Annotated in this window: 58 protein-coding genes and 1 tRNA gene (2 of these 59 cut by a window edge); 27 read left to right on the top strand and 32 right to left on the bottom strand. The window is 37.7% G+C overall.

What is annotated here, in order from left to right; translation table 11 throughout:
* Nucleotides 1-227, top strand: partial view of a 2-oxoglutarate dehydrogenase complex dihydrolipoyllysine-residue succinyltransferase gene (odhB, locus tag LB467_RS00540; protein WP_224472081.1) — the final stretch only. It extends 1045 nt beyond the left edge of the window; only the last 227 of its 1272 coding nucleotides appear in the window; its start codon lies off the left edge, out of view; the stop codon is at nt 225-227.
* Nucleotides 228-487: 260 nt separating this feature from the next.
* Here the strand turns inward: odhB and LB467_RS00535 are convergent, their stop codons facing one another.
* Complete coding sequence (locus LB467_RS00535) at nt 488-925, bottom strand: retropepsin-like aspartic protease (RefSeq protein ID WP_224472080.1); 438 nt, start codon at nt 923-925, stop codon at nt 488-490.
* Between the two features lie 52 nt (nt 926-977).
* Between LB467_RS00535 and LB467_RS00530 the strand changes: the two genes are divergently transcribed.
* The 9 genes from LB467_RS00530 (at nt 978) to LB467_RS00490 (ending at nt 7401) form a co-directional block, all read left to right on the top strand.
* Entirely contained in the window at nt 978-1745 is a 768-nt protein-coding gene (locus tag LB467_RS00530; RefSeq protein WP_224472079.1) for a TatD family hydrolase, read from the top strand.
* 50 nt (nt 1746-1795) lie between these two features.
* Nucleotides 1796-2938 carry a 1-acyl-sn-glycerol-3-phosphate acyltransferase gene (locus LB467_RS00525; protein ID WP_224472078.1) on the top strand — a complete coding sequence of 381 codons (1143 nt, stop codon included), beginning with the start codon at nt 1796-1798 and terminating at the stop codon, nt 2936-2938.
* Nucleotides 2922-3950, top strand: coding sequence for an asparaginase (locus LB467_RS00520; protein ID WP_224472077.1), 1029 nt, complete (start codon nt 2922-2924; stop codon nt 3948-3950). Before LB467_RS00525 ends, LB467_RS00520 begins: the two co-directional genes overlap by 17 nt.
* Nucleotides 3951-4022: 72 nt before the next feature.
* Nucleotides 4023-4110, top strand: a tRNA-Ser gene (locus tag LB467_RS00515).
* Nucleotides 4111-4188: 78 nt separating this feature from the next.
* A complete protein-coding gene (locus LB467_RS00510) occupies nt 4189-4983 on the top strand; it encodes a MotA/TolQ/ExbB proton channel family protein (protein ID WP_224472076.1) in 795 nt (264 codons plus the stop codon).
* A 14-nt stretch (nt 4984-4997) separates the two neighbouring features.
* On the top strand, nt 4998-5435 hold the full coding sequence (locus LB467_RS00505) for a hypothetical protein (protein WP_224472075.1): 438 nt from the start codon (nt 4998-5000) through the stop codon (nt 5433-5435).
* A gap of 4 nt (nt 5436-5439) precedes the next feature.
* Complete coding sequence (locus LB467_RS00500) at nt 5440-6051, top strand: ExbD/TolR family protein (protein ID WP_224472074.1); 612 nt, start codon at nt 5440-5442, stop codon at nt 6049-6051.
* Between the two features lie 36 nt (nt 6052-6087).
* Nucleotides 6088-6570: an ExbD/TolR family protein gene (locus LB467_RS00495; protein ID WP_224472073.1), complete on the top strand. Its 483-nt coding sequence runs from the start codon at nt 6088-6090 to the stop codon at nt 6568-6570.
* A 105-nt stretch (nt 6571-6675) separates the two neighbouring features.
* Complete coding sequence (locus LB467_RS00490; protein ID WP_224472072.1) at nt 6676-7401, top strand: porin family protein; 726 nt, start codon at nt 6676-6678, stop codon at nt 7399-7401.
* Here the strand turns inward: LB467_RS00490 and LB467_RS00485 are convergent.
* The 8 genes from LB467_RS00485 to pyrH all read right to left on the bottom strand — a co-directional run bounded on the left by LB467_RS00485 (nt 7396) and on the right by pyrH (nt 18828).
* Nucleotides 7396-8001, bottom strand: coding sequence for a hypothetical protein (locus LB467_RS00485; RefSeq protein WP_224472071.1), 606 nt, complete (start codon nt 7999-8001; stop codon nt 7396-7398). The two genes, LB467_RS00490 and LB467_RS00485, sit on opposite strands and share 6 nt — an antisense overlap.
* On the bottom strand, nt 8001-9467 hold the full coding sequence (gene rpoN / locus LB467_RS00480) for an RNA polymerase factor sigma-54 (RefSeq protein ID WP_224472070.1): 1467 nt from the start codon (nt 9465-9467) through the stop codon (nt 8001-8003). Before rpoN ends, LB467_RS00485 begins: the two co-directional genes overlap by 1 nt.
* 235 nt (nt 9468-9702) lie before the next feature.
* Nucleotides 9703-10572, bottom strand: a complete 870-nt coding sequence (locus LB467_RS00475) for an RluA family pseudouridine synthase (RefSeq protein WP_224472069.1) — start codon at nt 10570-10572, stop codon at nt 9703-9705.
* Nucleotides 10573-10768: 196 nt separating this feature from the next.
* On the bottom strand, nt 10769-12211 hold the full coding sequence (asnS, locus tag LB467_RS00470) for an asparagine--tRNA ligase (RefSeq protein WP_224472068.1): 1443 nt from the start codon (nt 12209-12211) through the stop codon (nt 10769-10771).
* Between the two features lie 164 nt (nt 12212-12375).
* The gene (locus LB467_RS00465) at nt 12376-14799 is read right to left on the bottom strand and encodes an efflux RND transporter permease subunit (RefSeq protein WP_224472067.1); all 2424 of its coding nucleotides are present in this window, start codon (nt 14797-14799) and stop codon (nt 12376-12378) included.
* Nucleotides 14800-14877: 78 nt separating this feature from the next.
* A complete protein-coding gene (locus LB467_RS00460; RefSeq protein WP_224472066.1) occupies nt 14878-17331 on the bottom strand; it encodes a DUF5686 family protein in 2454 nt (817 codons plus the stop codon).
* Between the two features lie 203 nt (nt 17332-17534).
* Nucleotides 17535-18089 carry a ribosome recycling factor gene (gene frr, locus LB467_RS00455; RefSeq protein WP_224472065.1) on the bottom strand — a complete coding sequence of 185 codons (555 nt, stop codon included), beginning with the start codon at nt 18087-18089 and terminating at the stop codon, nt 17535-17537.
* Nucleotides 18090-18120: 31 nt separating this feature from the next.
* The gene (gene pyrH / locus LB467_RS00450) at nt 18121-18828 is read right to left on the bottom strand and encodes a UMP kinase (RefSeq protein ID WP_224472064.1); all 708 of its coding nucleotides are present in this window, start codon (nt 18826-18828) and stop codon (nt 18121-18123) included.
* Nucleotides 18829-19045: 217 nt separating this feature from the next.
* On the opposite strand from pyrH, the gene LB467_RS00445 reads away from it, so the two are divergent.
* Complete coding sequence (locus tag LB467_RS00445) at nt 19046-19732, top strand: zinc metallopeptidase (protein ID WP_224472063.1); 687 nt, start codon at nt 19046-19048, stop codon at nt 19730-19732.
* A gap of 239 nt (nt 19733-19971) precedes the next feature.
* Here LB467_RS00445 and LB467_RS00440 read toward each other — a convergent pair whose 3' ends face one another.
* The 4 genes from LB467_RS00440 to LB467_RS00425 all read right to left on the bottom strand — a co-directional run bounded on the left by LB467_RS00440 (nt 19972) and on the right by LB467_RS00425 (nt 22939).
* Nucleotides 19972-20502 (bottom strand): ferritin, encoded by a 531-nt coding sequence (locus LB467_RS00440; RefSeq protein WP_224472062.1) that lies wholly within the window; start codon nt 20500-20502, stop codon nt 19972-19974.
* Between the two features lie 182 nt (nt 20503-20684).
* Complete coding sequence (locus LB467_RS00435) at nt 20685-20999, bottom strand: hypothetical protein (RefSeq protein ID WP_224472061.1); 315 nt, start codon at nt 20997-20999, stop codon at nt 20685-20687.
* 43 nt (nt 21000-21042) lie between these two features.
* A complete protein-coding gene (locus LB467_RS00430; protein WP_224472060.1) occupies nt 21043-21513 on the bottom strand; it encodes an Lrp/AsnC family transcriptional regulator in 471 nt (156 codons plus the stop codon).
* 52 nt (nt 21514-21565) lie between these two features.
* A complete protein-coding gene (locus LB467_RS00425; RefSeq protein WP_224472059.1) occupies nt 21566-22939 on the bottom strand; it encodes a saccharopine dehydrogenase family protein in 1374 nt (457 codons plus the stop codon).
* 103 nt (nt 22940-23042) lie between these two features.
* On the opposite strand from LB467_RS00425, the gene LB467_RS00420 reads away from it, so the two are divergent.
* Both LB467_RS00420 and pckA read left to right on the top strand, forming a co-directional pair.
* Nucleotides 23043-23432 carry a DUF423 domain-containing protein gene (locus LB467_RS00420; protein ID WP_224472058.1) on the top strand — a complete coding sequence of 130 codons (390 nt, stop codon included), beginning with the start codon at nt 23043-23045 and terminating at the stop codon, nt 23430-23432.
* Between the two features lie 76 nt (nt 23433-23508).
* Nucleotides 23509-25110, top strand: coding sequence for a phosphoenolpyruvate carboxykinase (ATP) (gene pckA / locus LB467_RS00415; protein WP_224472057.1), 1602 nt, complete (start codon nt 23509-23511; stop codon nt 25108-25110).
* Between the two features lie 131 nt (nt 25111-25241).
* Here pckA and LB467_RS00410 read toward each other — a convergent pair whose 3' ends face one another.
* Both LB467_RS00410 and LB467_RS00405 read right to left on the bottom strand, forming a co-directional pair.
* On the bottom strand, nt 25242-25988 hold the full coding sequence (locus LB467_RS00410; RefSeq protein WP_224472056.1) for a uroporphyrinogen-III synthase: 747 nt from the start codon (nt 25986-25988) through the stop codon (nt 25242-25244).
* 28 nt (nt 25989-26016) lie between these two features.
* Nucleotides 26017-26634 carry a DUF4271 domain-containing protein gene (locus LB467_RS00405; protein WP_317196331.1) on the bottom strand — a complete coding sequence of 206 codons (618 nt, stop codon included), beginning with the start codon at nt 26632-26634 and terminating at the stop codon, nt 26017-26019.
* Between the two features lie 145 nt (nt 26635-26779).
* Between LB467_RS00405 and LB467_RS00400 the strand changes: the two genes are divergently transcribed.
* From LB467_RS00400 to LB467_RS00390, 3 genes are read left to right on the top strand one after another with little or no spacing between them, the layout of a single operon-like run.
* Nucleotides 26780-27514, top strand: coding sequence for a polyprenol monophosphomannose synthase (locus LB467_RS00400; protein ID WP_224472054.1), 735 nt, complete (start codon nt 26780-26782; stop codon nt 27512-27514).
* Nucleotides 27511-28854 carry a dihydroorotase gene (locus LB467_RS00395; protein ID WP_224472053.1) on the top strand — a complete coding sequence of 448 codons (1344 nt, stop codon included), beginning with the start codon at nt 27511-27513 and terminating at the stop codon, nt 28852-28854. The genes LB467_RS00400 and LB467_RS00395 overlap by 4 nt, the downstream gene beginning before the upstream one ends.
* 19 nt (nt 28855-28873) lie before the next feature.
* Entirely contained in the window at nt 28874-29389 is a 516-nt protein-coding gene (locus LB467_RS00390; protein WP_224472052.1) for a DUF4296 domain-containing protein, read from the top strand.
* On the opposite strand, the gene LB467_RS00385 is transcribed toward LB467_RS00390, so the two are convergent.
* A complete protein-coding gene (locus LB467_RS00385) occupies nt 29380-30393 on the bottom strand; it encodes an NAD-dependent epimerase/dehydratase family protein (protein ID WP_224472051.1) in 1014 nt (337 codons plus the stop codon). The genes LB467_RS00390 and LB467_RS00385 overlap by 10 nt on opposite strands.
* 83 nt (nt 30394-30476) lie before the next feature.
* Between LB467_RS00385 and tyrS the strand changes: the two genes are divergently transcribed.
* Complete coding sequence (gene tyrS / locus LB467_RS00380; RefSeq protein WP_224472050.1) at nt 30477-31772, top strand: tyrosine--tRNA ligase; 1296 nt, start codon at nt 30477-30479, stop codon at nt 31770-31772.
* A 242-nt stretch (nt 31773-32014) separates the two neighbouring features.
* Here tyrS and LB467_RS00375 read toward each other — a convergent pair whose 3' ends face one another.
* From LB467_RS00375 to LB467_RS00360, 4 genes are all read right to left on the bottom strand, one after another.
* Complete coding sequence (locus LB467_RS00375; RefSeq protein ID WP_224472049.1) at nt 32015-32992, bottom strand: LuxE/PaaK family acyltransferase; 978 nt, start codon at nt 32990-32992, stop codon at nt 32015-32017.
* A 56-nt stretch (nt 32993-33048) separates the two neighbouring features.
* Nucleotides 33049-33393: a T9SS type A sorting domain-containing protein gene (locus LB467_RS00370; RefSeq protein ID WP_224472048.1), complete on the bottom strand. Its 345-nt coding sequence runs from the start codon at nt 33391-33393 to the stop codon at nt 33049-33051.
* A 145-nt stretch (nt 33394-33538) separates the two neighbouring features.
* Nucleotides 33539-36370 carry a TonB-dependent receptor gene (locus LB467_RS00365; protein ID WP_224472047.1) on the bottom strand — a complete coding sequence of 944 codons (2832 nt, stop codon included), beginning with the start codon at nt 36368-36370 and terminating at the stop codon, nt 33539-33541.
* Between the two features lie 94 nt (nt 36371-36464).
* Nucleotides 36465-37784 (bottom strand): hypothetical protein, encoded by a 1320-nt coding sequence (locus LB467_RS00360; RefSeq protein WP_224472046.1) that lies wholly within the window; start codon nt 37782-37784, stop codon nt 36465-36467.
* Nucleotides 37785-38111: 327 nt separating this feature from the next.
* Here LB467_RS00360 and LB467_RS00355 point away from each other — a divergent pair, with 327 nt between their 5' ends.
* Together LB467_RS00355 and LB467_RS00350 are read left to right on the top strand one after the other, a co-directional pair.
* The gene (locus tag LB467_RS00355) at nt 38112-38795 is read left to right on the top strand and encodes a response regulator transcription factor (protein ID WP_224472045.1); all 684 of its coding nucleotides are present in this window, start codon (nt 38112-38114) and stop codon (nt 38793-38795) included.
* Nucleotides 38795-39877, top strand: a complete 1083-nt coding sequence (locus LB467_RS00350) for a sensor histidine kinase (RefSeq protein WP_224472044.1) — start codon at nt 38795-38797, stop codon at nt 39875-39877. Before LB467_RS00355 ends, LB467_RS00350 begins: the two co-directional genes overlap by 1 nt.
* Here the strand turns inward: LB467_RS00350 and LB467_RS00345 are convergent.
* Nucleotides 39809-40867: a glycosyltransferase gene (locus LB467_RS00345; protein WP_224472043.1), complete on the bottom strand. Its 1059-nt coding sequence runs from the start codon at nt 40865-40867 to the stop codon at nt 39809-39811. The genes LB467_RS00350 and LB467_RS00345 overlap by 69 nt on opposite strands.
* Nucleotides 40868-40935: 68 nt before the next feature.
* Between LB467_RS00345 and trmB the strand changes: the two genes are divergently transcribed.
* The 7 genes from trmB to LB467_RS00310 all read left to right on the top strand — a co-directional run bounded on the left by trmB (nt 40936) and on the right by LB467_RS00310 (nt 45696).
* Nucleotides 40936-41610, top strand: a complete 675-nt coding sequence (trmB, locus tag LB467_RS00340) for a tRNA (guanosine(46)-N7)-methyltransferase TrmB (protein WP_224472042.1) — start codon at nt 40936-40938, stop codon at nt 41608-41610.
* A 6-nt stretch (nt 41611-41616) separates the two neighbouring features.
* Nucleotides 41617-42240, top strand: coding sequence for a LysE family translocator (locus LB467_RS00335; protein ID WP_224472041.1), 624 nt, complete (start codon nt 41617-41619; stop codon nt 42238-42240).
* Nucleotides 42241-42242: 2 nt separating this feature from the next.
* Nucleotides 42243-42575, top strand: coding sequence for an MGMT family protein (locus LB467_RS00330; protein ID WP_224472040.1), 333 nt, complete (start codon nt 42243-42245; stop codon nt 42573-42575).
* A gap of 199 nt (nt 42576-42774) precedes the next feature.
* Complete coding sequence (locus LB467_RS00325; protein ID WP_224472039.1) at nt 42775-43908, top strand: Mrp/NBP35 family ATP-binding protein; 1134 nt, start codon at nt 42775-42777, stop codon at nt 43906-43908.
* Entirely contained in the window at nt 43909-44151 is a 243-nt protein-coding gene (locus LB467_RS00320; protein WP_037318988.1) for a NifU family protein, read from the top strand.
* Between the two features lie 32 nt (nt 44152-44183).
* Nucleotides 44184-45245: an NAD(P)/FAD-dependent oxidoreductase gene (locus LB467_RS00315; protein WP_224472038.1), complete on the top strand. Its 1062-nt coding sequence runs from the start codon at nt 44184-44186 to the stop codon at nt 45243-45245.
* 115 nt (nt 45246-45360) lie between these two features.
* Nucleotides 45361-45696, top strand: a complete 336-nt coding sequence (locus LB467_RS00310; RefSeq protein ID WP_224472172.1) for a 2Fe-2S iron-sulfur cluster-binding protein — start codon at nt 45361-45363, stop codon at nt 45694-45696.
* A gap of 119 nt (nt 45697-45815) precedes the next feature.
* On the opposite strand, the gene LB467_RS00305 is transcribed toward LB467_RS00310, so the two are convergent.
* From LB467_RS00305 to rplM, 9 genes are all read right to left on the bottom strand, one after another.
* Nucleotides 45816-46625 (bottom strand): DUF3050 domain-containing protein, encoded by an 810-nt coding sequence (locus LB467_RS00305; RefSeq protein ID WP_224472037.1) that lies wholly within the window; start codon nt 46623-46625, stop codon nt 45816-45818.
* A gap of 762 nt (nt 46626-47387) precedes the next feature.
* Complete coding sequence (locus LB467_RS00300; protein ID WP_224472036.1) at nt 47388-48566, bottom strand: acyl-CoA dehydrogenase family protein; 1179 nt, start codon at nt 48564-48566, stop codon at nt 47388-47390.
* Between the two features lie 56 nt (nt 48567-48622).
* Complete coding sequence (locus LB467_RS00295; RefSeq protein WP_224472035.1) at nt 48623-49345, bottom strand: tRNA1(Val) (adenine(37)-N6)-methyltransferase; 723 nt, start codon at nt 49343-49345, stop codon at nt 48623-48625.
* Between the two features lie 67 nt (nt 49346-49412).
* Nucleotides 49413-50393 (bottom strand): NAD-dependent epimerase/dehydratase family protein, encoded by a 981-nt coding sequence (locus LB467_RS00290; RefSeq protein WP_224472034.1) that lies wholly within the window; start codon nt 50391-50393, stop codon nt 49413-49415.
* On the bottom strand, nt 50386-51195 hold the full coding sequence (locus tag LB467_RS00285) for an SDR family NAD(P)-dependent oxidoreductase (RefSeq protein ID WP_224472033.1): 810 nt from the start codon (nt 51193-51195) through the stop codon (nt 50386-50388). Before LB467_RS00285 ends, LB467_RS00290 begins: the two co-directional genes overlap by 8 nt.
* Before the next feature lie 230 nt (nt 51196-51425).
* On the bottom strand, nt 51426-52253 hold the full coding sequence (tsf, locus tag LB467_RS00280) for a translation elongation factor Ts (protein ID WP_224472032.1): 828 nt from the start codon (nt 52251-52253) through the stop codon (nt 51426-51428).
* Nucleotides 52254-52341: 88 nt separating this feature from the next.
* Nucleotides 52342-53235 carry a 30S ribosomal protein S2 gene (gene rpsB, locus LB467_RS00275; RefSeq protein WP_224472031.1) on the bottom strand — a complete coding sequence of 298 codons (894 nt, stop codon included), beginning with the start codon at nt 53233-53235 and terminating at the stop codon, nt 52342-52344.
* Nucleotides 53236-53403: 168 nt separating this feature from the next.
* Nucleotides 53404-53790, bottom strand: a complete 387-nt coding sequence (gene rpsI / locus LB467_RS00270; RefSeq protein WP_075325081.1) for a 30S ribosomal protein S9 — start codon at nt 53788-53790, stop codon at nt 53404-53406.
* Entirely contained in the window at nt 53790-54245 is a 456-nt protein-coding gene (gene rplM / locus LB467_RS00265) for a 50S ribosomal protein L13 (RefSeq protein WP_133546504.1), read from the bottom strand. The genes rpsI and rplM overlap by 1 nt, the downstream gene beginning before the upstream one ends.
* A gap of 343 nt (nt 54246-54588) precedes the next feature.
* On the opposite strand from rplM, the gene LB467_RS00260 reads away from it, so the two are divergent.
* The gene (locus LB467_RS00260) at nt 54589-55179 is read left to right on the top strand and encodes a hypothetical protein (RefSeq protein WP_224472030.1); all 591 of its coding nucleotides are present in this window, start codon (nt 54589-54591) and stop codon (nt 55177-55179) included.
* Between the two features lie 103 nt (nt 55180-55282).
* On the opposite strand, the gene LB467_RS00255 is transcribed toward LB467_RS00260, so the two are convergent.
* Entirely contained in the window at nt 55283-56329 is a 1047-nt protein-coding gene (locus LB467_RS00255) for an AI-2E family transporter (protein WP_224472029.1), read from the bottom strand.
* A gap of 151 nt (nt 56330-56480) precedes the next feature.
* Nucleotides 56481-57671, bottom strand: the final stretch of a protein-coding gene (gene polA / locus LB467_RS00250) for a DNA polymerase I (RefSeq protein WP_224472028.1). The gene runs 1641 nt beyond the window's last position; 1191 of the gene's 2832 nt are visible here — the last part of the coding sequence; the start codon falls outside the window, past its right edge; it ends in the stop codon at nt 56481-56483.

Raw genomic sequence — 57671 nt, 5'->3', positions numbered from 1 at the left:
ATCCACCGCAAAGTGCGATTTTAGGAATGCATAACATTGTAGAGCGTCCTGTGGCTATAGATGGTCACGTAGAAATTCGTCCTATAATGTATGTGGCACTTTCTTACGATCACAGGATTATTGACGGGAAAGAATCTGTTGGTTTCCTTGTAGCCATTAAAGAAGCTATAGAAAACCCGGAAGAATTATTGATGGATAATGACGTGAAAAGAGCGCTTGAGCTTTAAATAGTTCGTTGATTTACATAATAATAAAAAAGGCAGCCAAACGGCTGCCTTTTTTTGATACCACAAATAACAAATTAAAATAATAATAATAAACTTAATATGTTCAAAAACAAAACAGAAACAATAAAAATACCTAAGAGTAAATAGATAAGATTATTGCGAAGTTTGTTTTTGGACACAAGTGACATGGACTAACATTAATTTTATCAAACTTAGGTAAGATCAGTCCGTCAGTCAAGGGGATATTTCCCCTTTAAATGCTATTTTAGATAAAGTGCCGGAGCTTTATAGTCTATTACGGCTTTTCCTCTCCTCAATAGATCTGCACCTATGATACCGTGAACCTTTTCGGCTTCGTGGTTTACCAGGGCTTCATTTACGTGTCTTAAGTCAAAAAGTACGAGATCTACTTTTTTCTTTTTCCAGCCTTTTATTTCTATTCGGTTCTTCTGGGCGATTTGTGTGAGCATATTAGTGGCGCCTGCGCCCGCAGCTTTTACATCACTATCTTCTGCAAGAAGTTTAAAGTGTTCTATGGCTTCAAGACCCACACAAGTGCTGGAGGCTCCTGTATCTAAAATAAAGTTTCCTTCAATATTATTAATTTTGGCTACCAATTCAAGATGTTGGGTTTTAGTGTATTTTAATTTTATGCGCTTAAAGCCTTTTTCTTTAAGTATTTTTTTTAAAGATGACATTCTTTATGTTTTTCGCAAAGATAGGTCTTCAAAATAAATTATTTTTGCTTTTATGATTTTAACCGATACACATATTCATCTTTATAGTGAAGATTACGAGAAAGACAGGGACGAGCTTATAGAAAAAGCATTTCAGCAAGATATTGAGCGGTTTTTTCTTCCGGCAATAGATTCTGAAACCACCCAGGCTATGTACGATCTGGAATCCCGTTATCCCGAGAATGTATTTTTAATGATGGGATTGCATCCTACACATGTTCAGGAGAATTTTGAAGAGGAATTAAAGCACGTAGAAGAAGAATTTGAAAAAAGAAGGTTTTATGCTGTTGGCGAAATTGGGATAGATCTGCATTGGGATAAAAGCACGCTAAAAATTCAGCAGGAGGCATTTAGAAGGCAAATTAAACTCGCGAAAAAATACAAACTTCCTATTGTAATTCATTGCAGAAAAGCTTTTGATGAGATTTTCGAAGTTTTGGAGGAAGAAAAAAGCGAGGATCTTTTTGGGATTTTTCATTGTTTTACAGGAAATTTAGAACAGGCTAAAAGAGCTCTTTCTTATAATTTGAAACTTGGAATTGGAGGTGTGGTTACCTTTAAAAACGGAAAAATTGATAAATTTCTGAATGAAATTCCTTTAAAAGAGATCGTTCTGGAAACCGATGGTCCATATTTAGCGCCATCGCCATTCCGCGGAAAGCGGAACGAACCAGAATACTTATTAAAAGTAGCAGAAAGGCTTTCTGAAATTTATGAAAAACCGCTAGCTGAAATTGCTGAAATAACCACTCAAAATTCTAAAGATATATTTGGGATATAAAGGAGGTTAGAATTAAAATTTGTTCATTTGCCTAGCTAACACAATTTTGCGTGAAAGAATTTGAAGACATAAGGTTTTATAACGAGAATGAGGTGCAACCTGCCTTGAAGGAGTACATGAGGCACCCAATGGTGAAAACCCTTTTGCAATTTACTTTTCCAGAGAAAAGTTTCCAGGAAATCGCTGCTATTTTGAACGATTGCCATTCTATTAGGGATTTCCAAACCAAAGTGATTTATAAATCAGTATTAAAAGTTATTGAAAAGAGTACTGAAGGGCTTACCTACAATGGCTTTGATAAATTAGATGGTGACCAGGCTTATTTTTATATTTCAAATCATCGCGATATTATTCTTGATACCTCTTTGTTGAACTGTACTTTGTATGAGCAGGAGCTTATCATGACGGCTTCAGCTATTGGGGATAACCTGGTACAGAAACCTTTTCTTATGGCTTTATCCCGTTTAAACAGGAATTTTCTTGTAAAACGTGGTATTAGCCCAAGGGAAATGTTGAAGAGTTCCATGGTGCTTTCAGAATATATTAAAAAACTTTTACTGGAAGATAAAAGATCGGTTTGGATGGCGCAAAGGGAGGGCAGAACCAAGGATGGGAGTGATTATACACAACAAGGAGTGCTAAAAATGCTTGCAATGGCTAAAGGCAAGAAAAGTCTGGCCGAGTATTTTACTGAACTCAAAATTGTTCCGGTAGCGATTTCCTATGAATTTGATCCTACAGATATACTTAAAATGCCCGAAATTCTTGCTAAAAGAATGGAGGAAGAATATGTAAAATCGGCCAACGAAGACTTTAATTCTATTATGCAGGGCGCTCTGGGGAATAAAGGACGTATCCATATTAATGCTGGCGAAGTGCTTGGTAAAGAGGTTTTTGAGGAAATTGAAAAAGAACATGATTCAATAAACGCCCAGTTAAAAGCAGTTGCGACGAAAATAGATCAGCATATCTATAAAAATTACAAATTATGGCCGGCGAATTATATCGCTTGTGATTTGTTGAAGAATTCAGAAACCTATTCCGGTAAATATTCCGATAAAGAGAAAAGGCAATTTGAGCGTCGCCTTAGTCGAAGGGTAGATGTGAAAAATGCCCTGGAGCTAAATAGTTATTTATTAATGTATGCAAACCCTGTAATTAATAAAGAAGCGCTTTATGAAGAAAAGAGCTAGAATCCTGCTTATTTATACCGGGGGTACCATTGGTATGATCAAAGATTATGATTCAGGAGCCCTTAAAGCCTTTAATTTTGATGAATTATTACAGAATATTCCCGAGCTCAAGATCCTGGAGCACGAGATTGATACTTTAAGTTTTGACGAGCCTATAGATTCCTCTAATATGAATGTGGAATGCTGGGTGAAGATTGCAAATACCATAAACGATAATTTTGAAACCTACGATGGTTTTGTTGTGCTGCATGGAAGCGATACAATGTCTTATACCGCATCTGCCTTAAGCTTTATGTTCGAGAATCTTACCAAACCCGTAATATTTACGGGGTCTCAATTGCCTATTGGAGATCTTAGGACCGATGCTAAAGAAAATCTTATAACCAGTATTCAAATTGCCGGTTTGCAGAAAAATGGTAAACCTGTGATTTCTGAAGTCGGACTTTATTTTGAATATAAATTATACCGTGCAAATAGGACTACAAAGATTAATGCAGAACATTTTCAGGCTTTTGCTTCGCTGAATCATTCTCCTTTGGCTGAATCTGGCGTATATCTGTCAGTGAATTATAATGCTTTATGGCGTCCAAACCGAAGGCAAAGGACAAAATTACATACAGGATTCAATAATGAAGTGTTGGTTTTAAAGATATTTCCGGGAATTAATGCAAGTACTGTAGAATATGTGCTTTCTAAACCCGGTTTAAAAGGAGTGGTTCTTGAAACTTACGGCAGCGGGAATGCTCCTAGTGACGATTGGTTTCTGGATATCCTAAAAAGAAAGATCTCTGAAGGATTATTTGTAGTTAACGTTACTCAATGTATTGGCGGGAGTGTAGTAATGGGGCAATATGAAACCAGTGTACAGCTGAAAAAGATAGGGGTGGTTTCGGGAAAAGATATTAGTACAGAGGCTGCACTAGGAAAATTGATGTACCTTTTAGGGAAAGAATTGTCTCCTAAAGTGTTCAAAACTATATTTGAAACCTCTCTTAGGGGGGAAATGTCATAAAATTAACGGTAGATGCTTGACGAAGTATATTTTTTTTCGTTATTTGGCGCACCGTTTAGAAAACGTTAATAAAGAGAGGTGGCCGAGTGGTCGAAGGCGCACGCCTGGAAAGTGTGTATACGCCAAAAGCGTATCGAGGGTTCGAATCCCTTCCTCTCTGCAATAATTATTATATTTTTATTAAAAATTTATTTTTATATCTTTAACCCTTTAACTAATTAAAATAAGACAAACAGTAATGAAAAGATTATTTTCTATTTTGGTAATCGCCGCGGTGATGGTGCTTGGAGCCGGAAACCTAAATGCGGCCAATAATGTAAACACATTGCCTGGTACAATTGTGAATTTTGTACAAGATGAAGAGGCTTCAGCTGCCGCAGAGGAAGAAACTCTTGGTTTTCATCAGGAACTTAAAAAACGATTTATAGAAGGTGGCCCTGCATTTATGGGGATTGTTCTTCTATGTTTAATTCTTGGTTTGGCTGTTGCCATAGAGAGAATTATCTTTTTAAACCTTTCTACTACTAATACCAGAAAACTGGCTAAAGACGTCGAAGATGCTTTAAATAGTGGTGGTGTTGAAGAAGCTAAGGAGGTTTGTAGAAATACAAAAGGACCTGTTGCTTCTATCTACTACCAGGGTCTGGATCGTGCAGACGAAAGTATTGACGCTGCAGAAAAAGCTGTTGTAGCTTACGGTGGTGTACAAATGGGTCAATTGGAGAAAAACGTTTCCTGGTTGTCTTTATTTATCGCAATTGCTCCTATGCTTGGTTTCATGGGTACTGTAATTGGTATGATTACCGCCTTCGATAGAATTGAAGCTGCTGGTGATATGCAACCATCTCTTGTTGCCGGAGGTATTAAAGTGGCATTACTTACAACCGTATTTGGTTTGATCGTGGCTATTATTCTTCAAATATTTTATAATTATATCATCGCTAAGATAGATAGTATTGTAAACGATATGGAAGATGCTTCTATTACCCTTATCGATATGTTGGTAGCTTACAAAAACAAAAAAAGAATCTAAGACCAGATTAAATTATGACTTTACATAAAATATTAAAATATGTATCAATCGTTATAGGCGTTATAGGTCTTATCCTTCTTGGTAGGATACTAGCCGAAGACGGTGATGCTATAGAGGCTTCGGCCGATTTGCAATCCAGTCTCCTCAATCCATTTATGTATGTTGCATATTTAGTGTTGTTGATTGTTATTGCATTGGTTTTTATCTTCGTGATAAAAGGCCTTTTCAAAGGAAATATAAAGAACACCCTTATTGCTGTGGGAGCATTTGTAGCAGTTATTGTAATTGCTTATCTTGTAACTGATGGAAGCGAAATGACTCTAAAAGATGGAGACATACTTTCGGCAAGTTCAGCCCATTGGATAAGTGCAGGTTTAGTAACTTTTTACATTCTTGCAGGAATTGCGATTTTAGCAATGTTTATTTCAGGAGTTAAAAAACTAATAAGATAACAAAATGGCAAGAAGATCAGCACCAGAAGTTAATGCCGGTTCGATGGCCGATATTGCTTTCTTGCTACTAATCTTCTTTTTGGTAACAACTACCATTGAGACAGATAGCGGGATAAGTAGGAAACTACCCCCATGGCAGGATGAGGAGCAAGATCCACCGGTGATTAAAGAACGAAATATCTTCCAGGTATTGGTTAATGCAAACAACCAGTTACTTGTAAATGAAGAAGAGATGGAGATTGAGGAATTAAGGCAGGCAGCTGTAGAATTTCTTGACAATGGTGGAGGAACAGGCGATGAAGCTTGTGATTTCTGCCAGGGACCTGCAGACCCGAGTTCTTCTGTTAATCCAACGAAAGCTATTATCTCTTTGGTAAATAATAGGGGAACCGAGTATGGGACGTACATTGCTGTACAAAACGAACTCGTAGCGGCTTATAACCAACTTAGAGATAGGGAGGCCCAGCGATTATTCGGTACTAGCTATACAGAGATGGAAGCCAGATATAATGATTCCCGTACTAGCGAAGGTGCTAAAGAAACACTGAAGGAAAGAATTGAATTGATAAAAGACATGATTCCTCAGAAACTTTCTGAAGCCGAACCAACGGGTTAATAATCTTAATGTAAAACTTAAATTTAAGACTCAATTATGTCTAAATTCAAAAAGAAATCAAGTGAAGGGCAACCAGCCATTAGTACAGCGTCTTTACCAGATATTGTATTTATGTTGCTGTTCTTCTTTATGGTTGTTACTGTTATGCGCCAGAATACGTTGATGGTACAAAATAAATTACCTTTTGCCGACCAGGTTGAAAAGCTGGACAAGAAAGATCTTGTAATGTATATTTATGCCGGTAAACCCAGCCCTAGATATCAACAAAGATTTGGTTCAGAAGCCAGGATTCAGTTAAATGATAAGTTTGCTAATGTTGGTGAAGTACAACAGTTTATCTTTGCAGAAAGAGAAACCAAGCGTGAAGAGTTGATTCCGTATCTTACAACTGCCCTTAAGGTAGATGAAGAAACAAATATGGGATTAGTTTCAGACATCAAACAAGAATTGAGAAAGGCTGAAGCGCTTAAAATTAACTATACGACCAAACAAGGGGAAGCATTACAAAATATGCAATAAATACCTAAAGGTCATTTTTTCAAAACTGTATAAACATCCTGTTCAAATTTAAATATTTGGCAGGATGTTTTTTTATCTTTAAACCCAAAATACCTGTGGTTTAAAATGAATAAAATATTCAAGGCCTTCTTCTTTTTTATTTTTCTTAGCGCTCCACTTTCGGCCCAGACTGAATTTGAGAACAGGTTAGAAAAAATTCCCGATACTGTTCCTTCGGTAATAGATAGTTTATACCGGGAAGATCAATTTTATGTTGGCTTAACTTTTAATCTTATAAGCAATAAGCCTGAAACTATTTCCCAATCTGGATTTTCAGGCGGTGTTCACGCCGGTTTTACCAGGGATTTTCCGCTCAATAAGCGTAGAAATATTGCTATTGCTGCTGGTTTGGGCTGGTCCTTTAATAGTTATAGTCACAACCTGTTTATAGGAGAAGATCAAAATGGAGAAAGCATCTTTAGGAACCTTACGCGTGATATTGATTATAGCACAAACCGCTTTTCTACACACCTTATAGAAGCGCCGCTGGAATTCCGTTGGCGTACTTCTACAGCCGAAACGTATAAATTCTGGAGGGTTTATACCGGACTTAAATTGGGTTATATTTATCACTTCAAAACTAACTTTGTGCAACCCGATAATCAGGTGGTTCAAACTGATGTTCCTGAATTAGATCGTTTCCGAATGGGAGCAACCTTTACTTTTGGTTATAATACTTTTAATTTCCACCTTTATTACAGCCTTAATTCCCTGTTTCCCGATGCTCAATTAAATGCTGAAACCATAGATATTTCAGTATTTAGAGTGGGGTTAATGTTTTATGTTCTATAGCCAGTAATATAGAACCAAAGCCTGAGGTATCACGCCACACGCAAACCCTAATAAAAGTTCGTTAAAGCTATGTGCCTTGTAATAAATCCTGGAAGAGGCGGTTAAACCAAGAGCAAGTATTAAAAAGCTAATAGTGTAGGTCAAATCAATTTTGAAATTCAGGCTTATACCAATTAGAAAGATTAAAAGACTGCCCATACCCATCATGTGCAAACTTGCTTTCAATCTAAACATCACCAACGTAAAGGCTAAAAGAGTGGCGAAGAGAATTCCTGCAAAATAGTAATAAAGTGCGGCGTAGTTATAGGCGTTAAGAATTTGATTTAACACCATGGTAATTAAAATAGCGTAAAAAAGCAGGGGCCATTTACGCTCCTTAACATCTTTTAAAAATATAGATTGTGCTTTTCCGAGATTTTTAAGCAAAAAATAAAAAACTACAGGAATAAATATAGTAAGTATTGCGATAGCCAGTAATTTAGCTTGTACTACCCCATCAGGAAAAAATCTGGGAGTGAAAACGAAATACAAAAAACTCCCCGCCAGCGGAATCCACAGGGGGTGAAAAATAAAAGAAGCACTTTTTAAAAGGAACCTCATTAAATCTCTTTTCGGAGCCTTGCAACTGATATATCCAGCTGTTCTCTATATTTGGCCACCGTTCTGCGGGCAATAGGATAGCCTTTATCTTTAAGAACCTTTGCAAGCCTTTCATCGGTAAGCGGTTTCCGTTTGTCTTCCTCCTCTATAGACATTTCCAGAATCTTCTTGATTTCACGCGTGGAAACATCTTCGCCCTGATCGTTTTTCATCGATTCAGAGAAGAATTCTTTTATGAGTTTTGTGCCGTAAGGGGTGTCAACATATTTACTATTAGCAACCCTGGAAACTGTAGAAACATCCATTTCGATTTCATCAGCAATATCCTTTAAGATCATAGGTCTCAGGTTGCGCTCATCTCCGGTAAGGAAATATTCCTTCTGGTAGTTCATAATAGAACTCATAGTTACCATTAAGGTTTGCTGCCTTTGCTGTATGGCTTCAATAAACCATTTTGCTGCATCTAACTTCTGTTTTATAAACATCACCGCATCCTTCTGGGCTTTTGTTTTTTCTTTAGATTCCTTGTAGCCTTTCAGCATATCGCTATAATCACGGGAAACGTGCATTTGCGGCGCGTTTCTCCCATTAAGGCTTAATTCTAAGTCCCCATCTACGATTTTTATGGTGAAATCTGGGATCACGTGTTCTACCATCCTGGTATTTCCGGAATAAGAACCACCCGGTTTAGGGTTTAAATGCTCAATTACATCTATGGCTTCCCGAAGTTCGTCTTCAGAAATATCGTGTCTTGAAAGTATTTTCGTGTAATGTTTTTTGCTGAATTGATCAAAAGAGCGATCTAAAATATCCTCAGCTAATTCAACGGCTTTTGTGGGCTCTCTGCGCCTTAATTGTATAAGAAGGCATTCCTGAAGCGATCTTGCGCCTACGCCTGCCGGATCCAGTTCCTGAACCTTTTTAAGTACTTTCTCCACCGCCTTTTCATCGGTATAAATATTCTGGGTAAAGGCCAGGTCGTCTACAACGTCCTGTAATTCCCTTCTTAAATAACCACTTTCATCTACACTACCCACTAAAAAGGCTGCGATCTGCTCTTCGGTTTCATCAAACCTAAGGGTGCTTAACTGCGTGGTTAAATATTGGGTAAACGATGTTCCCGATGCGTAGGGCACGCTTTTCTCATCATCATCGGGGCTGTAATTATTCGCCTGAAGCCTGTAATTTGGTACCTCGTCATCACTCAAATATTCATCAACATCAATTTCAGTTTCTATAGATTCGGTTCCTTCGTCTTCCCGATCTTTATCATTATAATCGTCTTCATATTCCTCATACTCATCCTTGTTTTCCTGCTTGCCATCTTCCAGGGCAGGATTTTCCTCCAACTCCTGTTTTATACGCTGCTCAAAAGCCTGCGTAGGAAGTTGTATAAGCTTCATCAGCTGAATCTGCTGAGGGGAAAGCTTTTGGGATAATTTGAGATTTAATTGCTGTTTAAGCATAAATTTATTTTGCTTTACTCGATAATCGAGATTTAAATACTTCGAGGCTTGCCTCGCAATCTAGATATATTTTCAAAAATTGCCCATTGGGGTTTAACCCGATGTAGTTGCTCACTCACTAAGTGAGATGTAAATTATTTCAACGCTAAGTCAAAACAATTGTTGTTCATTACAAAAATAAGCAAAACAAAGCGACACAGCCTTTGGCATAGTAAATGATTGTGGTAAAATTTTGTTAAGTATTCTTAGCTAAACTCTTAATTTCCCTGAATTTCTTCGGAAGTGGAAGCTCAAACCTCATATTTTCCTTAGTTACAGGGTGTTGAAATTCAAGGCCCGTTGCCGCTAAAAACAAACCTCCTTTTTTGATTATTTCTGAAGTTTTACCGTAAATATTGTCGCCCACAATGGGATTGTCGTTTGTGGCTAAATGAATTCTTATCTGATGCGTTCTTCCTGTTCTGGGAAATGCTTTTACCAGGCTAAAATTTTCACTTTTAATCTGAAAATGCTCTAAAACTTCAATTTTGGTTTCAGCTTCTTTTTCCTCAACAGGATCTTTTAGAATAATTGAACCCGGAAGTAGTCCAAAAACCAACGCGTGATAACTTTTTTGAATATTTTTTTCTTCAAAAAGCCTGTTCAAATCCACCTGAACCGATTTGCTTTTCGCAATAAGCAATAAGCCTGATGTTGGGTTGTCTAATCGGTGAACGGGCAGGGGAGCAGGCAAGGCATCTTTGACTTTAGTTTTTTTAAAATTAAAAGGTAAGGCGTTCTCAATAGTTTTAAAATAATTTCCGCTGGTGGGAATTCCTGCCGGTTTATGAATAACCGCCAGATAATCATCTTCAAAAATTATCTCAAGTTTTAAAGTATATACTTTTTTCACCGGATTTTCGATTTCGAGTAATTCCAGTTTTTGACCTTCTTTAATCCAGTCAGAAGTTTTTGCGGCTTGCCCGTCTAAAAGGATAAGACCTTTTTTTAAAGCTTTTTTAAGTGAACTTTTGGTGGGAAGTGAAGTGAAAATAGAAACCGCATATTCCTGCAGCCTGATTTTCTCGGCAACAGCCGGAACAATATGCGTTTCTTTGATTTTCAATGACTATTCGCTTGTTAGGTAGGGAATTTTTATAACATCGTCATCCTGAATTTATTTCAGGATCTAAGTTGTTGGTATTTTGAATTGTTAGAAGCTGAAACAAGTTCAGCTTGACGAAAACAACAAATTTTTTAAATACTTTAAAAAACCTCACAGGTTTCGAAAACCTGTGAGGTTTGAGAATATCTAAAACTGTTTAGAACTCAGCATTACCGGGGAATCTTGGGAAAGGAATTACATCCCTGATATTTCCCATCCCGGTTACAAATTGTACCAATCTTTCAAATCCAAGTCCGAAGCCACTGTGTACGCAGGTTCCAAACTTTCGGGTGTCCAGGTACCACCACAATTCTTTTTCGTCTATATTTAATTCCTTCATTTTATTTTGAAGCACTTCTAAACGCTCTTCCCTTTGCGAACCGCCAACAATTTCACCAATTCCAGGGAATAAAATGTCCATCGCTCTTACCGTCTTTCCATCTTCGTTAAGGCGCATATAGAAAGCCTTGATATTTGCAGGATAATCAAATAAAATCACGGGGCATTTAAAGTGCTTTTCAACTAAAAAACGTTCGTGCTCACTCTGCAAGTCGGCGCCCCATTCTTCTATAATATAGTTGAATTTCTTCTTTTTGTTTGGTTTACAATTTTTAAGGATCTCAATAGCTTCAGTATAACTTACCCTTTTAAAATTGTTGTCTATCACAAAATTAAGCTTCTCCAAAAGTCCCATTTCGCTACGCTCAGCTTTGGGTTTGGCATCTTCTTCGGTTTTAAATCTTTTGTCAAGGAATTCAAGATCGTCCTGGCAGTGATCAACAATATATTTCAGCACATATTTTATGAAACTTTCAGCTAAATCCATATTGCCATCAAGGTCACAGAAAGCCACTTCGGGCTCTATCATCCAGAATTCGGCTAAGTGACGGGATGTGTTGGAATTTTCAGCTCTAAAGGTTGGACCAAAAGTGTACACCTGTCCTAATCCTAAAGCATAAGTTTCAGCTTCTAATTGCCCTGAAACAGTTAAGTTGGTCTCTTTTCCGAAGAAATCTTCACGAAAATCGATACTTCCGTCTTCATTCTTAGGTGGGTTTTCGAGGTCTAAAGCGCTAACACTAAACATTTCCCCGGCACCTTCGGCATCGCTCCCTGTAATTATTGGGGTGTTTACATAATGGAAGTTATTTTGCTGAAAATAACTGTGCACGGCAAATGACAGTTTGGAGCGTACACGCATAATTGCACCAAAAGTATTGGTGCGCACACGCAAATGAGCCTGTTCCCTTAGTTTTTCAAGGCTGTGACGCTTTGGAGAAAGAATGGTAAGTTTTACCTCTTCCGGATTAGCATCGCCGTGAACACTAAATTCTTTTACTTCAATCTCAACGCGTTGTTGTTTCCCCTGACTTTCAACAAGAGTACCTTTTACGCAAATCGCCGCACCTATGGTGATTCGTTTCAGTTCTTCCTGATCAAAATTTTCAAAATCTATTACACATTGCAGGTTGTTAATGGTAGAACCATCATTTAAGGCAATAAAGCGATTGCTCCTAAAAGAACGAACCCAGCCGTTCACCTCAAATTCCTGTAGAAATTGATTGCTGTCTAATATTTCAGCAATTTTTGCTTGTATCATTTATGTTAGATTTAGAAAAAACAAATATAATTTTTCCGTCCCAGCCTGCAAAGCAAGCCTGTTTTTATTAATCCCTCCAGAGGGTTTAATTCCCCGGAGGCTAGCTTCGAATGAAAAAATAATTTTCCAACTCATACCTCGTGGGCTTACCCCGAGGTACTTGATTATCTTTCTGAATTTTTAGATTCTTCCTTCTCAATTTCGGCCTCGTCTTCTTCGGTCTCAATGATTTTCATTGCCGGCTCTTTTAATACTTCTTTATTGGCGATGTTTTTCTCTAATGAAAGCAATAATGATGGTAGCAATAACAAATTGGCAAGCATTGCAAAAAGCAAAGTTGCTGAAACCAGGCCGCCAAGGGCTACCGTGCCGCCAAAACTACTGATCATAAATACCGAAAATCCAAAAAACAGGACGATAGAAGTATAGAACATACTTACGCCGGTTTCCCGCAAAGCCGCGTAAACTGAACGTTTTATTTTCCAGTTATTTGCTTTAAGCTCCTGCCTGTATTTTGCCAAAAAGTGAATGGTGTCATCTACCGATATCCCGAATGCGATACTAAAAACCAGAATGGTGGAAGGTTTTATGGGTACACCTAAAAAGCCCATCATTCCCGCGGTTACCAGCAAAGGAAGTAGGTTGGGAACCAGGGAAACCAGGATCATTCTAAACGACCTAAACATCCAGGCCATAAATAAAGCGATAAGCAAAATGGCCAGCGAGAGTGAAATAATAAGGTTTCTCACCAGATAGTTAGTTCCTTTTTGAAAGATGAGCGCTTTCCCCGTCATTGAGATTTCGTAACGTTCATCTGGAAATATTTTATTGATCTTTGGCCAGAGATCTTTTTCCAGCTCCTCCATTTTATCGGTGCCCACATCTTTCATGTAAGTGGTGATCCTGGCGTATCTTCCGGTACTGTCTATATAGGAGGTGAGCAGGTTTTCATCTGAAGAAAACCCTTTGGTGTACGGCATTATAAAGTTTTGTTCCTGCGAACTCGGCAATTGATAGTATTGGGGTTCCCCGTTATAAAAAGCCTGTTTAGAATATTTTACCAGCCTGGTTATCGAAATTGGTTGTGAAAATTCAGGAATTTCAGCAAGATGGTTTTCTAATTCTTCCATTCGCTTGAGCGTGGCCGATTTTAAAACCCCATTCTTCCTTTTTGTATCAACAAGGATTTCCAAAGGCATAACGCCATCAAATTCCTCTTCAAAGAATTTTATATCCTGGAAGAATTCCGCCTCCTTTGGCATATCCTCAAGTAAACTCCCCGAGATTTTTATAGTGTAGATTCCAATAATACTCGCTACCAAAAGGACAATTGAAATTATGTAAATGCTGATTCGGCGATGCCTTACCATACGCTCCATCCAACCCACAAAACCACCTATCCAGCGTTTGTTAAGGTGTTTTAGGTGTTTGCGTTTGGGCAAATTCATATAACTGTAGATAATGGGGATTATCAATAGGCTAAGGATAAATATCGCCACAATATTGATGGAAGCCACGATACCGAATTCCTTCAGCAGTGTGCTATCTGTTAGTATAAAAGTTGCAAAACCAGATGCTGTAGTAATATTGGTCATTAAAGTGGCATTACCCACTTTGGTAATTACCCTTTGTAATGATTTTGCCTGGTTCCCGTGCTTTTTAATTTCATGCTGATATTTATTAATTAGGAAAATACAATTGGGAATTCCTATAACAATAATTAAAGGAGGGATCAGCGCAGTAAGTACCGTGATTTCATAATTGAACAATCCTATTACCCCAAAGGCCCACATTACGCCAATACAAACCGTGATCATGGAAATAATTGTCGCTCTAATAGATCTGAAAAAGAAGAAAAAAATCAGGGAAGTAACCCCCAGCGCAGCTAAAATAAAAAGCCCGATCTCATCGATTATATTTTGGGAATTCAGGGTTCTTATATAAGGCATTCCGGAGACTTTTACGTCTATGCCGGTTTTTTCTTCAAAATTAAGGATGAGGGGTTGCAGTTCATCCATAACAAAGATTTTTCGTTCCTTAGAATTTACGATCTCCTTATTCAGATAAATAGCAGATTGTATGGTGTTGGAATGCGAGCTATAAACCAGGTTTTCGTAAAATGGCAGCTCGTTATAAAGTTGGTTTTCATATTGCTGAAGTTCTTCTTTAGTGGGGTTTTCTTCAGAAACGAAAGGAACCATCTCAAAGCGGCTGGGATCTTCAAACTTCTTTAATTGCTGAAGATTACTCACCGAAATCGCATAATCTACCGCAGAATAAGCTTCCAGGGTTTTTGTTAGTTCTTTCCAGGCCTGGAAATTTTCGGGTTGGAAAAGTGTAGAATCTTTTATACCAAGAAGAATAAGATTTCCTTCATCACCAAATTTATCCAGGAATTCGTTATAAGCAATATTTTCTTCATGATCATCTGGTAAGAGATTAGCTTCAGTATAAGAAAACCGCATGTTCTTCCACTGCGTAGAAAAGAACACCGTAGTGGCGATAATGAGTAATAGTATTATAATCCTGTTGCGCAGAATTAATCGCGCAACCGAGTTCCAGAATCCGAAACTAAAAATCTTGGCCATGGGAAGTTTTTAAGGGAGCGCAAAGGTATAAAAAGGAAGCCTATTTATCAGGGTTTAAGCAGCTAAACTGGGGCGGGCTTAAATATCTAAATGGAATGTGAATTTAAAAGCGAAATTTTCTGCAAAACTAGGCAGACTGTAAGGCCCGTAGCGATAGGCTGCACCCAAACCAAATCCTACAAGGATTTTTTGTAATTCTATCCCAAATTCGTGATACCCATGTTCTAAACTTTTAAACGGAATATTATGCCGCTCAGGATTGCTGATATCTCCAATCACATGGCGGGAAATAAAAACAAGTTCAGGCTGAATTAACCTGTGAACATTTATAGGTCTTAATTGATGCTTTATGTGAAGACTTGCCTGCTTATCACTGAAAAATTCGTTGTAATACATCGTTTCAAAACTGCGTCTTCCTGCCACCGAAAACCGATTTAAAATGCCTTCCCGTGCAGGGCTGTTCGGCAGGGAGTGGAATAAATGGGTGAGGGGAACCTCGCCGGCAGCGTAGTTTCCTTCCAGGATAATTTCTGTTCGGGATTGGTTAAGCCTTTTAATTTCGTGCTCTACTAAAAGACCAAATTTGGTGTAATCAAAATCGCTTCCAAATATCCCGGAAATCCCTTTCGTAATTTGTCCTGTAAATTTGGGATAGCCTTTTTCTATTAATTGGTTGGAATCTGGTGTTCTAAGAAATTTAGCGAATGGCCGCCATAAGAATGAAAATATAGCTTCGGAAAGTGTGTATTCAGAAAGTACCTGATCGTTTATTAAAAACCTGTAATCCCTGGTTTGAGAAATATCACTTTTAGAAAGCTGAAGTTCAGTTTTAAAATCAGAACCAAATCTATGGGTTAAGCCACTACTTATTGTATGATGTTCATAAAAGAAATTAATATTTACAAATCGTGGGTCAAAGATAGAAAAGTCGTTTTTTCCCTGTAAGTAGCTGAAACTTCCGGTTTCAACGATATCACGGGTGTAATTAAGTTTAAGATCGGTTTCAGTAGCTTTTTTTAGATGAATTGAGGTTCCCAGGTTGTATTTAAAAACTTCGTCTTTGGTACCGTAAGCCAGATAGCTGTTAACAGTGAATTTATCTGAAATTTGATCGTTAGTCTTCCCACCAAGTCCCAACCGAATTCCTTCATAATTATTGAACTTAAAAAATTTCCCAAGGTCAAAATCCCAGAATCCCACAGGGTAGAAACCAGTAGAAACCGAATTTTGTAGCGCTAATTTTTCTTCAATGTTATTTTCCTTGATAAGGATTTTGGCGCGCTGGCGACTTATTTTATTTTGCGTGCTTAAAACTTCAGTCCTGTTTTGTTTCCAAAAGTTTTCCTCGCGAGAATTTGCTTCAGGTGCGACCACAATTTCAGCTGAAGTTTCTAAAATTTCATCAGAATTCAATTGAATATCAAAATTGGTGCTTGTAGCGTTTAGGAAAAGATTTGGATCGCCTTCTCCCGGGGCAAGAACATTATTCAGAATAGATTCTTTTGTCTGGAGTGTTCCCACAGATATAATTCCGCCAAAAACCGAAATCGCTTTATCGCCATTACCGGGACGAATCGTTGTTTTTTGTGCTTTTGGAAACCATAGATTTTCTTCTGGAAAATATTGATATTCCTGCTCTATTTCCAATTTTATAGCTCCCAAAAGTTGCGCTTTTGCCTGTTGAATGGCAAAGGTTTCGGTATCTAAATAGAGAACACCTTCTAAACCGGCAACGGCACGTTGTCTTTTTGGTTTAAAATAAATTACATAAGCCGGTCGCGATGCTTCGGTGGTGTCTAAAATTTTAAAAGTATAATTCTTAAAAGCCGATTTCTGCAAGGGCGCGGCATAATCGGTTTTAAATATTCGAAAATCTTTGTGATACAGTGAAAACGGATTAACGGAAAGGGATAGAATCTCGTAGATCGGTTTTTCAAACCCCGCGGTATTTAAGGCCTGAACTTCTTCTTTTAAACCTTGTTTTTGCGTAAAATAATACCTGGATAGTTTTTCTGAAAAATAACTGGCTTCCGAATTAATTACCGTGCCTATTTCAAAATTAGTGCTGTCGCTCTGCATCTGCAATGAGGCAGATTCATTGTCTATAATAAACTTGTTGTAATTTTTAAAATTGAAGTTTTTTAGCTTTTCTTCAGGATCGTTCTGGGCTTTACGCGCAATAGCTTTTTCAATGATGGAGTTGGCCTTATTTTTTTCTGAAGAAATGGTGACAGGATCAAGCCCTTCAATTTTTGGAGTTAATTTAATCCTGACGAATTCTACGTCTTTTGAAACTTTAAAATTTTGAGTTTCGAAACCTACATAAGAAACCTTAATCTCGGTTTCATCTTGAGTAAGGGTGAGGGAAAAACTACCGTCTATTTTGCTTAAAGTTTCTTCTTCTCCAAAAATTATTTTAGCATAGGCGAGAGGCTCGCCGGTTTGTTCGTTTACAATCCTTCCCCTTAATTGTTGCTGTGCAAAAACAGTAAAGGAAAAAAGCAGAAAAATAAGCAATAACGGGTAACGCATAGGTTTTTCTGGATTGTGAACAAAAATTGATTAAGCACTAAAATAAAAAGAGACTGTTTGAAGAGTCTTGATTTTGTCAAGCTGAACTTGTTTCAGACTTTATCCCGAATTTACTTCGGGATAAAGTCTGAAACAAGTTCAGAATGACGATTTTTACAACTTTTCAAACAGCCCGTAATTTACTATAAGAAACTGACTTGGTATTATATAGTCATAATTTCTTTTTCTTTGTTTTCAAGAATGCGGTCAATTCTGGTAATATGAGCGTCGGTTAATTCCTGAACTTCATTTTCGGCATCTCTAAGCAAGTCTTCAGAAATATCCAGCTTTTTCAATTCGTTGTTAGCTGTTTTTCTATCGTTTCTTACTCCAATTTTAGCGTCTTCAGCTTCAGCTTTTGCCTGTTTCGTAAGTTGTTTACGACGCTCTTCGGTAAGTGGTGGAACGCTTATAATAACGTTTTCCCCATTATTCATAGGGTTAAAACCGAGGTTGGCTATCATAATTCCTTTTTCAATTTCAGGAATTAATTTTTTCTCGAAAGGCTGAACAGAAATGGTTCTCGCATCTGGTGTGTTCACATTGGCAACCTGTTGAAGCGGAGTTTGAGCTCCATAGTATTCTACCATTACACTACCAAGCATTCCCGGATTGGCTTTACCGGCACGAATATTTTGCAATTGTTTTTTAAGATGTTCAATTGCTTTATCCATTCCTTCTTTAGCCGTGTCTATAATAAATTCAATTTCGTCTTCCATTTTTAAAATATTAGTTGAGCGTAATAAATCTCTATAAATTAACTTTTGTACCTATTTTTTCGCCGGTTACTACTTTTAGAAGATTTCCGGGGGTATTCATATCAAAAACAATAATTGGCAACTCATTTTCCTGACTTAAAGTAAAAGCCGTGGTATCCATTACTTTCAGCCCTTTTCTAATCACGTCGTCAAAAGAAATAAAATCGAATTTTGTGGCCTGCTTATCTTTTTCAGGATCGGCATTGTAAATACCATCTACACGTGTGCCTTTTAAAATCACATCTGCATGGATTTCAATTGCTCTTAAAACCGCGGCAGAATCTGTAGTAAAATAAGGGTTCCCTGTTCCTCCACCAAAAATTACCACCCGGCCTTTCTCTAAATGGCGTATAGCTTTTCTTCTAATAAAAGGTTCGGCTACTTCATTTATTTTAATGGCCGATTGCAGTCTTGTTTGAACCTCGGCATCTTCCAGGGCGCTTTGTAAAGCCAGCCCGTTAATTACGGTGGCAAGCATTCCCATATGATCTCCCTGCACTCTGTCCATTCCTTTGCTGGCTCCGGCAACACCTCTGAAAATGTTTCCGCCGCCAATTACAATGGCTACTTCTATTCCTTTATCGGTTACTTGTTTGATTTCTTCGGCATATTCTGCCAATCGATCGGGATCTATGCCATATTGGCGTTTTCCCATTAATGCTTCTCCAGATAATTTTAAAAGTATTCTTTTGTATTGCATAGCCTTTTTGTAGTGATTGGTGCAAATATAGGTAATATCTTAAATTGAAAAATAACATATTAGCAATCAATCTTCCGCTAATTACCAATTTTTTTGTTGAAGTGTTAGTTTGATTTCAGTTAAAATTATGTGAGTTTATTTTAAAATGTCAGCGATAGTTTACGAAATCAAATGGCGAGGTTTTTGCTATCTTTGAACTAATAAAACAGAAAAGAAAATGTTAGGATATTATGTTATAGCAGGACTCATTTTTATAGTGAGTTTGTATGTAAGCAATAGATTGAAGAGTAAGTTTAAGAAATACTCTAAAGTTCATTTGCAAAACGGAATGAGCGGAAAAGAGCTCGCCGAAAAAATGTTGCGGGATAACAACATTAATGATGTGAAAGTAATCTCCACTCCCGGAATGTTAACCGACCATTATAATCCGCAAAAAAAGACCATTAACCTTTCTGAAGGTGTTTACAGCCAGAGAAATGCCGCTGCTGCCGCTGTGGCGACGCACGAAACAGGCCACGCTATTCAGCATGCCAATGCTTACAGTTGGTTAACAATGAGGAGCCAGTTAGTACCGGTGGTGAGTGTAGCTTCAAGGTTTTCACAGTGGGTGATTTTTGGAGGATTAATTCTTATGGCTACTACTGCCCTTGGAAGCACTATCTTACTTCTTGGAATTATAATGTTCGGGATGGGAACTTTATTCAGTTTTATAACGTTACCGGTGGAATACGATGCGAGTAAACGCGCTTTAGCCTGGTTAGAAAACGAGAATATGGTTTCAGGAAAAGAACACGAAGCGGCCGAAGATTCACTTAAATGGGCTGCAAGAACCTATGTGGTTGCTGCAGTTGGTTCTTTAGCGACCTTACTTTATTTCCTTAGTATTTATATGGGAAGGGATTAATCTTAAAAATATTTCTTCGGAAAATTTATAAAAGAAAGAGGCTGTCTATAAAGTAATATAAATCGTCATTCTGAACTGGTTTCAGAATCTAAGATGTTGATAATCAAAACATGTTAGAAGCTGAAACCAGTTCAGCTTGACGAAACTAGATCTTTATAGACAGCCTCTTTTTATGAAATTAGATTCTGAAATAAACTCAACTGAACGGGCAGAATGGTTCAGAATGACTTCTTGATAATTTATTCGGTGTTTTTATTTCTAATTTTCGGAATACGCTCATCCAGTAATTTAAGTCCGAGGCCTTCAGTGCCCATTAGATCGAATAACTCCAGTGCACGGCGCATTGTTTGTTCTTCTTCCATTTGCTCTGCAATAAACCATTGTAGAAAATACTCTGTAGTATAATCGTTCACTTTTCGGCATTTTCCAACCAGGTTGTGGATGGATTTTGTAATAGCGATCTCCTGGTCTAAAGCGTTTTCGAAGATTTCTTCCAGAGATTTGAAATCGTGGTTTACGCCACCAACTTCAGGAGAATAGGCGGTACCGCCATTATCGTTAATATATCTAAAGATCTTCATCATATGTTCTCTTTCTTCCGCAGCCTGTTCGTAAAAGAAATCGGCGCTATAAGAAAGGGCATTGTGATCGCACCAGGAAGCCATCGCTAAATAAGCCGATGACGAGTGCGCTTCTTGTTCAATTTGTTTATTTAAAAGATCCATAACATCTACATGGATACTTAATTTTTGTCTTACTAAATCTTTCATCTGTTTATAATTTTAATCCCAATTTAAAAATTTGACACTGGCATAATCATCATCCTGTTTATTGTCAATTTTTGGGTCCAGCATTATGCTGGTTTCATTGGTCATTTTTTATAAAATTAACGAAATGGCAAGTAAGAACCTAATTAGGTGTAGAATTTAGAAGTAGTCTAAAGTGCAATAATTTAAACCGAGGTGGTTAGCAGGGAATTAAGTTCAAGCATAGCGAACGTGCCGGTAATAAATTCTTTAAGGTCTATACTTTCTAAAGTATTAAATATGAAGAAATGTTCGCGGTTACACAGCATAAGCATTTCCATCCCGTGCGGGTTCTGCCCGTTAAAATGTGCTTCAAGATCAATTTCTTTAACCTGTTGTCTAAAAGCTAATAACTGGCAAAAACCAAGCTGAATGGTTTTATGCGGAAATTTTATAAAAAAGCACCGCTGCTTATCACATTGATAAGAAATAAAGAATTGAGACTGGTGTAATACTTTCATCCTGGCGCCAAAATTAATTCTTATTTAGAATAAATCCAAAGAATTAAATCTTGATTTGCCTTTTTATTTGCTGATTTAACGAAATAAAGGTTTCTGTTCTCGAAACCCCTCCTATCGCCTGGATGTCTCTATTGAGTACATTCATTAAATGTTCGTTATCTCTACATAAGATTTTGAGAAAAATAGACCAGTTTCCGGTAGTGTAGTGACACTCTATTACCTCAGGAATTTGGCTCAGTTGTTTTACTGCTTGAGGATTGCTAACCGCTTTGTCTAAGTAAACCCCCACAAAAGCCATGGTTTTATAACCAAGCAAGCGGGGGTTTATCATTAATTTAGAGCCTTCGATTAAACCGGCTTTCTCCAGTTTGCGTAAACGTTGGTGAACTGCTGCGCCTGTAATTCCAATATTCCTGGCGATTTCAAGGATAGATTTCTTTGCATCTTCCATTAAAAAATTTAAAATGGTCTTATCTATACCGTCTATAACAACAGTTTCGTTTACAAGTTTCATACGGGAGGTTGGTTTAATTAAAAGCTAAAGTAGCAAATTGAATTCAAAAAAATTAATTTCCAACTTCACCATAAGGATTATAGCCTAAATATTCGGTTTCTGTTTCTTTAAAAATAATATCGTGTTTTTCTAATTCCTTCAGGATTGGCCCGTAAACTTCTTTTTTAATAGGAAGCTGAACTCCGGGGGTGGTGATTTCTCCTTTTAAAATTTTTAAAGTCGCAATAGCTACAGGAAGTCCTACGGTTTTTGCCATCGCAGTTTCTTTTTGGTCTTTTCCAATATGAACCATGGTGGCGTCTATTTGTTTTTTCTCGCCATTTAGTTCATAACCAAATTTATGATACATCACGATCATATCTTTATCAGAGGGCGCGAGGCTCCATTTATCCATTAATATTTTTTGAAGGGCTTGTGCCGGTGTGGCTTCTTTAATCCCAATCTTTTTGTCTTTATTGAATAAATCCAGCTCAAGTAATTTTTCCCACATTAAATCATCCTGATCTATTTTTAGGTTATGCCGAAGTTTTAGTTCTACAGTATCGGTGGGAGAATAGGGAAGAAAAGAATTCACAAAGTCACGATAGCTCATATTTTCTGAATCCTTCATCGTAAAACTATCATCTGTCATTCCCAGTTGTACAAACATATTCCAGGCACGGCTGAAGCCAACGCGTCTAATTGTGCCACGAAAGAGCGTAAGTACATTTTCCAGGCCGTAAATGCTCATATAATCCAGCGAATTTCTATTGGCATAACCTTCAAATTTCCCATAATCTTTAATGTGTAAAAGTTCTGTTCTTCTAAACAACCTGTGATATGGAATATATTTGAACTTTCCTTCCTGTATAAACTCCGCCACGCCGCCCTGGCCGGCAACTACCACATTCCTGGGATTCCATGTAAATTTGTAGTTCCAGAGGTTGGTGTCGCTTTCAGGAGCAACAAGGCCTCCTGTAAAAGATTCAAATAGAAGTATTTTTCCGCCTTTATCTCGAATTCTATCTATAACCTGCATCGCACTCATATGATCTATACCGGGATCAACCCCAATTTCGTTCATAAATATGAGTCCGTTTTGCTTTACTTCTTCATCCAGAGCCTTCATTTCTTTGCTGATGTAAGAAGCCGTAACCATATTCTTTTTGAACTTCACGCAGGCTTTGGCCACTTCTATATGAAATCTCGCCGGAAGCATAGAAATTACGATATCAGCATTTTTAACCGCGTTTTCCCTGCTTTCAGCATTAAAAACATCTAAATGAAAGGCTTCGCAAAGGTTTTTATTTCCGCAAGCATTTTTAGCATTTTCAATATCAATGTCTCCAATTTTTAGAAATAAATCTTCGGTCTCGGCTTTAGACAGAAGATGATCAATTAAAACGGAAGTTGATTTTCCCGCCCCGATTATTAAGATATTCTTCATTCTGTTACTTTTTAATGCCCATAATGGGCTTTTCATAAAATAAATTAGTTTTGTGTAGTAGCAACGAATGTATTAAATCTTTAACTGATAAGAAACAACCTAAATGAATAGGAAATTTTTAATAATTGGAGCAATTTTCGGACTTTTAGCAGTGATAATCGGTGCTTTTGGTGCACATGGCTTAAAACCGTTATTAGATGGAGCGTCCAGGGAATCTTTTGAAACCGGAGTTAAATACCAGATGTACCATGCGTTGTTATTGCTTTTGGTGGGAAGTTTTAAATTGCACCAGTTTCGTTTTCAAAAACCAATATTTTTCCTGCTTCTATTTGGGGTAATTTGCTTTTCGGGCTCTATATATTTACTTGCTACTAATAATTTAACACCTATAGACTTTAAAGGAATTGCATTGCTAACCCCGCTGGGAGGCACGCTATTAATAGCGGGATGGATTCTTTTACTTGTGGAATTTATAAAAATAGAGCGTAAATAATTTAAGAAAGTTTAGCGGTTTATCTCTCTAAGATTTATAATTTTGTATTCATAAACAAACCACACACTATAAATTTATGGATGTACATTCCCAAACTACGAAAACGATTTCGTTAGAAGATTACGGGATCAAAAATGCAAGGGTACACTACCAGTTATCTCCAGAAGAACTTCATTATGATACCATAGAACACAATATGGGAGTTGAAGCAAATTCTGGTGCTTTGGCAGTTAATACCGGCAAGTTTACCGGCCGGTCCCCAAAAGATCGTTTTATAGTAAAAGATGAGGTGACCCGCGAAAAAGTTTGGTGGGGAGATATCAATATTCCTTTTGATGCTGTTAAATTCGACAGGCTTTATAATAAGGTTGCAGAATACCTTTCAGATAAAGAAATCTACACTCGTGATGCTTATGCTTGCGCCGAAGAAAAATATCGTCTAAATATTAGGGTGGTAAACGAATATCCCTGGTCTAATATGTTTTCATATAACATGTTTTTAAGGCCTGAAGAAAAAGAATTGAAAAACTTCAGGGAAGACTGGCTAATTCTGAATGCACCGGGTTTCAAAGCAAATCCTGAAGAAGATGGCACGCGACAGGAAAATTTTGCTATTCTTAATTTCAGCAAAAAGATCGCTTTAATTGGTGGGACCGGTTATACCGGTGAAATCAAAAAAGGAATTTTTTCAGCCTTAAATTTTATACTTCCGGTAGATGAGAGTACACTTCCTATGCACTGCTCTGCCAATGTAGGTAAAGATGGAGATACCGCAATATTTTTCGGACTCTCGGGGACTGGGAAAACTACCCTTTCTGCAGACCCAGACCGAAAACTTATTGGAGACGATGAGCACGGCTGGACCAAGGAAAATACAATTTTTAATTTTGAAGGCGGTTGCTACGCCAAAGTGATAAACCTTACCGAAGATAATGAGCCCGAAATTTACCGGGCGATTAAACCGGGCGCCATTTTAGAGAATGTTATTCTGGATGATGAGGGCAATGTAGATTTTACTGATACCAGCATTACTCAAAATACAAGGGTGAGTTATCCTATTGATCATATAGATAACATTCAGGTGCCTTCGGTAGGGGAGAATCCAAAAAATATATTTTTTTTAACGGCTGATGCTTTTGGGGTTTTGCCTCCAATAAGTAAACTTACACCCGGGCAGGCTGCTTATCATTTTATAAGTGGATATACCGCTAAAGTTGCTGGTACCGAAGCAGGAATAAATGAGCCCGTACCTAGCTTTTCAGCTTGTTTTGGCGCTCCATTTATGCCTTTGCACCCTACAAAATATGCCGAAATGTTAAGTGAAAAAATGAAAGAAGCCGGCGTAAACGTTTGGTTGATTAATACCGGCTGGACCGGCGGACCTTATGGAACCGGAAGCAGAATGAAGCTAAAATATACCCGTGCCATGATAAGCGCTGCGCTTAACGGGGAGTTAAAAGATGCTGAATATAGCACGCATAATATGTTTGGCCTGCAAATGCCTGTAGATTGTCCTAAGGTTCCAGCGGAAGTTTTAAATCCCAGAAATACCTGGGAAGATACCGCAGCTTATGATAAAAAAGCCGGAGAACTGGCAAATTCCTTTAAAAAGAACTTTGAAAAGTTTGAAGCATATGCTAATGATGAAATTATGGCCGGCGGGCCAACTTCATCCTAGCATTATTTTTAATTAGTTAATTGAATCAAAAAAATCCGGTGTAAAATGCACCGGATTTTTTATTCTAAATATTATTAACGGGAAGTAATCCTAACTCACTAAGAGTGAGTATTTCAAATACTTCCTGTATGTTACTTCTTGTTTACTTCTGCAATATATTTTTGCAGTGCCATTGTCATGGATGGGGTATCTGGGGTTGGCGCCTTAATATTTACGGTTAGCCCGTGTTCTTTAGCTGCCTTAATAGTAGTGTTGCCAAACACAGCTATTTTAGTTTCTTTCTGCTCAAAATCGGGGAAATTCTCAAATAAAGATTTTATTCCGCTTGGGCTAAAGAATACCAGGATATCATAAGTTACATTTCGCAAGTGCGAAAGATCGCTCACTACGGTTTTATAAAATGTAGCCTGTTTCCAATCAACACCTAATTTGTTTAGGGTTTTAGGTACATCAGGCTTCAGCATATCTGAAGAAGGCAATAAAAACTTCTCGTTCTTGTATTTTTTAATAAGCGGGGAAAGATCGGCAAAAGTTCTTTGACCAACATAAATTTTCCGCTTGCGGTAAACCACATATTTCTGTAAATAATAAGCTACAGCTTCACTTAAACAAAAGTATTTCAGGGTGTCTGGCACCTTAAAACGCAAATCTTCGGCTATTCTAAAAAAATGATCTACCGCATTACGGCTGGTAAGAATGATTGCTGAATATTTGGTAAGGTCTACTTTTTGCTGGCGTACTTCTTTAGAAGAAACACCTTCTACGTGAATAAAAGGGATGAAATCAATTTTTACTTTTTGTTTTTCCTCAAGCTCAAAATAAGGAGAGTTCTCTACTTTAGGTTCGGGCTGGGAAACTAAAATTGTTTTCACTTTCATATATCAATACTTTTATTTGGTCCTTAGTTTAAATTGTAATTAGCTTGTACAAAATAATATAGGGGGCAATTTCGAGAGCGCAAAGGTACAAAATAAAATAAAACCAATTACCCGTAATTAGGTTTTGATTTTTTCGATATATCAATAAAAGGCTAAAAATATTGGTTAGAACCAAAATTCCCAATAGGCTATAAAGGCTTAAGGCGGTAGGAGTAAAGGTGTAGATGAATATTAAGCTGGGAATTAATAATATAAGTCCTATAAAATTACGGTAACTTATTTTTTGATAGAGGTAAGAATCTATCTGTGAATCTAAATTAAAAACATTTCCAACAATTTTTTCCAGACCAAATTTCAGCAAAACAAAACTACCATAGGCCGTGGCTATTCTTATAAATAAAAAGACCGGGTCCAATACTGTGTCTTCCCAGAAAAAATTGTAAAACAGGTAAAAAAGCAGAGAAAAGGAAATAAGATGAACAAAGAACAGCAAAATGTTAAAAGGATGAAAAGCCTTGTTCTTCTTTCCTCTAAACATCATAAATTTGTTTGAGGATAGCAGTGAAAGAAAATCTTCAAAACGCTGTGGATATACAGTTTTTACAATGGCCAGTAATAGAAATGCACCCATTAGCGTTAGGGTGATCCAGTCTAGTGAAACAACATGTCTATCTATAGCTTCCAGGATTAAAACTTTTATGCAAATGTATAATTATTTTGAGGTTAAAACATGAAGCTTAAGCCGGGAAACGAAGATTTAAAATGCATACATTTGTGCAAAAATTGGTAAGATGGTAAAGGGGATAGTCATTGTACCCACCTTTAATGAAATTGAAAACATTGAGCGACTTGTAAGAAACGTGTTTTCTCAACATAAAAAATTTCATATTTTGGTGGTAGATGATAATTCTCCCGATGGTACCGCAACCCGTGTGAGAACACTGCAAGCTGAATTTCATGATAGCCTTTTCCTTGAAGAAAGAATTGGAAAACTGGGTTTGGGAACAGCTTATATTCACGGATTTAAATGGGCGTTACAAAGGGATTACGGGTATGTTTTTGAGATGGATGCCGATTTTTCTCATAATCCCAACGATCTTATAAGGTTATATAACACCTGCAAAAGGAATAATGCCGATGTAGCCATAGGCTCTCGTTATAAAACCGGAGTAAATGTAATTAACTGGCCTATGAGCAGGGTTTTGTTATCCTGGCTGGCATCTAAATATGTAAGATTTATTACCGGAATGGATATTCACGATACCACGGCCGGTTTTGTATGTTATAAACGGAAAGTGCTGGAAACTATAGGCCTGGACAATATTAAGTTTGTAGGCTATGCTTTCCAGATAGAAATGAAGTTTAAGGCATATTTGCTGAAATTTAAATTAGAGGAAGTTCCCGTAATCTTTACAGATAGAACTCGTGGAACTTCAAAAATGAGTGGCTCCATAATTTCTGAAGCCATTTTTGGGGTAATAATAATGAAGATTAAAAGTCTTTTTAAGCAGATTAAATTGAAATGAAGAAAGTCTTAATCAAGAACGCGAAGATTGTAAATGAGGGTAAAATTAAAGAAGCTGATGTTTTTATTGAAGGCGGAATAATTGTAGAAATTGCCGAAAGCATTAGTGCCAAATCCCCAGATGTTCAAATCTTTGATGCCGAAGGTACGCACTTGTTACCCGGCGTGATAGACGATCAGGTACATTTTAGGGAGCCCGGCCTTACTCACAAAGAAAATATAGAAATGGGATCTCGTGCGGCTGTTGCCGGCGGAATTACTTCTTTTATAGAAATGCCCAATACTATTCCTCAAACTACTACCATAGAAAAACTTGAAGAGAAATTTAAGTTGGCTGAAGCGAAATCTTATGCCAATTACTCTTTTATGTTTGGCGGCACCAACGATAATCTTGAAGAAATTCTCAAGGTAGATCCTAAAACAACGGCAGCCTTAAAGCTGTTTTTAGGTTCTTCTACCGGGAATATGCTGGTTGACGACGAAAAAGTTTTGGAACAGATTTTCTCGAAATCGCCTTTGCTAATCGCGGTGCATTGTGAAGATGAAGAGACTATTCAAAAAAACCTGCAGGAATGCGTAGAACGTTATGGCGATGATATTCCGATAGAACTGCATTCTAAAATTAGAAGCGAAGAGGCTTGTTATAAATCTTCTTCAAGAGCAGTTGCTCTTGCTAAAAAAACAGGGGCTAGATTACACGTTTTTCACGTTTCTACCGCAAAAGAATTAAGCTTATTCAGCAATAAGAAAAAGCTTAAAGATAAAAAGATAACTGCTGAGGTTTGTATTCACCATCTTTGGTTTAACGATTCCGATTATCAGAAAAAAGGAACTTTTATTAAATGGAATCCGGCGGTAAAAACTAAAAAAGATCAGGAAGCTTTGATGAAAGCTTTAAATGACGATCTATTGGATGTAGTAGCCACAGATCACGCGCCGCATACTAAGGAAGAAAAGAAAAATGTGTACACCAAAGCTCCAAGTGGTGGTCCATTGGTGCAACATTCACTTGCAGCAATGTTGCAATTTCATCATCAGGAAAAAATTTCTTTAGAGAAGATCGTGGAAAAAATGTGTCATAATCCGGCTATTTTGTTTCAAATAAAAGATCGCGGATTTATTCGTGAAGGTTATAAAGCCGATTTGGTGCTGGTAGATCTAAACGCCCCCTGGGCGGTACAACCAGATAATATTCAGTATAAATGCGGCTGGTCTCCTTTTGAAGGGGTGACCTTTAAATCACGGGTAACGCATACTTTTGTGAATGGTAATCTGGTGTATAAGAATTTCAAACATCAGCCTTTTGCTAATGTGGCGGAGCGTTTGCAGTTTGACCGATAATATGTTTAAAAAACTCTTTTTGTTATTCTTTGTAAGCGTGGCATTTGCCGCTTGCCAGGATATTGAAAAATCTGAAAGGCCAGATGACCTTATCCCGGAAGATAAAATGGTAGATATCATCACTGAAATTTCACTAATGCAATCGGCACGGAATTTTAGTAAACGAATCTTTGAAAATACCGGGATCAAAGGAAAAGAGTACATTTTTGAGAAATACGATATAGATAGTGTTCAGTTTAAACACAGCAACGATTATTATGCCGATAATTATGAAATCTACCAACGTATTTACGATAGCGTCAAACAGGGCTTTGAAAGAATGAAAGTTAAACTGGATACCCTTCAACAACAAGAAAGACGTGTTAAAGATTCTATTGCCGAGGCCAAGCGGGATTCAATTGGCACAAAAGACTCTTTGGATCCTGAAATGGAAAATAGGGTAGATGAGATTTCAGATTCGCTAATCCAGGAAAAGGATTCTTTAAGAATTGAAAACGACAGTTTGCCGGAGCCAATCTCGAGAGATCAGGAGTGATCTTTTTGATAATATTTAGCAGTTTCTGAAATCCCGTCTTTCATAGGAGTAAATTCAAAACCAAGACTTTCCTTGATTTTTTGGTTACTATATCTGGAGGGCTGAAATAAAGTATTTACGGTATTCCTGGTAATTTGCCTTTTTGCACCAAAAAAACCGCCTATTTTCTGAAAAAACCAGGCTAACCAGAGCATCCATTTTTTGAGTGCTTTTTTAGGTTTTGGTTTCTCCAGTTCTGTTGCGATTCTCTCAAAAACCGATTTAAAACTAAGATTTTCTGAAACAAGGATATAGGCTTCATTTTTAATTTCAGTCTGCATAAGTTTTTGCATCACACTTACTACATCGTGTACCCCTACAAATCCGGATATTTTAGGGAAATGATAGCTAATTCCCTTATCAACTTTAGAAAAAATTTGACCGGTTCCTTCTTCCCAGAATCCCGGACCAATAATAACTCCCGGTTTTACAATTACGGTTGGGACGCCTTCTTGCGTACCCCGCCAGGCTTCAATTTCAGCGCCGTATTTAGAAATTGCATAATCGCTGTGATCCTCTTCGGGATTCCATATTGCACGTTCTGTGATTTCTTTATTCTCTAAACTTTTGCCAAGCGCAGCAACACTACTTACATAGCATAGTTTTTCAACTTTAAAAGCAATACAAAGGTTTACGATGTTTGCGGTGCCCTCAATATTTATTTTTCGTAGTTTTTTATCATCTGCAGGATTAAAAGAGACCAGCGCGGCACAGTGGTAAACATACTTTATATTTTCAAAAGCTTTGTTGAGTTGTGGTACGTTGGTGATATCGGCTTCAAACCATTCAATTTGTTGAAATAACGTAGCTGCTTCTTCAGTAGAAGTATAATAATTAAAAACATGCTCAACCGCAGCGAGGTCGCTGTTTTTTCTATGAAGGGCCCTAACTTTTTTACCGGCTTTTAATAAGTTCAGCAATAAATGAGAACCCACCAGTCCAGTGCCGCCTGTTACTAAAATCATTTGGTAAATATACCAAAAGCACTTAGGAAAAATAAGAGTTTATGGTATCTTTACGGCTATTTTTGAGTAAAAGTATTGGAATTATGAATAAGAATTTTGTAGAAGAACTTACCTGGAGAGGCATGTTGCACGATGTAATGCCTGGCACTGAAGAACATTTAAAAGAAGGTATGCGCGCTGCTTATGTTGGGATAGACCCCACGGCAGATTCCTTGCATATTGGACACCTGGTTAGCGTGATGATGCTTAGGCATTTTCAGCTTTGCGGGCATAAACCTTATGCTTTAATTGGGGGTGCTACAGGAATGATTGGCGATCCGTCGGGGAAATCTGCAGAACGAAACTTACTTGATGAAGAGACTCTGCACCACAACCAGCAGGCTATAAAAAACCAACTTTCTAAGTTTTTAGAATTTGGAAACGAAGAGGAAAATGCTGCCGCAATGGTGAATAATTACGACTGGATGAAAAATTTCAGTTTCCTGGAATTTATTCGAGATGTCGGTAAGCATATTACGGTAAATTATATGATGGCCAAAGACTCGGTGAAGAAGCGTTTGTCTTCTGATGCTGCTGAAGGTATGTCTTTTACCGAATTTACTTACCAATTGGTACAGGGTTATGATTTTCTGCATTTGTTCAGGGAAAATGACTGTACGTTACAAATGGGCGGAAGCGACCAGTGGGGGAATATTACTACCGGTACCGAGATGATTCGCCGTATTGGGAATGGGAAAGGATATGCCTTAACCTGTCCTTTAATAACAAAAGCCGACGGGACTAAATTTGGAAAAACTGAAGGTGGAAATGTTTGGTTAGATCCAAACCGAACTTCTCCCTACAAATTCTACCAATACTGGTTAAATACCAGTGATGTTGATGCTGAAAAATATATAAAGATATTCACTTTACTAAGTAAAGCCGAAATAGAAAAGATTGTTGAAGAACATAAAGAAGCACCACATTTACGTGTGCTTCAGAAAACTTTAGCCGAAGAAATTACAGTAATGGTTCACTCCCGTGACGATTATGAGAATGCAGTAAAAGCTTCTGAAGTGCTCTTTGGGAAAAGTACCGCTGCAGATCTAAAATCCTTAAATGAAGCTACATTTCTAGATGTTTTTGAAGGTGTTCCTCAAGCTGAAGTAGCTAAAGCTGAAATTGAAAACGGACTTGATATGATCGCAGCTTTATCGGCTAAAACCGATTTCCTGAAATCCAATGGGGAAGCCAGAAGGGCACTGAAAGAGAATTCGGTTTCTGTAAATAAGGAAAAAGTAAAAGAAGATTACACCATTACTGCACAGGATCTTATTAATGATAAGTATGTAATTATTAATAAAGGGAAAAAGAACACCTATATAATTAGAGTGGTATAGTTTTAAGTGAGTTTATAAAATTACAAAGCCCCATAAACACGAGGTCTATGGGGCTTGCAACTAACTAACCAATCTAATATGAAAAAATTTCACTTAGCCTGTAAGATCAATTCAATTTATTCAAATTTCATCTTACATTTATTAAGTCGATAGAAGCCTTGAAAATTTACAGACTTTAGCATACTTTAACTATAAATAATTGATATTTAGGTTTTTATTGGCTGGTGTTAAGTAAATAAAAATTACAAGACTAGAAGATTGCAGCCTCGAATATCACTATTATCAAATCTTCCGAGAATTTCTGTTTGATTATTCTGACTTTTTTTGCCTAAGTCCTGGGTAGCAATAAATGAACAAGAGTTAAAATTGGCCAGATCAATTACGTTAATTCCGCCTGTCTTGCTCTTTGGTAGGTAACTGAGTGCATCTTCAGGATCACGGATTAGGATTTTCATCCAGGGCGGTGTATCAAAAACTCCATCCCCTTTTGAATAAGCCTGTGAAAGTAATTCGGTCATCCCGTATTCGCTGTGAATTTTCTCTACCCCAAAACCTTTGGAAAGTATTTGATGCAACTCTTCCCGAATCATTTCTTTGCGCCTGCCTTTCATTCCGCCGGTTTCCATAATAGTAGTATTCTTTAAGTTGAAATTGTAAGTTTCAACTAAATCGAGTAGGGCAAAGGAAACACCAAGCAGTAGAATCTTTTTGCCGCTTTTATCTAATGCTAAAAGCTTCTTTTGGAGGCTTTCAAGATCATCCAGATAAAATCCGCTTTCAGGGTATCTGCTGAGTTTAATCAGGCTGTTAGCCATATAAATTAAAGAAGAACCCTGGCGTTCAAGATAAGAAGGTAAAAGCGCTAGAATGACCATTTCCTCGGGTTTTCCGTAGAACAGCTCAAAAGCTTTCAAAAAGCTTTCTTCATAAACATTTAAATCAGTCACGTAATGTTTACTGGTTGTTGCACCGGTTGTGCCGCTACTGGTAAAAATGATCTCAACCGGATTTTTCGAAGAAATTACCTTCTTCTTTTTAAAGAATTCAATGGGTAGAAATGGAATTTGTTCAATTGTTGAAACGTTTTCTGGATTGCGCTTTAATAACTGGCAAAATTCCCGGTAAACTTTATTTTGTTGAAACTGATAAGAAAATACTTCGAGCGTGATTTCGTTAAAATCTTTCTGATTAGAAATATTAAAAATTCTTTCAGATAACATTCTCGTGGATAAAATTTTGAAATACGAAGTTAAGAAATGCCTGTGGAAATGATAATTTATCTAACCACCAATTTTCGGGTGGCGGTGGCTCTTTCTTCTTTGATTTTTAAAATATAGATTCCTGCGCTAAGGTTAGAAACATCAAGCTCCCTTCCTCTTAATTTAGTGCGTTGAACAGGTTTGCCCAGAACATTAAAAATCTGGATATCCTTTTCTTTATTTTGCGAAGTGCTAATATAAACTTTTCCGTTGGTAACCGGATTTGGATAAATAGATAAACCCTCTATTGGAATTTCGGTTTTATTCCCCGAGCTGGTAGTATCCTGAGCAAACACCGCATTAGGTGCGGAGAATGTGAGGAAAACAACTAATATGAAAGTATAAAGGTAATATTGCTTCATTCTTTTTAATCGAGGTTTATACAAAACTACAATAAAAATTCAAAAACGATGCCAGAAATATTGTGTATTTAATATTAATTTTTTATTAAAAAAGGCTGCCGGTGAGGGCAGCCTTTTTGGGCTAATTCAAATTAAACTTCAATATCTAGAATTTATAACTGTAACTCAATGAGATTGGAGTGCCAGGTTTTCTTAAAGAAAATATCTGGTCTTCTGCTTCAAAAGACTGGAATCTGCTCTCAATATCATCTCCCAGCATATTGGAAACCTTTAAAGAGATCGTAGAATTCTTTTCTTCTCCAAAAGACTTATTCAAATTAAAATTAAGGCTGTGGAAAGGCATCGTGTAAACATCTGGAACGGTTCCTAAGCCAACAAGTTCCAGGGTTTTGCCCTGGGTATTGTAAAAAATACCGGCTTGCCAACCACTTTCCGGGTCGGTATAATCAAAACCTGCATTTAACAAAAATGGAGACTGACCCTGTAATTGTCTTGTACCGTCAAATTCTTCGCCGGGTCTAAGGTTACGTCGTCTGGATTCAAATTCCCCACTTGGACTTCTATCCATTTCTACCCTGGAATCTATTAAAGAAACATTCAGGTTAGCGCTTAGTTTTTTAAGTCCATCAGTAATAAATCCAAAATTCTTTCTCATTTCTATTTCTGCTCCCATTACTGTTGCATCGTTAACGTTTCTTGGCTGAAAGTTATCTGCTGAAAAATCGCTAAAAACAGAAAGCTCAATAGGATCTGTAAACCTCTTATAAAAAGCACTTACAGCAAAAAGCTGGGCATCATCGCCATAAAGTTCGTAACGGGCGTCAATATTATCTACATAAGTAGGTTGCAAATCTATATTACCAATAAAAGTCCTGTTGGTTAAGGGATCGTAAATTTGGGCAATTGAAGCTTCTTTAAAAGAAGGCCTGGCTGTAGAACGACCATAAGAAAGTCTTAGGTTAGCATCTTCATTGAGACTGTAAATAAAGTTTGCTGAAGGAAAAAGATCTGTTCTATCTATAAGGTGTTCATTTTCCAAAATTAAATCCCCAAGGTTATTTTGCCCTGTATAGAACTGATCGAATTTTTCCAGTCTTACACCCAGAATGGCTTTTAGGTTTTCGGTTACATTAAATTCTTCTGAAACATATGCCGAAGCATTGGTGTTATAAGCATCGTAAGTGTTTGCAGGCTCGTAGAATCCGTTTATATAAGATCCTGCCTGGTTCTCTGGAGTCCAGATGTTCCCCGGGGCAAGCACCTGGTTAGGATCTCCTCCAAAATTCTGGCTAATAGAGCCCTGAATAAGAATTTGGTATTGATCTATAGAGAAATCCCTTTGTTTGTAGGTGTAGCCTCCTCCAAATTTAAGATTTGCATCTCTTCCAAGAAGCTGATGCTTTTTTGTAAGGTCTACACTTCCAGCAAGGTTTATTTCCTCCAGGTCTCGCCATATTCTTGTAGGACTTTCAGATGAGCTGGGACGTATACTAAAGGTATTGTTGCTTGGGTTAAATTCAAACGCAGTAATTCGCACATCTTTATCATTAACGCGGGCAAGGCTGGGTGAAAGTTTCCACTCGGTAGTCCAGCTCGCATCTTCGTTGGTGTGTTTTCCGCTTAATAAAGCATTGGTAATAGAACGCTGTGTATATTCCAGGTTATCTCTAAAAACTGTTATAGCATCAGCAATAAGAATTTGCTCTTCAAAATTACCGGCTGTAGATTCCCCATTTTGGATATGAAGCAAATTAAGCTGGTATTTAGATTTTTCAGTTTTAAATGCAAGTCCGGTTAACGCACTTATTAAAGTATTTTCTTTTCCAACATCACCGCTTAATAATCTGGATGGTCGCATTTCGAACTCTGAGGTCTCCCTTGGTTTTAACCAGGAATTATTTTCAAAATCTTCAAAATACTCTGAAGTATTCTTATAAGAAAGCGATGCAAAATATCCCAGTTTATTGTTTTTTTCGCCAACATCATACTGGTTACCTGCGGTAAAACCAACACTAAAATCCATATTATTTTGTTGTCTTGTACCTCCTAAAGTTGGGTTAAAACGTTCGGTAAGTCTTGTGAGAGCTCCATCATTATCGAAAGGTCTCGGAAAAGCCTGGCTTCTATTAACCGGACGATCCCTTGTGCCATCATCAAAACCAAGGAAATCTGTTCCGCCGCCATCATATTGAAGGAAATCTGAATTAAAGTGCATAGATGGGTTATAGGTGCCGCCAATTGAGACACTATATTCTTCACGGCTTGGGAAATCTTTAGTGATGATATTTACCATTCCCCCGGTAAAATCGGCAGGATTATCCGCGGTAAGTGATTTTACCACCATTATATTATCAAGAATGTTAGTTGGGAAAATATCCATCTGCAAGGTATTACGATCTGGATCCAGACCGGGAACCGACATCCCATTTAAGATAGATTTCGTGTAACGGTCACCTAAACCTCTTACATAAACATATTTTCCACCCTGAACAGATACTCCTGGGATTGTTTTTACTGCTGAAGAAACTTCTCCTGCTCCAATTTTATCAAAACTTTGAGAAGAAAGCCCATCAGTAAGGTTTATGGCATTTCTTTGCATATTTAGTACAGTCGCTTCAGTATCCCGGGCAGTCGTTGTAGTAATTACAACTTCATCTAAAGCCCCGGCAGAAGATTTCATCTCTACATTAAGGGTTGCAATTTCTCCTTCTTCTACAACAACATCGGTTACTTCTACAGTTTCGTAGCCCACAAAGGAAAAAACAACCGTATAAGTGCCGGGTTCGGCATTCAGACTGAAATCCCCTTCAAAGTCTGAAGTGGTCCCGGTATTTGTTCCCTTAATGGAAACATTTGCAAAAGGCATTACATCGTTAACTTCAACATCGTAAATGGTCCCGGCAATCTTTCCGGTTTGTGCCTGTGCAAAACTTATGAATAAACAAAAAATTAAAACTAGTGAAAATTGGGTTTTCATATAAATTTAGATTAAAAATCTTAATACTAAATTGCTCGCCCTTTTAAAAGGCGAGCAATTTGAAAAGCTTTACTTGAATTATGCTTTTATATTTTTAAAATGCGCCTCTGAAGCTAGCAAAGGTCCATCCAAAAACCGATAGGTCTGCGCCTACAGTTTCCTGGTCTTGTTCTATAGCTGTAGCAAACTCAGTAGCATCGCTGGAGAAATCTGTACTTCCTGTAGTATCAATAAAAATATCAGAAACACTCTCTACACCTTCTGGCAATACAATTTCCCAGGCAGAAAAGCTTAAGCTTCCATTTGTATAGTTTGCAGCAGATGCGTCATCATCAATTTCTACATCCTGTACATCGTTGAAACCTCTTACATATATATTGTTAAAGGCTCCCATTGCACCGTCTCTTAAATCTGCGATTTCCCCAGATGGTGCGTTTGGATCTCCAATGATAGTTACATCCTGCATTACAAAAGCTCCTTCAAGGGTGCCTTCTGGTCCGTCAATTTCTAATGCGTGATCAGATTCTGCCCCTTGAATAACCAATGCATTTGAAATAGTTCCAGAATAAGCCTGATCAACGTCTAAACCATCATCCCCACCTGCGAATGCCACAAGGTTGCTGGAGTTTACGGTACCACCAAACCATTCAAAACTATCATCTACGTTTCCTACAACTTCTACGTGATCGATAACTGTACCGTTACCAACACCTCCCATTGTAAGTCCGTTAATTTCGTTACCAGAACCGATAAGTGCCCCACCGTGACGAATAGATACATATTTGAAAACTCCTGAATTGTCTTCAGGGTCATTACCACCATATCTACCAAAGTCATCATCTGCAGGAATTCCTTCAATTTGAGATACTTCAGAGTCTCCTTCAAAAGAACTTGGTGCATATCCTAAAATTAACACTCCACCCCAAAGACCACGGTCATTTTCGTCTAGGTTAGATCCTTGTTTTTGACCAAGTTCAATGTTGTCATTAATAGAAGTGAAAACAATTGGCTCTTCAGCAGTACCTTCGGCCATAATTTTTCCACCTTGAGCTACAATAAGTGCAGAAGCTAAAGAACCTGTTCCTTCTGCTCCTTTTATAATAGTTCCTGGTTCAATAGTAAGGGTTGCTCCATTACCAACTACAAACTTTCCGTTTATTTCCCAGATAACATCATTCGTTAAAGTGAAGTCTTCTGTTAGTAATCCGGAAAGATCTTCATCTACCGGAGTTTCTCCGCCTACATTTCCTCCATCACAAGGAGCACAAGGCCCGCCGCAATCTACACCAGTTTCGTTACCGTTTTGTATTCCATCGGTACAATTAGCAAGTTGTTCTGTAGGAGCATCGTCTTCACTACAGCTGGTTAAGCCTAGAGTGGCAATGGCGAAACCTGCGATAATCAGTTTTTTCATAAGTCAAAAAATTTAGTTTTTGTTTCTGTTTTAATCTGAAGCAAATAAACGAGCTTAGTTTAAGTGTGGTCTTAGCTTAAGTTTAAGCTTGCGTTAATACAGGGGGACTGAATGTTATTAAAAAGTTTAGTATTCCTGGTTTTTAGATCGGGCTAACGAAGGGTTTTTTGAATTTTTGATTATCAAAGCCTTTAAATTGTGCAGGTTACAAGCTTTTTAATTCAAATTATTATGTTAAGTTTGGGTTAACCTGCAGAGATTGGTGGTTTATAAGAGTCAAATTTATGGTTACTTTTACCTCGTATTTATCAAATCAACTAAACCAAAATGAAAAAAAAGGACATTAAAATCTTACTGGTAGACGATGAGCCGGATATCCTCGAAATAGTAGGGTATAATCTTTCTGCGGAAGGATACCAGGTAATTACGGCCGACAATGGTGCAGACGCTGTGAAATTGGCAAAAAAGAAAAAACCACAGCTTATTATCCTTGATGTTATGATGCCCGAAATGGATGGGATTGAAGCTTGTGCACAAATAAGAAAGCTACCAGATCTGGAAGAAACCATTATTACTTTTCTTACTGCGCGGGGTGAAGATTATTCTCAAATGGCCGGTTTTGATGCAGGTGCAGACGATTATATCACTAAGCCTATAAAACCAAAGGTTTTGGTGAGTAAAGTAAAAGCTTTGCTTAGAAGGTTTAAGGACGATACAGCTTCTTCTAACATCGTGAAAATTAAAGACCTTATCATTAACCGCGACGAGTATAAGGTGATTAAAAACGGCGAAGAAATTATTTTACCCAGAAAGGAATTTGAATTACTATCATTATTAGCTTCAAAACCCGGAAAAGTATTTAAAAGAGAAGATATTTTGGATAATGTTTGGGGTGCAGAAGTTATAGTAGGCGGTCGTACTATAGATGTTCATATTAGAAAACTTCGTGAGAAAATTGGGGACGATTCTTTTAAAACAGTTAAAGGCGTTGGCTACAAGTTTGTTGTTTAATGGCAAAAAAGTTTAAGCGTTCATATAAATTCGCAATAAAGACTTCCCTTTATATTACACTTGTTTTAAGTGTGGTCCTGGCCGGTTTTGCCTATTTTACCACCGGACTTATTCTCGGACCTTTTTTTGCATTTATTTTTATTACCTACTTGGTCTGTTTTTTTATTATTCAATATAGAGTAGAGTATTTTATCTATAGGAGAATAAAGAAGATATACGATAATGTCTCGCTTTTAGACTCTACCACTTTAAGTCCCCGGGTTACTACAGATATGGCTACGCTAACCCGTGAGGTTGAAAAATTTACCAAAGACAAAAAACTTGAGATAGACACGCTTAAAGTACGTGAAGCCTATAGAAAGGAGTTTATGGGAAATGTTTCTCATGAGCTTAAAACACCGCTTTTTACTGTTCAAGCTTATATTTTGACCTTACTTGACGGAGCGATGAAAGATAAGGCGGTAAGAAAAAAATACCTGCAGCGTGCCAGTAAAGGAGTAGAGCGACTTATTTATATTGTGAAAGATTTAGATATGATCACCAAACTGGAGGCCGGGGATCTTAATTTGGAAAAAGAGGATTTTAATATTGTAGATCTTGTACAGGGTTCGTTTGATCTCTTAGAAATGAAAGCTGCCAAAAAAAATATAACCCTTACTTTTGATATTGATTATGAAGAACCTGTTTGGGTATATGCCGATAGGGATAGGGTGCAACAGGTTTTGACCAATTTAATCGTAAATTCCATTAAATACGGAAAAGAAGACGGTACTACTGAAGTTAGTGTAGAGAATCTTATTAAAAATAAGGTTATTGTACGAGTAACCGATAACGGTGAAGGTATAGAAAAAGAAAACCTGCCCCGTGTTTTTGAACGCTTTTACCGTGTAGATAAAAGTGGTTCCAGGAAAGAGGGAGGCTCCGGATTAGGACTTTCTATCGTAAAACACATTATTGAAGCCCACGACGAAAAAATATATGTAGAGAGTGTTTTTGGTGTTGGAAGTGAATTTTCATTCACCCTGGAAAAGAGTAAAGATATCCCTGAAATCGACCTTGAAATCGATACTGCTGAAGCCTGAAAAACTTTCCAATTGTTCGAGTTTTGAAAGTTTAAAATTTTCCTGTTTACAAAAAGGAGCTATACCCAGTTTAGTAAAACGTTCGGCCAAATATTCCTGTTCAAATTGGCCCGGAGTTGGAATAAAAAACGCCTTTTTCTCCAATTTTGCTAAATCCATTATACTGGAATATCCAGAGCGGCAAATAATAATTTCGCTGCTAAGAATGTTTTCCTGCAGATCTTTAGAAGTTAGATAGTTCTTTATTACAAGGTTCTTATTTGCTGAAGAAATGCTTTCTTTATCAATAACCCCTCTTATAAAAACGATCTTTTTATCTGAATTTTGAAAAGCGTCAAGCAGCTTTTCTTCCAACATTGTCCGTTGAGGTTCAGGGCCAGATAAGATTACCGTGTAATCATAGTTTTTTTGATGCGCTAATTTATTAAACCGACTGAGCGGCCCAATGTATTTTACATTCTCGGGCATCTCTTTTAAATGTCCCATTATTCCGCTTAGGTTTTGGTTTCCGGGGGCATCTGGAATCCAGCATTCATCAAATTTCGAGATGTATTTTTGATGTAATTTACTACTTAAATAAGTGGTATTTCCACTTAAAACGCTAAACTGATGGGTGATAAAAACACATTTTATATGCTTGTATCTGCAGCCGGGGCGATTATCTGAAATGATTCCGTTTAGCTCATATTTTTTAACAAGGTCTCTCGTGACTTTTTTTTCTCGCTGTATTATTTTAAACAAGCGTGGACTTTCAGCAAATATTTTCCATTTAAGCCAACCGGAAGACTTAGTGTAGGTGATATCATACGAAGGAAGTTCAAAAGTTTTTATTGAGGGGAATTCCTTTTTTAGTAATTCGAGCGCAGCCCCATCTGAAGCGATAAAAACTTCGAATTCATTCTTTTGTAATTCATTGATAATAGGGATACATCGTGTAGCGTGGCCAAGCCCCCAGTTTAAAACCGCCACTAAAATTCGTTTCTTCTGCATATATCAAATATATTATTAAGGGCCTGTGCGCTATTTTCTTTAGTTTTACCAAAATATTAAATTTAGGTGTGGGAAGTAAGAATAAATTAAGACGATTCAGGGAGAACGAAGCATTTACAAATGTGATACAACCCTCCCGGGAAGAGCTGGAGAAAGATCAATTCAGTTTAAAAGGAAATTGGAAGCAAGAGTTTTTTAAAAACGAAAATCCTATCGTGCTGGAGCTGGGCTGCGGAAAAGGCGAATATACCATTGGCCTTTCTAAACAGGATTCAGAAAAAAACTTTATTGGAATAGATATTAAAGGTGCCCGCTTTTGGAGAGGTGCAAAGACTGCGATAGAAGACGATCTTGAAAATGTAGCTTTTTTAAGAACTCAAATTGAATTAATAGATCGTGTTTTTGCTGAAAATGAAGTAGATGAAATCTGGATCACTTTTCCCGATCCACAGATTAAATACAAACGCACTAAACACAGATTGACGAATACTGAATTTCTTCAGAAATACAAGCATATTTTAAAACCTGAAGGCCTGGTAAATCTTAAAACCGATAGCGAATTTATGCACGGTTACACGCTTGGCCTGCTTCATGGTGAAGGGCACGAAATTCTTTATGCACATCACGATATATACAAAAATGAATATTCTCCGAAAGCAGTAAGGGAAATTCAAACTTTCTATGAAAAACAGTATCTTGACCAGGGAAAACCCATAACTTATATTCAGTTTAGAATTAAATAAGTCCCTTTGGAGGAAACAAAACTTTTTCTAATTACTTATTTAGCAGCCTTACTTGGGGTGATACCTCCCGGTTTGGTGAATATGACAGTGGCTAAAACCTGTGTTGAAAAAGGAAAAAAAAACGGGCTTTATGTTGCCTTAGGTGCAACAATTGTAATTGTTATCCAGGCGACGCTTGCAGTTTTGCTTGCTAAATATATTTTCGGAAACGAATTTGTTCAGAATATTTTATTGCGTGCGGGGCTCGTAATTTTTATCCTGCTGGCGGTTTATTTTTTCATCCAGGCAAAAAAGCGAGGCGGAATAGAACATAAATCCCAAAAAGCCAATTCCAATAGTATTTTTAAAGGAATGCTTATCGCGGCCTTGAACATTTTTCCCGTTCCTTATTTTGTAGCTATTGCAGGAGCTTTAAATATTGGTACCGGTGTTTCTTACGATTGGTCCCGAATTATAGCCTTTGTTTTGGCAGCTTCTATGGGAAGTTTTACCACACTGTACTTTTACGTAGTTTCTTTTATTAAAATTGAAAAGCAAGCCGAAGCATTTTCCAGATACTCCAATTATTTTATGGCAGCTCTCATGCTGGTGCTGGTAATTGTAACGCTTCTAAGAATCTATTATTCCTAAAAATGGCTCTGGAACCTAATTTTTTTGAACGTGTTTACGAGGTGGCAAGGCAAATCCCAAAAGGGAAAGTCACTTCCTACGGTGCGATTGCTAAAAGTGTAGGCGCAGCAAAAAGTGCAAGAATGGTGGGCTATGCTATGAATTCAGCTAAAGATCTGGAAGATGTACCCGCACACCGGGTAGTGAATAGAAATGGCCTGCTAACCGGGAAAAGCCATTTTGGAGATCATAGCGCGATGGAGCAAATGCTGGCTTCTGAAGGAATTAAAGTAAAAGATAATAAAGTTCAGGATTTTGAAAAGCACTTTTGGGATCCCGCAAAAGATTTGAAATAAATTCTCCTTCTGAAATTTTACGATAATTACACTTTATTATTCGATAGATCAATTATACGTAAATACTTCGTTTTCTTAGCTTTTCCACCTATATTTGCGTTTAGAATGAATCTATATAAGCTGAAGGGTTTTTGCAAAAAAAAGTTTATTAATTCAGCTACAAATTTCCTGGTATCTTAAGGATTATAAAATGTTTTAAATGAAGTTAGACAGAAAAGAAATATTAAAGTCGCTGGAAACTATTTCTGTAGCCGGAGAAGGCAAAAATATGGTGGAGAGCGGTGCTGTTCAAAATGTAATGACTTTTGGTGATGAGGTAGTAGTAGATCTGGTGCTGCAAAATCCTGCTTTGCATATTAAAAAGCGGGCCGAAGTGGATATCATGAAAGCTATTCACGAGCACGTGGAACAAAAAGCCAAAGTTAAAGTTAATATTAAAGTAGAATCTGCCGATAAAAAGCCGGAAATCAAAGGAAAATCTATTCCCGGAATTTCCAATATTATAGCCGTAGCGTCCGGAAAAGGTGGCGTTGGTAAATCTACAGTAACCGCAAATCTAGCAGTCACTTTATCGAAAATGGGCTTTAAAGTCGGGATCTTAGATGCCGATATTTACGGGCCATCAATCCCAATGATGTTTGATGTGGAAACAGAAAAACCACTATCAGTAAATGTAGATGGGAAATCTAAAATGAAACCTGTAGAAAACTACGGAGTAAAAATACTTTCCATCGGTTTTTTTACCCAGCCTAATCAGGCTGTGATTTGGCGTGGGCCAATGGCCTCTAAGGCACTAAATCAAATGATTTTTGATGCGGCCTGGGGCGAGTTGGATTTTCTTTTAATAGATCTTCCGCCGGGGACAGGAGATATTCATCTTTCCATTATGCAGTCGCTTCCAATTACCGGAGCGGTTGTGGTAAGTACCCCGCAAAATGTGGCCTTAGCTGATGCTAAAAAGGGGGTTGCAATGTTCCGTCAGGAAAGTATTAATGTGCCTGTTTTGGGAATAGTAGAGAATATGGCGTATTTTACTCCCGAAGAACTTCCTGAAAATAAATATTATATTTTCGGAAAACAGGGTGCTAAGAACCTTTCTGAAGATATAGATGCTCCGTTTTTAGGTGAAATTCCTTTGGTACAAAGCTTAAGGGAATCTGGTGATATTGGCCGTCCTGCAGCTTTACAAACAGCAACGCCACTTGAGACAGCTTTTGAGGATATTACTCGAAATATGGTTCAGGAAACAGTAAATAGAAACAAAAGTCTGCCTCCAACTGAAGCGATAAAGATCACAACTATGGCCGGATGCAGTGCATTTAAAAAGAAATAAATGACTAGCGAAGAAGTAAAATTAAATGTAGAAAAGGCCCTTGCCGAAATTCGTCCTTTTTTGGAGAGTGACGGGGGCAACATTTCTCTGGTCTCTATTGAGAACGATCGCCTGGTTAAGGTTCGTCTGGAAGGCGCCTGTGTAGATTGCACGGTAAACCAGATGACACTTAAATCTGGGGTGGAAATGACAATTAAAAAGTATGCGCCACAAATAGAAAGTGTGGTTAATATTCAAAAGTAAGCACCTGGCTTACAACCAAATTTACGAGTAGAATGATTAAAACCGATATACTTATAATTGGCGCAGGGCCAACAGGTCTTTTTGCGGTTTTTGAAGCAGGATTGTTAAAACTAAAATGCCATTTAATAGATGCGCTCCCACAACCGGGCGGGCAGTGTTCAGAGATTTATCCTAAAAAGCCTATTTATGATATTCCGGGCTTCCCCGAAGTATTGGCCGGAGATCTCATCACTAATCTAATGGAGCAAATAAAACCTTTCGAACCCGGATTTACCCTGGGAGAAAGAGCCCAAACTATAGACAAGCAAGAAGATGGTAGCTTTATTGTAACTACCAATAAAGGAACAAAGCATCACGCTCCGGTGGTAGTAATTGCCGGTGGGCTGGGAAGTTTTGAGCCGAGAAAACCTCCTATAGCAAATATCAAGGATTACGAAGATAAAGGAGTTGCTTATATAATTAGGGAACCTGAAGTTTATCGCGATAAAAAAGTGGTGATAGCAGGCGGAGGAGATTCAGCTTTAGACTGGGCTATTTATCTGGCCGATGTTGCTTCAGAAGTTTCTCTTGTACATCGCAGAAAAGATTTCCGTGGTGCTTTAGATTCCGTAGAAAAGGTTGAAGAGCTTTCTAAAATTGGAAAGATAAATCTTATTACCGATGCCGAGGTAACCGATCTTAAAGGAATAGAAGCTCTGGAAAGTGTGGTAATTACGCATAAAACATCAGCTTCAGAAAAGGAGATCAAGGAAACCGATTATTTTATTCCTTTATTCGGACTTTCGCCTAAATTAGGTCCTATCGCAGACTGGGGATTAGAAATCGAAAAAAATGCCATTAAAGTGGATAATGCTTACGATTATCAAACGAATATCCCGGGTATTTACGCGATTGGGGATGTAAATACTTATCCCGGTAAATTAAAGCTTATTCTCTGCGGTTTTCATGAAGCGGCCATTATGTGCCAAAGCGCTTATCAACGTATTTTCCCTGATAAGAAATATGTGATGAAATATACCACGGTAAGTGGCGTTAGCGGATTTGACGGCAGTAAGAAAGAAGCCAAAAAAGAAGTAGTAAAAAGTATAAATTAAAACAAAATAATTCAGTTTATAGTTTCGTCAACCTGAACTTGTTTCGGGTTCTAAAGAGCTTAGATTCTGAAACAAGTTCAGAATGACGTTCGATCTTGAATATTTATTAGAAGATATGTCTGATATAAAAATAACCATTATAGACCGGGAAGGGGAAGCCCACATGGTAGATGCTCCAACAGATATGAATATGAACCTTATGGAAGTGGTTCGCTCTTACGAACTTGCCCCCGAAGGTACTATAGGCATTTGCGGCGGAATGGCAATGTGTGCTTCCTGCCAGTGCTACATTCTCAATTTTGGGCATATGTTGCCCGAGCAAAGTATTGAAGAGGAAGATATGCTGGATCAGGCATTTTTTGTCGAAGACAACAGCCGCTTAAGTTGCCAGATTCCTATTACTGAAGAATTAGATGGTTTAGAAGTAAAACTTGCTCCTGAAGCACCATAATTTTTCGAATTATCTAGCGCACGTCAAGCTGAACTGGTTTCAGCTTCTAACATGAGGATAGAATTCAATCAATTTCAGATAATCCTCACAGGTTTTCAAAGCCTGTGAGGATTCTAACTTTATATGGTTTGTAGTTTTTCAGAATCTATGGTTTCTGAAATTTCTTCTTCAATACCTTTCCATAATTCCAGTCTTGCGTCCAGGGCTTCTTCGGCAGTTTGCTTTACCTCTTCCCATTTTTTATCGTTATCCCCGCAGAGGTCTTCTACCATTTTAAAAGCCATTGGGCCGTGTTCATCCCCATCCAATTCTATGTGGCGGTCAAAATAATATTTAAATAAACTTAGGTCTTCTTTCGGGAAATTCTGCTGAACCTTTTCTATTATAGAAGTGAACATTCCCGGGATTAAACCTTCCCGGCCAAAAGTAAAGGCAGATGCAATTTTATGCGCTTTTCCTTCTGTAATTACTTCAAAAGTGTTCTTCAGGAATATTTTTATGTTATGCGGAAGTTTTGTGGCTGCAATCAGTAAAAATATATCTGTACCGTGAGTGACCTGGAGTAGGAAATCTTTGATCCTTCCCGTATCAGCACCACTCTTTTCCATCGCATCCAGGTACATTTCAAAATGGCTCTGATGGTTGCCGAAGTAGTTTACATCGCTTTCTTCAGCCAATACAATTTCATTGATTAAATACCTGGTTTCGGGATTGCCAACAGGCACCCAGGGATTGGTGGTTTTGGTAAGTTTTTCCTGTAAAGCGGTAAGTAAAGACATAAAATCCCAAACGGCAAAAACATGATGCTCCATAAAAATATGAAGATGCTCCGGAGTATTTATTTTTTGATATAAGGGATGTTCTAAAAGTTGGTTTATTTTAGGTTGCAGCGCCTTATTTACTTCGTTTATCCTATTTTTGTTTTCCATGTTGCAAAAATAAGATTCTCCTTAGGATTTTTAAAATTTAAACATTCATTTAAAACTGAATTAACGCTCAATTTCAGCTTTTTAAAGTAACTTCAAAATATGGCTAGCCAGTTTTCAAACTCATATAATATCATTGTATTTTATTCCAATAAATCAAAAGATTATTTGAAATTGGATGGGGTGGTGGCCAAAAAACCGAAACCGCTTAAAAAAGAGTGTTGCGAAAAATACAAAAAAGGCAAACGCTGTAAACGCTGCCCTTGCTTTGATCTTTTGTAGTGGAATTCTACGTCATCCTGAATTTATTTCAGAGCTTGCTCCGAAAATTGTTCGGAGATCTAATATTTTAGGAATTTGCACAACCTAGGTGCTGAAATAAATTACCATTGACGTATTTTAAATATCCTGATATTTAGATTTGTTTTTTATATTTCAATAATTCAAAAAGAAATTTACCTGGTTTGGAAGTTTCCTTTTTCATTTTTTGCTCGCCCAAAAAACGAAACAAAAAAGGGCGCCCTATGTGGAGGTGTTTTTTGGGCAACAAGGCCAAAAAACCGCAAATCAGCAGCTAAATTTTTTCCAGGGTCCTTCGACTCCACTCAGGACAAGCTTTCAAAAATTATTAACGCTGCTGATTTGCTACACTCACACACGGGGTTTAAAACTCGCTATGCTCGAAACGTCATTTTCCTACGCTAGATAAATTTTTTATCACGGGTCTCAGCTTGACGAATTGTAGCACTTTTTAGAAATCAATTTTTACTGAAAAGCCGGGATCCCGGTAATATCCATTCCAGTTATTAATAGGTGAATATCGTGAGTGCCTTCGTAGGTAATTACGCTCTCCAGGTTCATCATATGTCTCATAATGCTATACTCACCACTGATTCCCATGCCGCCGAGAACCTGTCTCGCTTCACGGGCAATGTTTATTGCCATTTCAACATTATTTCTTTTGGCCATAGAAATTTGTGCTGAAGTCGCTTTTCCTTCGTTTCTAAGCACGCCAAGTCTCCAGGCCATTAATTGGGCTTTGGTGATCTCAGTAATCATTTCAGCAAGTTTTTTCTGCTGAAGTTGGGTGCCGGCTATTGGTTTGTCAAACTGAACCCGTTCTTTTGCATAACGCAAAGCGGTGTCGTAACAATCCATAGCTGCGCCTATCGCACCCCAGGCAATTCCGTAACGGGCAGAATCCAGGCAACCTAAAGGAGCCCCGAGTCCACTTTTATTCGGCATTAAATTCTCTTTTGGCACTTTTACATTGTCAAAAATAAGTTCGCCGGTAGCGCTGGCGCGAAGTGACCATTTATTATGCGTTTCAGGGGTGGAAAAACCTTCCATCCCGCGTTCTACGATAAGTCCGTGAATTCTGCCATTTTCATCTTTAGCCCAAACGATGGCGACATCGGCAAAGGGGGCGTTAGAAATCCACATTTTAGCGCCATTTAATAAATAATGATCGCCTTTATCTTTAAAATTGGTGGTCATTCCGCCTGGATTGGAACCGTGATCTGGCTCGGTAAGCCCAAAGCAGCCCATAAATTCCCCGGAAGCCAGTTTAGGTAAGTATTTTTTACGCTGTTCTTCGGTGCCGTATTGATAAATTGGGTACATGACCAGCGAACTTTGAACAGACGCAGTAGAACGTACGCCACTATCACCGCGCTCAATCTCTTGCATAATAAGTCCGTAAGAAATCTGGTCCAAACCTGCGCCACCGTATTCTTCGGGGATGTAGGGGCCAAAAGCACCAATTTCAGCTAAACCGCCAATTATGGATTTTGGGAATTCCGCCTTTTGTGCGGCGTCTTCAATTATTGGGGAAACTTCTCGTTTTACCCATTCTCGTGCAGCATCTCGAACTATCTTATGTTCATCGGTAAGCAGCTCGTCAATATTGTAATAATCTGGAGCCTGGAAGTTATCTGTTCTCATTCGTGTGGTGTTTTACACAAATGTAACCAAGCTTTTTAAAGCAAACAATTTTAAGATTATAATTTAAGATAGAACTCCTTTACCAGATTTTTATAGGCTTCTGTATAATTATGCCGCGAAATTTCAATAATAAGTTCATTTTCTTCGGGTACAATTTCTTTAAAACTAAAACTCAATAAGCTTCTTTTAATTTCTGAAGTTTCAGTACCACGCACCCTGGTGATTTTCTTCGGAAAAAGACCGTCTTCTCTCGCCAGCGCTACAAAAATTGTTTCTTCTTTATGCGGAATTATCGTATTGAACTCCCCTTCTGGATGAAGTAGTTTGGAAACACCTTCAACTAATTCTGAAAAAGGCAAAGCTTCAGCAAAACGGGCTTTATTTCTGCTTGCGCTGTCTGAAGTATAATCTTCAGCATAAAATGGTGGATTAGAAATAATAAGTTCATATTTTTCTTCGTCCTGCATTTCTTCAACAAATTCATCAAAGGCAGCGTGGTAGCAAAACAACCTGTCACCCCAACCGCTTTGTTCAAAATTATCTACAGCCTGCTCGTAAGCATCTACGTCGATTTCCAAAGCATCAATTAGAAGGGCAGGGGATCGCTGTGCAAGCATTAAAGCAATTACACCGGTTCCTGTTCCAATATCAAGAATGCTATCGGGTTGGTGTTCCAGGGAAGCCCAGGCACCAAGCAGGACCCCGTCGGTGCCAATCTTCATCGCGCAACGGTCTTGTTCTATTTTGAATTCTTTAAACTGAAATGCTTTGTTTGCCATTCTAAAAATTAGTTGATTTACCGATCTTAGCTTCGGTTTGTTAAATAGATAAACCTTGCAGGATGGCTTAAATGTACTTATTTTCCTGAAACCATTGAATGCTTTCCTTAATGGATAAATCAATGTTTGTAACCGGCATTGCAAGTTGTTCTTTAGCTTTCTTATTATTGAAATAATTTTCAGAAAACAACATGCGAATATTGGTTTTAAGCAATAATAATTTTCTATTCGGAAAAATGCGATAAAGGCCTTCAATTAGCTTCAGCAATCTTTTTGGAAGAGGAATTAAATAGTGGGATTCTCCTGAAATTTCAGCTACTTTTTTAAAATATTCTTTATAGGTGAGATTAACCCCCGACAATAAATAACTTTCCCCGGTTTTGCCCATTTGCAGAGCATTTATACAAGCCGTGGCAGCAGCCGAAACCGCTACATAACTTTTACCACCTTTCGGGTAAAAAACAAGCTTGTTTTTTAAGAAGTAGAGCATTAATCTACCGCTGGAAGGTTTAATATCATACGGGCCAACCATAAACGTAGGCGCTACCACAATGGCGGGAAACCTATTTTCTCTTGCTTCTTTTAGAACTATTTGCTGCGCTTTATACTTACTGTGCGCATAGCCGGAATTCTTTAAAAATGGCATGAATCCAGAGTTTTCTGTACCGGGATTTTCTTTGCGTCCCATGGTAAAAGAGTTCGCACTACTTACAAATACAAACCTTTTAATAGTATGCTTTTTTGAAGCTTCTATCAGCAGTTTTGTACTGGTGATATTTGCTTCTCTGTAATCTTCAAAATCGGGGGAATCCTGACTTGTTTTTGCAGCTGCGTGAATTACAAAATTACAATTCTGGATGGCCTTTTCGATACCCACCAGACTACTCAAATTTCCTCTTATGATTTTGCAATTTAAATTTCTAAGTAAACTCGTGTCGCTACTTTCCCTTAACAAAGCTACTACCTCGTAATTTGCCTGTAAAAGTTGTTTGGTAATATGAAAGCCCAAAAATCCGCTTGCTCCTGTCACCAGCACTCTTTTAGTCATAACTGTGAGTTTTTGCAGCTTCAGTTTTTAGTTTACCATTGAGGATTTTAAGTTGCAGGGGAACGGGTACAAAACGCAATAAAAGTGAATTGAACCAATTAAATTTTCCGGGAATGATTACCGCTTTTTTCTTCAGTAATTTTTCTAAACATATTTTAGCGGTCTCTTCGGGTGTTAAAACCGAATATTTCACCATTCCGGTTAAAGCATTTACTCTTTTGGTTACATTTTCATTAGTAGGCATAGGGCCGGGGTGAGCTACTGCTACGTGTATATTACTATCTTCTAATTCAGATTTAAGACCTCTGGAAAAGGAATAGACAAAAGCCTTACTTGCTGAATAAACCGTTTTGAAGGGCATAGGCGCAAAGGCCGCGAGGCTGGAGATATTTAGGATATAAGCTTCTTCCTCCTGTTTTAAAACGGGCAATAATTGATGGGTTAGGGTTACCAGGGATTTAATATTTAAAAGAATAATTTCATTTAAGAAATCCAGACTAGTGTCTTCAAAACGGGTAGTTCCGCCAATTCCCGCATTGTTAATTAGCATATCTATCCTATAACCTTTTACAAAATCAACAAGCTTATATAGATCTTCTTTTTTAGTGAGATCTACTTCATATCGAATAGCTTTTATCTCATATTTACCCGCCAACTCTTTTGATAAATTTCCGTTGTTTTCATCAGGAAGGGAAATAAGGATTAAATTTCGACCGTTTTTGGCGCAAATTTCGGCAAAGGCCTTCCCCAGCCCCTGGCTGGAACCGGTGATTAAAGTATATACCTGGTTGGTTTTGTTCATAATATTGGTTCAAGAATATTTCAGAAATAAGTAAAATAGCTTCTGAATATTTTGGTTTGGCAAGATACTGCGGGTATATTTTTGAGACAAAACTTTTAATAAAAACAAAACCTAAAATTTCCAGTTCTACCTGAAAATTTTTGTTTTTCAGCATAAAAAAACCGCTTCTGAATAGAGAAGCGGTTTTTGGGTTTATTAGAGAGATTTCCGCCTGCGCGGAAATGACTATATTATTCTCCTAAAGCAACTCTTTCAAAAGCTACAACTTTAAGATCTGAATCTACAGATTTTACGTAATCGGCTACGCTTTGTTTTCCATCTTTAATAAAAGCCTGGTTAACCAAAGTGTTGTCTTTAAAGTAACGCTGAATCTTTCCTTTTGCTATTTTATCTAGCATATCTTCAGGTTTTCCTTCCTGGCGGAGGGTATCTTTAGCGATCTCAACTTCTTTGTCTATGGTTTCCTGGTCTACACCCTCTTCGTTAAGTGCGATTGGATTCATAGCGGCAGCTTGCATAGAAACATTTTTTGCAGCTTCTTCAGCGCCTTCAGTTTGTTTTGAAAGGCCGGTGATTACAGCAATTTTGTTTCCTGCGTGAATGTAAGAACCTACAAAGGGAGCTTCTAAAGTTTTAAAGGCACCGATTTCTATTTTCTCACCAATTACACCGGTTTGTTCAGTCAATTTATCCTGAACTGAAACCCCGTTGTAATCTGCTTTAAGCAATTCTTCTTTTGAAGAAACAGTTAAGGCGATATCTGCGAAACCGTTGGCCATTTTTACGAAGTCATCGTTTTTAGCAACAAAGTCGGTTTCACAGTTAAGAGAGATAATAACACCTTTAGTGTTATCTTCGTTTACCTTAGCAATTGCAGCCCCTTCGGCTGAATCTCTATCGGCTCTCTTTGCGGCAACCTTTTGACCTTTTTTGCGAAGTACTTCAATAGCTTTATCAAAATCACCATCTGCTTCTACAAGTGCCTTTTTGCAATCCATCATACCGGCACCGGTAGCTTTTCTTAATTTGTTTACTTCTGCGGCGGTTATTTTAGCCATAGTATTGTGTTTTATTTAAAAAAGTCGCTTAGAGACCAACTGTTAGGAAAGAAACTAAACGACTTTTTGGATGTTATAAAATGTTGTTTTATTCTTCTTCGTTAGATGAAGCTTTGTCTAAGGTTTCTTTCTTAGATTCAAGTTTTACATCTTTCTTGGCTTCTTGCATTGCCTTTTTATCTTCAGCATCTTTAGAAGGAGCTTCAGCTTCTGGTTGCTTTACAGCAGCCTTTGGTGCTTTTGGCTCTTTTTCTTCATCTTCTGCTTTCTCTTTTTTAGATTCTTTAGAAGCTTTTCTTTCAGAAAGGCCGTCTACAATAGAATCAGCAACATAAGAAACCACTTTGTTGATAGACTTTGAAGCATCGTCATTAGATGGAATTACGTACTCAACCTCACGAGGATCTGAGTTTGTATCTACCATAGCGAAAATTGGAATGTTTAATTTTTGAGCTTCTTTAATAGCAATGTGTTCACGAGTGATATCAACTACAAAAAGTGCTCCTGGAAGTCTGCTCATATCAGAAATAGAACCAAGGTTCTTTTCTAATTTAGCTCTTAAACGATCTACCTGAAGGCGTTCTTTTTTAGAAAGTGTATTAAAGGTACCATCTTTTTTCATTCTATCTATAGAGGCCATTTTCTTAACAGCTCTACGAATAGTCACGAAATTGGTAAGCATACCACCGGGCCAACGCTCGGTAATGTATGGCATATTAGCTTTTTCAGCTTGTTCAGATACAATTTCTTTAGCTTGTTTCTTGGTAGCTACGAAAAGTATTTTTCTGCCGCTGGCTGCAATTTTTGCAAGGGCATCACCTGCCTCCTGCATTTTAGCAGCACTCTTATATAAATTGATGATGTGAATCCCGTTACGCTCCATATAGATATATGGGGCCATATTTGGGTTCCATCTTCTGGTAAGGTGTCCAAAATGTACACCTGCATCAAGTAATTCTTTTACTTCTACTTTGTTTGCCATTTTTGTAATAGTTTACTTTCTGTTGAAGATAGCAACAAGTAAGTGGCTGTTTTTTATAAACACGGCCTTACCTGTTTAGATGCTAAACTAACTCCCGATAGCATTTGGGATAACAACAAAATTCTTTTTAATATTAAATGAACTTTGGAATATAGATTCCAATAAAAATTAACGCTTAGAGAACTGAAATTTCTTACGGGCTTTCTTCTGTCCGAATTTCTTACGCTCTACCATTCTTGGGTCTCTGGTCATTAAACCTTCTGGCTTTAACACCGCTCTGTTCTCTGCATCCAGTTCTACCATTGCTCTTGCTAGTGCAAGACGAATAGCTTCTGCCTGTCCTGTAATTCCACCACCGTAAACATTAGCAATAATGTCGAAGTTATCGTCATTACCGGTAAGGTTAAGGGCCTGGTTTACTTTGTAAAGTAAAGGACCTGTGGTAAAGTAGTCTTTAAGGTCTTTTTTGTTAACGCTGAATTTCCCGCTTCCTTCAGAAACGTAAACACGCGCAACCGCCGTTTTTCTACGGCCAATTTTGTGAATAACCTCCATTACTTAAGATCGTTTAAGTTAATAGTTTTAGGTTTTTGTGCAGTATGATCGTGATCTGTTCCTGCGTAAACCTTTAAATTTCTAAATAGGTCAGCTCCAAGTTTGTTCTTTGGTAGCATTCCTTTTACTGATTTTTCGATAAGTCTCTCTGGATTCTTTTCGAATAATTCAGCGGCTGTTAGACTTTTTTGTCCACCCGGGTAGCCGGTGTGACGAATGTATTCTTTCGAATCCCATTTCTTACCGGTTAAGTTGATCTTCTCTGCGTTGGTAACGATTACGTTATCACCACAATCAACGTGCGGGGTGAAGTTAGGTTTGTGCTTACCTCTTAGTAGCTTGGCTACTTTAGATGATAGGCGGCCCAACGTCTGTCCTTCAGCATCTACGTGTACCCATTCTTTGGTCACGGTAGCCTTGTTGGCTGATACTGTTTTGTAGCTTAATGTGTCCACACTAATTAAATTTACTTATTATTAAACATTCCATTCCCCGTTCCCTACATGAATCATGTCGGGAAATCGGGGTGCAAATGTACAATTATAAATTCATATAGCAAATCGGAAATTAATTAATTTATTTTGAGGAAGATAGCTGTATGCCAGAAATTTAGGATTAAGCTTTTTCCTTTTTAATTTCTAATATTTTTTTAGGTTTTTGAAGTAAAATTCCTACTTCCGAAATCTGTATTGTATCGGCAAAACGCTATAAACGAACGTTAAACAGTAATATTTATGTTAATAAAGTCACAAAAATCCTCTAATGTATCTTATCTTTGTAGCTCAAATTGATTTAGCTATGAAAAACCTACTAAGATTAAAAAGCATTAGTGCAGTTTTTGGGCTGATGCTGTTTATAGTATCCTGTGAGGCTAATCAGGATCACGTTGCCGAAACTGAAATTTCCGCTACCGATGCTACCGCAACTATAACTACTGAAGATCTTGTAGGGGAATGGAAACTTTCAGCTATGAATACCGATACTGTTGTAGACCTTAACAACGATGGAGTATTTAATTCAAATATTTTACTGGAAACCGATTGTTTCCAGGATATGGGAGTTGTTTTTTACCAGGGGGGTGATATGACAACAACTAATTCTAGACTCGATTTTAAGGCAGGGGAGACCAATGATGATTTTAAATGTCTTTCCGGGAGGATAGATTCTGGTATTTGGGATGTTGAAAACCAGGATAATGAAGAAAGGCTGATCATAACAATGACGATTGATGGAGATACTCGTACCCACAAACGGGTATTGGAAAGAACCACCAATACTTTTGCTTTTAATGTTAGTAAATTTGAATCTGAACAATATTATGGGAATCCAGACGGAACTGATGCCCAGGATGTTACCGTTTTATCCTTAGAATACACTAGAGTAAATTAGCAACCTAATAGTTTTTTAGTGTTAAGTGTTAAATAGAAAAACCTCGCAGCTTTGTCTGCGAGGTTTTTCATTTCTGTTTCTTTATTAAAATTATACAACTGCTTCAATCGGAATGCTGTTTTTTTTCTTCCATGGGTTTCACATATAGGTCCTGTACAAGAATAATGAGAATCAAAACTAAAGGAGTGGCAAATATCAATCCCCAAATCCCTGTCATCGCACCCACAAAAATTTGGGAAATGATAATTAATGCCGGCGGAATATTTACTAATTTTTGCTGGGCCTTTGGTGTTATAAAACTGCTTTCTATTAGTTGTATGACAGTGTACATTATTACTATAATTAGAGCGGTAGTAGGGCTAATTGCTATGGCTACTAGCACTGCCGGAATCATTGCTGCTAAAGGCCCAAAGTTTGGTATGAAATTTAAAACACCTGCCATAATCGCTAGTATAAGCCACATAGGGATACCCATAATGACCAAGCCAATGGATGTTAAGCAGAATACTGCAAACATGGCAATGAATTTTCCTGCCAGCCATTTTGTAAGGTCCGATCCTAAATGTGTTAGCACTTCTTGCGCCTTTTCCCTTTTTCTGGGTGGAACCATTTGAATAATCCCGTTTTTATAAAGCTGTGGGGAAATAGTGAAGAAAATACCTATAAGTAGTATGATATAAACATCTCCTATCCCGCCAAAAGTAGTCATGAAGAATTTTGAAAGGTATTCCGGGATTTTTTTTGTGGATTGTAATTGTTCCAGTTGTACTGTTATCTCCCGCCCAACACGGCTGCCACTAAGGGAATTTTGGGCCTCCTCTATGAGGCTCGGAAGGGTTTTTTCAATTTGAGAAGCCTGCGAGGAAATTGTTGCTCCAATAAGCCAAAAAGTTCCAGCAATGATCAGTAGCGGTCCAATAACCGATATTGATAAGGTGATTTTCTCGTTCCATCCTGCCTTATCTTTAATATAGGAGCTTAATCCTCTAAAAAAGCAGGCAATAAGACTTCCTGCAAGGACAAGGATAAGAATATTGAAGGTGGCCTCAAAAATTAGAAGAATTATCGCTATCAAAGAGAATATAAGGCCTACAATCCAGACTTTTTGGACAAAAGAGTATTCAGTTTGTTCCCTTTGTTGTGCAGACATTTTTGACAACGTTTTGATTTATACTGAATATCAAGGTATTGAAGTTTTACTGGATCTAATCTAAAATTTTTAATTTTCTTTCTGCGTAATAAAAGTTTTAAAAATTTCTGGTAATTGTTAAAAACAAAATCATTAATGAGCTGAAGCTTTTTTAATGCGCTTCCAGCCAGTTATTACCTTCCCCAAGTTCTACGTCTAAAGGAACTTCCAGCTTATAGGCATTTTCCATTTCGTACTGGATCATTTTCTTCACTTCCTGGACTTCCTCTTTATGGGCGTCAAAAACCAGTTCATCATGCACCTGCAACAGCATTTTGGTCTTAAATTTTCCTTCATCTAATTTTCTGTAGATATTAATCATTGCCAGTTTTATAATATCGGCAGCGCTTCCCTGTATTGGTGCATTGACTGCATTTCTTTCGGCTGCACCTCTAACCACGGCATTTTGTGAATTAATATCTTTTAAATAGCGTCTTCTGCCTAAAACAGTTTGCACATATCCATTTTCCCTGGCAAAATCCACCTGGTCAGCAATGTAGCCAGTTAGTTTTGGGTAGGTTTTATAATAGGTGTCAATAAGTTCTTTAGCTTCAGATCGGGATAAGTTGGTCTGGTTGCTCAATCCAAATGCCGAAACGCCGTAGATAATCCCAAAATTCACGGTTTTGGCGTTACTTCTTTGCTCACGGGTTACTTCATCTATATTCACATTAAAAACCTGTGCTGCCGTAGAAGCATGAATATCCTTACCATCCTTAAAGGCTTTTATCATATTATCTTCCTGACTAAGGGCGGCGATAATGCGTAATTCAATTTGAGAATAATCGGCAGCGAGAAGAATGTGATTTTCGTCCCGCGGAACAAAAGCTTTTCTTACCTGCCGACCGCGCTCGGTTCTAATTGGAATATTCTGGAGGTTTGGGTTGTTGGAACTTAGTCTCCCTGTAGCCGCAATGGTTTGCACATAATCAGTATGGATCCTGCCGGTTGCTTTTTGTACCTGATTAGGCAAAGAATCTACATAGGTATTCTGCAATTTCATCAAAGCACGATACATCAAAACATCTTCTACGATTTTGTGTTCTTTTACCAAATAAGAAAGAACATCTTCACTGGTAGAATACTGGCCGGTTTTGGTCTTTTTTGGCTTTTTAACCAATTCCATTTTTTCAAAAAGGATAAGGCCTAATTGTTTTGGGGAACTAATTTTAAATTCTTCCCCGGCTTCTTTATAAATACTTTGCTCCAGCTCTTTAATGTCGCTATCGAGAGCATCAGAAAGGGATTTCAGGAAATTTTCGTCCAGCTTTATGCCCTCCAGTTCCATTGCTGCTAAGACTCT

The organism is Salegentibacter tibetensis (assembly GCF_020164485.1).
Classification (GTDB): domain Bacteria; phylum Bacteroidota; class Bacteroidia; order Flavobacteriales; family Flavobacteriaceae; genus Salegentibacter; species Salegentibacter tibetensis.
This window is presented reverse-complemented; position numbering and strand designations above follow the sequence as displayed.

Bases quoted from the DNA above. Each gene is read 5' to 3' on its own strand.
- LB467_RS00535 (WP_224472080.1), bottom strand. From the start codon at position 925: ATGTCATCTTTAAAAAAAATACTTAAAGAAAAAGGCTTTAAGCGCATA.
- LB467_RS00530 (WP_224472079.1), top strand. From the start codon at position 978: ATGATTTTAACCGATACACATATTCATCTTTATAGTGAAGATTACGAG.
- LB467_RS00520 (WP_224472077.1), top strand. From the start codon at position 2,922: ATGAAGAAAAGAGCTAGAATCCTGCTTATTTATACCGGGGGTACCATT.
- LB467_RS00510 (WP_224472076.1), top strand. From the start codon at position 4,189: ATGAAAAGATTATTTTCTATTTTGGTAATCGCCGCGGTGATGGTGCTT.
- LB467_RS00505 (WP_224472075.1), top strand. From the start codon at position 4,998: ATGACTTTACATAAAATATTAAAATATGTATCAATCGTTATAGGCGTT.
- LB467_RS00500 (WP_224472074.1), top strand. From the start codon at position 5,440: ATGGCAAGAAGATCAGCACCAGAAGTTAATGCCGGTTCGATGGCCGAT.
- LB467_RS00495 (WP_224472073.1), top strand. From the start codon at position 6,088: ATGTCTAAATTCAAAAAGAAATCAAGTGAAGGGCAACCAGCCATTAGT.
- LB467_RS00490 (WP_224472072.1), top strand. From the start codon at position 6,676: ATGAATAAAATATTCAAGGCCTTCTTCTTTTTTATTTTTCTTAGCGCT.
- LB467_RS00485 (WP_224472071.1), bottom strand. From the start codon at position 8,001: ATGAGGTTCCTTTTAAAAAGTGCTTCTTTTATTTTTCACCCCCTGTGG.
- rpoN (WP_224472070.1), bottom strand. From the start codon at position 9,467: ATGCTTAAACAGCAATTAAATCTCAAATTATCCCAAAAGCTTTCCCCT.
- asnS (WP_224472068.1), bottom strand. From the start codon at position 12,211: ATGATACAAGCAAAAATTGCTGAAATATTAGACAGCAATCAATTTCTA.
- LB467_RS00465 (WP_224472067.1), bottom strand. From the start codon at position 14,799: ATGGCCAAGATTTTTAGTTTCGGATTCTGGAACTCGGTTGCGCGATTA.
- LB467_RS00460 (WP_224472066.1), bottom strand. From the start codon at position 17,331: ATGCGTTACCCGTTATTGCTTATTTTTCTGCTTTTTTCCTTTACTGTT.
- frr (WP_224472065.1), bottom strand. From the start codon at position 18,089: ATGGAAGACGAAATTGAATTTATTATAGACACGGCTAAAGAAGGAATG.
- pyrH (WP_224472064.1), bottom strand. From the start codon at position 18,828: ATGCAATACAAAAGAATACTTTTAAAATTATCTGGAGAAGCATTAATG.
- LB467_RS00445 (WP_224472063.1), top strand. From the start codon at position 19,046: ATGTTAGGATATTATGTTATAGCAGGACTCATTTTTATAGTGAGTTTG.
- LB467_RS00440 (WP_224472062.1), bottom strand. From the start codon at position 20,502: ATGAAAGATTTAGTAAGACAAAAATTAAGTATCCATGTAGATGTTATG.
- LB467_RS00435 (WP_224472061.1), bottom strand. From the start codon at position 20,999: ATGAAAGTATTACACCAGTCTCAATTCTTTATTTCTTATCAATGTGAT.
- LB467_RS00430 (WP_224472060.1), bottom strand. From the start codon at position 21,513: ATGAAACTTGTAAACGAAACTGTTGTTATAGACGGTATAGATAAGACC.
- LB467_RS00425 (WP_224472059.1), bottom strand. From the start codon at position 22,939: ATGAAGAATATCTTAATAATCGGGGCGGGAAAATCAACTTCCGTTTTA.
- LB467_RS00420 (WP_224472058.1), top strand. From the start codon at position 23,043: ATGAATAGGAAATTTTTAATAATTGGAGCAATTTTCGGACTTTTAGCA.
- pckA (WP_224472057.1), top strand. From the start codon at position 23,509: ATGGATGTACATTCCCAAACTACGAAAACGATTTCGTTAGAAGATTAC.
- LB467_RS00410 (WP_224472056.1), bottom strand. From the start codon at position 25,988: ATGAAAGTGAAAACAATTTTAGTTTCCCAGCCCGAACCTAAAGTAGAG.
- LB467_RS00400 (WP_224472054.1), top strand. From the start codon at position 26,780: ATGGTAAAGGGGATAGTCATTGTACCCACCTTTAATGAAATTGAAAAC.
- LB467_RS00395 (WP_224472053.1), top strand. From the start codon at position 27,511: ATGAAGAAAGTCTTAATCAAGAACGCGAAGATTGTAAATGAGGGTAAA.
- LB467_RS00385 (WP_224472051.1), bottom strand. From the start codon at position 30,393: ATGATTTTAGTAACAGGCGGCACTGGACTGGTGGGTTCTCATTTATTG.
- tyrS (WP_224472050.1), top strand. From the start codon at position 30,477: ATGAATAAGAATTTTGTAGAAGAACTTACCTGGAGAGGCATGTTGCAC.
- LB467_RS00375 (WP_224472049.1), bottom strand. From the start codon at position 32,992: ATGTTATCTGAAAGAATTTTTAATATTTCTAATCAGAAAGATTTTAAC.
- LB467_RS00370 (WP_224472048.1), bottom strand. From the start codon at position 33,393: ATGAAGCAATATTACCTTTATACTTTCATATTAGTTGTTTTCCTCACA.
- LB467_RS00365 (WP_224472047.1), bottom strand. From the start codon at position 36,370: ATGAAAACCCAATTTTCACTAGTTTTAATTTTTTGTTTATTCATAAGT.
- LB467_RS00360 (WP_224472046.1), bottom strand. From the start codon at position 37,784: ATGAAAAAACTGATTATCGCAGGTTTCGCCATTGCCACTCTAGGCTTA.
- LB467_RS00355 (WP_224472045.1), top strand. From the start codon at position 38,112: ATGAAAAAAAAGGACATTAAAATCTTACTGGTAGACGATGAGCCGGAT.
- LB467_RS00350 (WP_224472044.1), top strand. From the start codon at position 38,795: ATGGCAAAAAAGTTTAAGCGTTCATATAAATTCGCAATAAAGACTTCC.
- LB467_RS00345 (WP_224472043.1), bottom strand. From the start codon at position 40,867: ATGCAGAAGAAACGAATTTTAGTGGCGGTTTTAAACTGGGGGCTTGGC.
- LB467_RS00330 (WP_224472040.1), top strand. From the start codon at position 42,243: ATGGCTCTGGAACCTAATTTTTTTGAACGTGTTTACGAGGTGGCAAGG.
- LB467_RS00325 (WP_224472039.1), top strand. From the start codon at position 42,775: ATGAAGTTAGACAGAAAAGAAATATTAAAGTCGCTGGAAACTATTTCT.
- LB467_RS00320 (WP_037318988.1), top strand. From the start codon at position 43,909: ATGACTAGCGAAGAAGTAAAATTAAATGTAGAAAAGGCCCTTGCCGAA.
- LB467_RS00315 (WP_224472038.1), top strand. From the start codon at position 44,184: ATGATTAAAACCGATATACTTATAATTGGCGCAGGGCCAACAGGTCTT.
- LB467_RS00310 (WP_224472172.1), top strand. From the start codon at position 45,361: ATGTCTGATATAAAAATAACCATTATAGACCGGGAAGGGGAAGCCCAC.
- LB467_RS00305 (WP_224472037.1), bottom strand. From the start codon at position 46,625: ATGGAAAACAAAAATAGGATAAACGAAGTAAATAAGGCGCTGCAACCT.
- LB467_RS00300 (WP_224472036.1), bottom strand. From the start codon at position 48,566: ATGAGAACAGATAACTTCCAGGCTCCAGATTATTACAATATTGACGAG.
- LB467_RS00295 (WP_224472035.1), bottom strand. From the start codon at position 49,345: ATGGCAAACAAAGCATTTCAGTTTAAAGAATTCAAAATAGAACAAGAC.
- LB467_RS00290 (WP_224472034.1), bottom strand. From the start codon at position 50,393: ATGACTAAAAGAGTGCTGGTGACAGGAGCAAGCGGATTTTTGGGCTTT.
- LB467_RS00285 (WP_224472033.1), bottom strand. From the start codon at position 51,195: ATGAACAAAACCAACCAGGTATATACTTTAATCACCGGTTCCAGCCAG.
- tsf (WP_224472032.1), bottom strand. From the start codon at position 52,253: ATGGCTAAAATAACCGCCGCAGAAGTAAACAAATTAAGAAAAGCTACC.
- rpsB (WP_224472031.1), bottom strand. From the start codon at position 53,235: ATGGCAAACAAAGTAGAAGTAAAAGAATTACTTGATGCAGGTGTACAT.
- rpsI (WP_075325081.1), bottom strand. From the start codon at position 53,790: ATGGAGGTTATTCACAAAATTGGCCGTAGAAAAACGGCGGTTGCGCGT.
- LB467_RS00260 (WP_224472030.1), top strand. From the start codon at position 54,589: ATGAAAAACCTACTAAGATTAAAAAGCATTAGTGCAGTTTTTGGGCTG.
- LB467_RS00255 (WP_224472029.1), bottom strand. From the start codon at position 56,329: ATGTCTGCACAACAAAGGGAACAAACTGAATACTCTTTTGTCCAAAAA.